The organism is Pseudomonas sp. SM4, assembly GCF_051913165.1.
GTDB lineage: Bacteria > Pseudomonadota > Gammaproteobacteria > Pseudomonadales > Pseudomonadaceae > Aquipseudomonas.
Map to the genome: position 1 here is coordinate 524,976 of NZ_JBODOE010000001.1, position 54,292 is coordinate 579,267.

Consider the following 54,292-nt stretch of genomic DNA (forward strand, 5'->3'; position numbering starts at 1 on the left):
CATGCCGGCATCAGCAACCGCACCAAGGTCAACCTGCGTTACATCGATTCCGAAGACATCGAAAACCAGGGCACTGCGCTGCTCGAAGGTGTCGACGCGATCCTCGTACCGGGCGGTTTCGGTCTGCGTGGCGTGGAAGGCAAGATCACTGCCGTGCAGTACGCTCGTGAGAACAAGGTTCCGTACCTGGGCATCTGCTTGGGCATGCAAGTGGCAGTCATCGAGTTCGCCCGTAACGTGATGGGCTGGAAAGACGCCAACTCCACCGAGTTCGACCGCGCCAGCGGCCATCCGGTTGTCGGTCTGATCACCGAATGGGAAGACGCCACCGGCGCCGTTGAAGTGCGTACCGAAGCGTCCGATCTGGGCGGCACCATGCGCCTCGGCGCTCAGGAGTGCCTGCTCGAAACCGGCTCCAAGGTGCACGATTGCTACGGCAAGGACGTGATCGTTGAACGTCACCGTCACCGTTACGAAGTGAACAACAACCTGCTGCCACAAATCATCGAAGCCGGCCTGAAGATTTCCGGTCGCTCCGCTGACGCAGCCTTGGTTGAAGTGGTTGAAGCAGCGGATCATCCATGGTTCGTCGCTTGCCAGTTCCACCCTGAGTTCACCTCGACACCACGCGATGGCCACCCGCTGTTCAGCGGTTTCGTCAAAGCTGCGTTGGCTCAACACCAGAAGAAGGCGTAACCCGATGGCACAGAAGATCATCCGCGTCGGCGACATCGAGATTGCCAACGACAAACCCATGGTGCTGTTCGGCGGCATGAACGTGCTGGAAAGCCGTGACATGGCTATGCAGGTTTGTGAAGAGTACGTGAAGGTCACCGAGAAACTCGGTATCCCATACGTGTTCAAGGCCAGTTTCGACAAGGCCAACCGGTCTTCTGTGCATTCGTATCGTGGCCCTGGCCTGGAAGAAGGCATGCGCATCTTCCAGGACATCAAACAAGCTTTCGGTGTACCGATCATCACCGACGTCCACGAGCCTGATCAGGCCGCGGTCGTCGCTGAGGTCTGCGACATCATTCAGCTGCCGGCCTTCCTGTCGCGCCAGACCGATCTGGTCGTCGCGATGGCCAAGACCAACGCAGTGATCAACATCAAGAAAGCCCAGTTTCTCGCGCCTCAGGAAATGAAACACATCCTGAGCAAATGCGTGGAAGCGGGTAACGACCAACTGATCCTCTGCGAGCGTGGTTCGAGCTTCGGCTACAACAACCTCGTGGTCGACATGCTCGGCTTCGGCATCATGAAGCAGTTCGAGTACCCGGTTTTCTTCGACGTGACCCACGCGCTGCAAATGCCAGGCGGTCGTTCCGACTCCGCTGGCGGTCGCCGTGCGCAGGTTCTGGATTTGGCCAAGGCGGGCATGAGCCAGTCGCTGGCGGGTCTGTTCCTCGAAGCGCATCCGGATCCGGACAACGCCAAATGCGACGGCCCTTGCGCCTTGCGTCTGGACAAACTGGAGCCATTTCTGGCCCAGCTCAAAGCTTTGGACGAACTGGTGAAGAGTTTTCCGACGGTAGAAACCGCGTAACACTCAATTCTCCGGTAAAGTACCGCACGATTTGTCGCACATGCCCTCGGGCATGTGCGTTGTCGTCTGCAAGCTGCCCGCTGCACACCACTTGCCGACGGTAAAAAGATTTCCTCTAGCTGCGTCGTTTTCGTCAACTTTGGAGTGTTTACAACAATGGCAAAAATCGTCGACATCAAAGGTCGTGAAGTTCTCGACTCCCGTGGCAATCCCACCGTGGAAGCGGATGTGCTTCTCGACAACGGCATCATCGGCAGCGCTTGCGCGCCGTCCGGTGCATCCACTGGCTCGCGTGAAGCGCTCGAGCTGCGTGATGGCGACAAGAGCCGTTATCTGGGCAAAGGCGTACTGAAAGCAGTCGCCAACATCAACGGCCCGATCCGCGATCTGCTGCTGGGCACCGACCCAAGCGACCAGAAAGCGCTGGATCACGCGATGATCAAGCTCGACGGTACCGAAAACAAAGCGACCCTGGGCGCCAACGCCATCCTCGCCGTGTCCCTGGCTGCGGCCAAGGCTGCTGCTCAGGATCAGGACCTGCCGCTGTACGCACACATCGCCAACCTCAACGGCACGCCGGGTGTTTACTCGATGCCGGTACCGATGATGAACATCATCAACGGTGGCGAGCACGCCGATAACAACGTCGACATCCAGGAATTCATGGTGCAGCCGGTTGGCGCCAAGTCTTTCTCGGAAGGTCTGCGCATGGGCACCGAGATTTTCCATCACTTGAAAGCTGTGCTGAAGGCCCGTGGCCTGAGCACCGCCGTTGGCGACGAAGGCGGTTTTGCACCGAACCTGGCCTCCAACGAAGACGCGCTGAAAGTGATCTCGGAAGCTGTTGCCAACGCCGGTTACAAGCTGGGCACCGACGTGACCCTGGCGCTGGACTGCGCGGCGAGCGAATTCTACGAAGACGGCAAGTACAACCTGTCCGGCGAAGGCCAGGTGTTCACCGCTGAAGGTTTCGCCGACTACCTGAAAGGTCTGACCGAGCGTTACCCGATCATCTCGATCGAAGACGGTCTGGACGAGTCCGACTGGGCTGGCTGGAAGATCCTCACCGACAAGATCGGCGAGAAGGTGCAACTGGTAGGCGACGACCTGTTCGTCACCAACACCAAGATCCTGAAAGAGGGCATCGATAAAAACATCGCCAACTCGATCCTGATCAAGTTCAACCAGATCGGCACCCTGACCGAAACCCTTGAAGCCATCCAGATGGCCAAGGCTGCCGGTTACACCGCGGTGATCTCGCACCGTTCCGGCGAAACCGAAGATTCGACCATTGCCGACCTTGCTGTGGGCACCTCGGCTGGCCAGATCAAGACCGGTTCGCTGTGCCGTTCCGACCGCGTTTCCAAGTACAACCAACTGCTGCGTATCGAAGAGCAGCTGAATGGCAAAGCCAAGTACAACGGTCGCAGCGAGTTCCGCGGCTGAGTACCAACTGATAAAAGGACAGCGGATTGTGTCGAAAAAGTCGTGACAGCGATGGATTTGCCACTAATCTGATGCCTTGACAGCACAAGCCTGGATCTTTCCAGGCTTCGTGCTATCAGATGCTTCAAAGTTTTGGCGTGGCTGTCTTTTTTCACTGGATACCTGATATTCGATGCGCAGTCCTTACTGGTTGTTTCTCGTTCTGCTCTTGCTGCTGGCCGGTCTGCAGTACCGCCTGTGGGTGGGCAATGGCAGTCTGGCGCAGGTCGCCGAGCTGAATCAGCAGATTGCTGATCAACATGCCGAGAACGAGGGTTTGCTGGAGCGCAACCGAGTGATGGACGCTGAAGTCAGCGAGTTGAAGAAAGGTATGGAGACCGTTGAAGAACGGGCTCGTCACGAGCTGGGCATGGTCAAGGACGGCGAAACCCTTTATCAGTTGGCCCAATGATCAATTCCCTTCCGGCCTTCTGGGCCGTGGTTCCTGCCGCGGGCGTCGGTGCCCGAATGGCCGCGGACCGTCCCAAGCAATATCTGCAACTGGGCGGGCGCACAATTCTCGAACACAGCCTCGGCTGTTTCCTCGATCACCCAAGCCTCAAGGGGTTGGTGGTCAGTCTTGCGGTTGATGATCCTTACTGGCCGAACCTGGCGTGCGCTGGCGACTCGCGAATTCAGCGCGTCGAGGGTGGCACCGAGCGTTCTGGCTCGGTGCTCAATGCCTTGCTGCATTTGCATGCGCAAGGTGCCGATGATGAGGATTGGGTGCTGGTGCACGATGCGGCACGGCCCAACCTGAGCCGCGAAGATCTCGACAAGTTACTCGATGAACTGGTGGACGATCCGGTAGGCGGATTGCTTGCGGTGCCTGCGCGCGACACCTTGAAACGGGTCGACAAGCATGGCCGTGTAGTGGAAACCGTCGATCGAAGTGTGATCTGGCAGGCGTATACACCGCAGATGTTTCGCCTCGGCGCGTTGCATCGGGCATTGGCGGACAGTCTGGTTGCGGATGCCGTAATTACTGACGAAGCGTCGGCGATGGAGTGGGCGGGGCTGAAGCCGCGACTGATCGAAGGGCGCGCGGATAACCTCAAGGTTACCCGGCCGGAAGATCTCGAATGGTTGCGCCAGCGTTGGGCTAACCGTCGCTAAAAGATCAAAAGATCGCAGCCTTCGGCAGCTCCTACATGGGTTCGCATGCCTTTGTAGGAGCTGCCGAAGGCTGCGATCTTTTGCTTTTCAACCTCGATATTCCGGCCGCTCAGCCAATCCCTCCTTCAAAAAATCCACCAACTTGCGCACCTTCGGCGACAAATGCCGTTGCTGCGGATACAACGCCCACACCGCCGTATTCGGCGGCTGATGCGTCTCCAGCAACGAAATCAACGCGCCACTGTGCAGATGCTCCAGCACGTAATAATCCGGCAACTGACACAGCCCGACCCCCTGCAACGCTGCATCCAGCACTGCTTGCCCACTGTTGCAGCGCCAGTTTCCCTGCACTCGCTGAGAAAATTCCCGACCGTTCTGTTCGAGTTGCCAGATATCCGAGCTGCCGATCAGGCAATTATGCCGACTCAGTTCCGACAAACTGTGTGGGCGACCGTACCGCTCAAGGTAGGACGGTGACGCACACAGGTACATGCGTCGGGGTGCCAGTCGTGCTGCGACCAATCGCGAATCCTGTAACCGACCCAACCGAATCGCCAGATCCAGCCCTTCATGCACCAGATCAAGTTGGCGATTGCTCAGCTCGATATCAATACGCAACTGCGGATACAGCCCCATAAACCGCGTCACCAGCGGCACGATAAAGCGTTCGCCGTATGCCACCGCGCAGGTCATGCGCAGCATGCCTTTCGGTTCGCTGGTCAGATCGCCTACCGCACGCAACGCCTCCTCGCGACCATCCTGCAAACGTTGGCAATGCTGGAGGAAAGTCTGCCCGGCTTCGGTCAGCGTCACCCGCCGAGTACTGCGATAGAGCAGGCGCGTCTGCAAGCGCTCTTCCAGTCGTACGATTTGTCGACTGACGTGCGAGGAAGAAACCCCAAGGCGTTCAGCGGCGGCGGTGAACTGGCTGCATTCAGCCACGGCAACAAATTCGTCGATGCCTTCCCAGCGGTTCTCGGACATTGGATTATCCCTGTACGGCAATAATATTTTGCATTTGTCCGGATTATTCATCAGTCAGCGCTGAACTACACTGGCTGTCTGGTTTTTTTATTCAATGGATTTACTGGAGAGTCAGCATGATCAAGTCGCGCGCCGCCGTTGCCTTCGAGGCCAAGAAGCCGCTGGAAATCGTAGAAGTCGATGTCGCCATGCCCAAGGCCGGTGAAGTATTGCTGCGCGTAGTCGCTTCCGGTGTTTGCCACACTGACGCCTACACCCTGTCCGGCGCTGATCCGGAAGGCATCTTTCCGTCGATCCTCGGTCACGAAGGCGGCGCTATCGTTGAAGCCATCGGTGAAGGCGTAACCTCGGTTGCCGTTGGCGACCACGTCATTCCGCTGTACACCCCGGAATGTGGCCAGTGCAAATTCTGTAAGTCGGGCAAGACCAACCTGTGTCAGGCGATTCGCGCGACTCAGGGCAAAGGCTTGATGCCGGACGGCACTTCGCGTTTTTCCTACAAGGGCGAAACAATTTTCCACTACATGGGTACGTCGACGTTCTCGGAATACACCGTGTTGCCGGAAATCTCCGTAGCGAAGATCTCCAAAGATGCGCCGCTCGAGAAGGTTTGCCTGCTGGGTTGCGGCGTGACCACCGGTATCGGTGCTGTGCTCAACACCGCCAAGGTCAAGCCGGGGGACACCGTGGCCATCTTCGGTCTGGGCGGCATCGGTCTTTCTGCGGTGATCGGCGCTGTTAAAGCCAAGGCTGCGCGCATCATCGCTATCGACATCAACCCGGCCAAGTTCGAAATCGCCAAGCAACTCGGTGCCACCGATTGCGTCAACCCGAAAGATTTCGATCGTCCGATCCAGGAAGTGATCGTCGACATGACCGATGGCGGCGTTGACTTCTCCTTCGAATGCATCGGCAATGTGCAACTGATGCGCGCAGCCCTTGAGTGCTGCCACAAGGGCTGGGGCGAGTCGGTGATCATCGGTGTCGCCGGTGCCGGCCAGGAAATCTCCACCCGTCCATTCCAGTTGGTCACCGGTCGCGTCTGGCGCGGTTCGGCATTCGGCGGCGTTCGTGGTCGCACCGAGTTGCCAAGCTACGTCGACATGGCTCAGAGCGGCGAGATTCCGCTGGATACTTTCATCACCCACACCATGGGCCTGGAAGACATCAACAAGGCGTTCGACCTGATGCACGAAGGCAAAAGCATCCGTACCGTCATTCATTTCTGATCAATCGCCGGGATATGGCGACACGTCGTGAAGGCGTGTTGCCGTGACCGCGTAGGAGTCTTTACATGAGCCTGGAAAACATCTCCTGTCAGAAAAGTTTTGGCGGCTGGCACAAGCGCTATCGCCATCGCTCCGACGTGCTCGGTTGCGACATGGTGTTTGCTGTGTACCTGCCACCGCAGGCGGAGCAGGGCGGAAAACTGCCGGTGCTGTACTGGCTGTCGGGCCTGACCTGCACCGATGAAAATTTCATGCAGAAGGCTGGCGCGATGCGCATGGCCGCCGAACTGGGTTTGATCATCGTCGCCCCGGACACTAGCCCGCGTGGGCCGGATGTACCGGGCGATCCGGATGGCGCATGGGATTTCGGCCTTGGCGCCGGCTTCTATCTGAATGCCACGCAGGAACCTTGGTCGCGTCACTATCGGATGCATGACTATGTTGTGCAGGAATTGCCCTCACTGGTTGAAGCGCATTTCCCCGCATCCGACAAACGCAGCATCAGCGGCCACTCCATGGGCGGCCACGGCGCATTGGTCTGCGCATTGCGCAACCCGGGTCGCTATCAATCGGTGTCGGCGTTCTCACCCATCAACAACCCGATGGATTGCCCGTGGGGGCAAAAAGCCTTTTCCCGCTTCCTGGGCGAAGACCGTTCCAAGTGGAAGGAGTGGGATGCCTGCGCGCTGATCGCCGAGGCGGATGAAAAACTGCCGCTGTTGGTCGATCAAGGTGACCGCGATGACTTCCTCGCCACCCAGCTCAAACCCGAAGCCCTGCAACAAGCAGCAAAACAGGCGGGCCATCCGCTGACGTTGCGCCTGCAACCGGGCTACGACCACAGCTATTTCTTCATCGCAAGCTTCATAGACGACCACTTGCAGCATCACGCACGCGCCCTTAAGGCCTAATGCAGGTAGAATCACGCCCTGACAAAAATCGGGGCGTTTTTTTTATGCGTATTGGCCACGGCTATGATGTGCATCGTTTCGCTGAAGGCGATTTCATTACTCTGGGCGGCGTGCGCATTGCACACAGCTTCGGGCTGCTCGCTCATTCCGACGGTGACGTCCTGCTGCACGCCTTGAGCGATGCCTTGCTCGGCGCCGCGGCGCTGGGCGATATCGGCAAGCATTTCCCGGACACTGACCCGCAATTCAAGGGCGCCGACAGCCGTGCGCTGCTGCGGCATGTGGTCGCGCTGATCCACGCCAAAGGCTGGAAAGTCGGCAACGTCGACAACACCATCGTTGCCCAGGCGCCGAAAATGGCCCCGCATATCGAATCGATGCGCGCGCTGATCGCGGCGGATCTTCAAGTTGAGTTGGATCAAGTGAACGTGAAAGCTACCACCACCGAAAAGCTTGGCTTTGTCGGTCGCGAAGAAGGCATCGCCGTGCACTCCGTTGCCTTGTTGCTGCGCGCATGAACGAACTGCAATTGCTCGGCCCGCGCGCCTATGGCGACGCCCTCGGCAGCGCGGTGCTGAAAGCCATCGCTGAAGATTTTCAGGTCGATGAAGTGCTCGACATCCCGTTCAGCGGCGATGGCGAACACCTGTGGATCTGGGTCGAGAAACGCGGCCTCAACACTGAAGAAGCCGCACGGCGTATCGCCAAGGCTGCCGGCGTGCCGCTGCGTACCGTCAGTTATGCCGGTCTCAAGGATCGTCAGGCGCTGACCCGCCAGTGGTTCAGCGTGCAACTGCCGGGCAAGGCCGACCCGGATCTGTCGGCGGCGGAAAACGATACGCTGAAGATCCTCAAGACCACTCGCCACAAACGCAAGCTGCAACGCGGTGCGCATTCGGCCAATGGTTTCACCTTGCGCCTGACTCAGTTCACTGGTGATAAAGACGCGATTGAACAACGTCTGCAACTGATCGCCCAGCAAGGCATCCCCAATTATTTCGGCGCCCAGCGTTTCGGCCATGACGGCGGCAACGTCGTTGATGCGCGTGCGTGGGCAGCGCGCAAGGCCTTGCCGGAGCAGCGCAATGTGCGTTCGCGTCTGCTGTCGACGGCGCGCAGCTTTCTGTTCAACAAAGTGCTGGCGGCGCGTGTGGCTGATGGCACTTGGCAAAAAGCTCAGATTGGCGATCTGCTGGCGTTCACCGACAGCCGCAGCTTTTTCCCGGCCGGTGAAGCTGAATGCAGCGACCCGCGCCTGGCGATTCTCGATCTGCACCCGACCGGCCCGCAGTGGGGCGAAGGTGACTCGCCGACCGCAGGCGTTGTCCATGAACTGGAGCAGGGGATCGCTGCCGATGAAGCAGAGCTGCGCGATTGGTTGGTTCATGCCGGCATGAGCCACGAACGTCGCATCCTGCGGCTGCCCATTGGCGGGTTGACGTGGCATTATCCCCAGCCTGACATTCTGCAACTGGAATTCGTCCTCCCGGCCGGATGCTTCGCCACCGTATTGGTGCGCGAACTCGTTGATCTGGTGCCGGTGGGGCAGACGGACAGCCCATGCGTATTCTGATTTCTAACGATGATGGGGTAACCGCACCCGGTCTCGCCGCGCTTTATGCTGCGCTGGCGGATTACACCGAATGCGTGGTTATCGCCCCGGAGCAGGACAAAAGCGGCGCCAGCAGTTCGCTGACGCTCGACCGTCCGCTGCACCCGCAATACCTGGCCAACGGCTTTATCAGCCTCAACGGCACCCCGACCGACTGCGTGCACCTGGGCCTTAATGGCTTGCTGGAGCGCCAGCCGGACATGGTGGTGTCGGGCATCAATCTCGGCGCCAATCTGGGTGACGACGTTTTGTATTCCGGGACAGTGGCGGCAGCTCTTGAAGGACGCTTCCTGGAGCGTCCGTCGTTTGCCTTCTCGCTGGTCTCGCGTCAGGTGGATAATCTGCCGACAGCGGCCTACTTTGCGCGCAAACTGGTCGAGGCCCATGCCGGGCTCGACCTGCCGCCGCGCACGGTGCTCAACGTGAACATTCCGAACCTGCCGATCGACCATATTCGCGGTATCCAGCTGACCCGCCTCGGTCATCGCGCCCGGGCGGCGGCACCGATGAAAGTGGTCGATCCACGTGGCAAGGCCGGCTACTGGATTGCCGCTGCTGGCGACGCCGAAGACGGCGGCCCGGGCACGGACTTCCATGCGGTGATGCAGGGTTACGTTTCCATCACCCCGTTGCAGCTCGATCGCACCTTCAACGATGCTTTCCGAAGCCTCGACGGCTGGCTCGAGGGACTGCGCTGATGGCTCGCGAACACGAAGACCGACTGCGCAGCGGCATCGGCATGACCTCCCAGCGTACCCGCGAGCGCCTGATCCAGCGACTGTATGAAGAGGGTGTATCCAACGCCAAGGTGCTGGAAGTGATCCGGCGGACTCCGCGCCACTTGTTCGTCGACGAAGCGCTGGCGCACCGTGCCTATGAAGACACGGCGCTGCCGATCGGCCATAACCAGACGATTTCCCAGCCTTATATGGTGGCGCGCATGAGCGAGCTGCTGCTGGAGGCGGGGCCGCTGGATAAGGTGATGGAGATCGGCACCGGTTCCGGTTACCAGACAGCGGTGTTGTCACAGCTGGTCGAGCGGGTGTTTTCGGTCGAGCGCATCAAGGTCCTGCAGGATCGCGCCAAGGAGCGTCTGGTCGAACTGAACCTGCGCAACGTGGTGTTCCGCTGGGGCGATGGCTGGGAAGGCTGGCCGGCGCTGGCGCCTTACAACGGCATTATTGTCACCGCCGTGGCCACCGACGTACCGCAAGCCCTGCTCGATCAACTGGCACCTGGCGGCCGACTGGTCATACCGGTCGGCTCCGGAGAAGTGCAACAACTGATGCTGATCGTGCGTGAAGAAAACGGCTTTTCCCGACACGTTCTCGGCGCTGTTCGATTCGTGCCTTTGCTCAACGGGCCACTGGCCTGAGCATTTATATAAAGGTGCTGAATTCCTTTCGTTGGCCTGGGTCTTACTTCGGCAGCGATTGTTTAAACGCAGCAGAGTGGCAACTTGCAAACGTGTGCGCGAAGCGATTTCGCTTCATTAAAGGTAAAGCTGTTTCGGCCCGTTATACTTGCGACACCTCATGCCGACATCCGGCATTCCAATTTTTCAGCCACCACAAAGGGAGCGGCGGGTGAGTCTCACAGTCATTGCGCAGCGTATGGGTAACACGAGCTTTCAGCGCCTGGTGACTGGCCTTGTCTTGAGCACCTTGCTGGTGGGTTGCTCCAGCACCAAATCGAACAATGTTCGTGTGGTCGATCGCAACAATGCGGTGGCGCAGCGTCCTACCGTGACGACCGGACAGTACGTAGTCCGTCCGGGCGATACGATGTTTTCGATCGCTTTCCGCTACGGCTGGGACTACAAAGCCCTCGCGGCCCGGAACAATATTCCTACGCCGTATACGATCCATCCGGGTCAGACAATTCGCTTCGATGGTCGCACCGGTTCAACATCGACCGCTGTGGTGAGCAACGCCACTTCCTCGCCTTCTTCGTCGAGTAAAACCACGGTAATCCGGCGCCAGGCAAATGGCACGACGACCACTACAACCACCGGTTCTACTGGGGCTGCACCGTCCGTCGCGAACAAGTCGGCCCCCGCGCCACTGCCTCCTGCCGGCCCAGCCCCGACCGGCTGGGGATGGCCATCTAATGGCATTCTGATTGGTAAATTCTCTTCAAACGGTAGTTTGAATAAAGGAATTGATATCGCCGGGGATTTGGGACAGCCTGTTTTAGCTGCGTCTGATGGGACGGTGGTTTACGCCGGGAGTGGCTTAAGGGGCTACGGCGAATTAGTCATCATCAAACACAGCGAAACCTACGTCAGTGCCTACGGCCATAACCGCAGGCTGTTGGTTCGGGAGGGACAGCAGGTCAAGGTCGGACAGACAATTGCCGAAATGGGGTCAACGGGTACAGACCGGGTGAAACTGCATTTTGAGATTCGCCGCCAAGGTAAACCTGTAGATCCACTGCAGTTCCTGCCAAGACGTTGATTTGTAAGCCAGCCTGTTCCGTCACGTAGAGGGGACAGGCTCCAGCGCTGCCAAGGATAAAGGCGTCGCTTGAGCTTGGGGTCGAACTCACCAAAGGACTATAACAATGGCTCTCAGTAAAGAAGTGCCGGAGTTTGACATCGACGATGAGGTTCTCCTTATGGAGGCCGGCATCGATTCGGAATCTTCGATGTCGAATGATGAAGGGGCTGCTCCACCTTCCGTTCGTTCCAAATCCAAACACTCCGCTTCACTTAAACAACACAAGTACATCGATTACACGCGTGCACTTGATGCCACGCAGTTGTATCTGAACGAAATCGGCTTTTCCCCACTGCTCTCCCCGGAGGAAGAAGTTCATTTTGCGCGCTTGTCGCAAAGTGGCGACCCCGCCGGGCGCAAGCGCATGATTGAAAGTAACCTGCGGCTGGTGGTGAAAATCGCCCGGCGTTACGTCAATCGGGGGCTGTCGCTGCTGGATCTGATCGAAGAGGGCAACCTCGGACTGATCCGCGCGGTGGAAAAGTTCGACCCTGAACGCGGCTTCCGCTTCTCGACCTACGCGACCTGGTGGATTCGTCAGACCATCGAGCGCGCGATCATGAATCAGACCCGGACCATCCGGTTGCCGATTCATGTGGTCAAGGAACTCAACGTGTACCTGCGGGCTGCACGGGAGCTGACGCAAAAGCTCGACCACGAACCTTCACCCGAAGAAATCGCCAACCTGCTGGAAAAACCGGTGGGCGAGGTCAAGCGCATGCTGGGCCTGAATGAACGGGTTTCTTCGGTCGACGTCTCGCTGGGTCCGGATTCGGATAAAACCCTGCTGGACACCCTCACTGACGATCGTCCTACCGATCCGTGCGAACTGCTGCAGGATGACGATCTGTCGCAGAGCATCGATCAATGGCTCTCCGAGCTGACCGACAAGCAGCGCGAGGTGGTGATTCGCCGCTTCGGCCTGCGCGGGCACGAGAGCAGTACGCTGGAAGATGTAGGCCTGGAAATCGGCTTGACCCGGGAACGGGTGCGGCAGATCCAGGTGGAAGGCCTCAAGCGCCTTCGTGAGATCCTTGAAAAGAATGGCCTGTCGAGCGAGTCGCTGTTTCAGTAAGCACCTCACACGACCGCCCGCAAGAAGCCCCGACTGGTTCGGGGCTTTTTGTTGCCTGCTGTTTTTGATGTCGGTGCTGTTGCTCGTGTAGGAGCTGCCGAAGGCTGCGATCTTTTGATCCTGTTTAAGATCAAGATCAAAAGATCGTAGCCTTAGGCAGCTCCAACAGGAGGATCGTGTTCGAGATGTAGGCTCGCGGTGTAAGCCTTGGCTTACTGTTTCGTAAGTGTTCGTTATTTTTACACTGTGGCAGACGGCGATCGTGCTCACACTAATTATTTAACCAATTGAATTACATGTATATTTTTTAATGTGAAGGGCTTATTACGCTCAGTTTCAGCCGGGAAGGGCGATTGCTCTCGCCAGGGAACTCTCTAATATCGGGGTTGTGTCGACGGACAGACACGCCCTTCAAGGAAGAGGGGAACGGACATCGCAGGACGCGATTCATCAGGACGATGAAAAGGAATACAGGGAATAGGGAAAAAATGTGGGCGGGTCAAACCGCCCCTTTTTTTTTGCCCGCAGAAAAGTCAGCGCAGGCGGGTTGGCGACTCTGTCGAAGGCATTGCACAAAAACAAAAAAGGCCCCTAAGGGCCTTTTTTTCGGACGCGGGACAAATCAGCGTTCGAGGTCTTTGATCTTGCCTTTGACGCCATCCCACTCTTCGGCATCTGGCAGCGATTCTTTCTTCTCGGTGATGTTTGGCCAGATTTCAGCCAGATCAACGTTCAACTGAATGAATTCCTGCATCTCTTCCGGAACTTCGTCCTCGGAGAAAATCGCTACGGCCGGGCATTCTGGTTCGCACAGGGCGCAGTCGATGCACTCGTCCGGGTGAATCACCAGGAAGTTCGGGCCTTCGTAAAAGCAGTCCACCGGACAGACTTCTACGCAGTCGGTGTACTTGCACTTGATGCAGTTGTCGGTGACGACGAAGGTCATTTCTAATTTTCTCCTCAGGCGGCGGCAGCGTTGCCCCTTCACGGTTGGGGTCGCCAGGTTCGGGAGCGATACCTGCTGGCCAGGCTATTAGCCAGCAGCATCCCAAACCGCGCGAGATTCTAACAGCTTGAAGCGGTTTGCGTTATATCCGCTTCTTCAGTGCTTATATCCGGTTCTTCAGTGCATAGAGCATTTCGAGCGCACGACGCGGCGTCAGGTCATCCACATCCAGCTTAGCCAGTTCATCCAGCACCGGGTGCGGCAGGCTGGCGAACATGTCGCTTTGCTGCGGCGTCGCCGGTTTGCCCTTGGCAGCGGGTTTCGGCGCCTCGTGCGGCAATGCGGTGTCTTCCAGGCGACTGAGGTGCTCGCGGGCACGCACGATCACTTCGCTTGGCACGCCGGCCAGTTGCGCCACCGCCAGGCCATAGCTCTGGCTGGCAGGGCCGGGCAGCACGTGATGCAGGAATACGATGCGTTCGTTGTGCTCGGTGGCATTGAGGTGCACGTTGGCCACCAATGGCTCGGCTTCCGGCAATACGGTCAGTTCGAAGTAGTGGGTGGCGAACAGCGTATAGGCGCGCAATTGCGCCAGACGCTCGGCCGCCGCCCATGCCAGCGATAGACCGTCGAAGGTGCTGGTGCCACGACCGACTTCGTCCATCAGCACCAGGCTGCGTTCAGTGGCGTTGTGCAGGATGTTGGCGGTTTCGCTCATCTCGACCATGAAGGTCGAACGGCCACCGGCCAAGTCATCGCTGGAACCGATTCGGGTGAAAATGCGGTCGACCAGCGACAGTTCACAACTGGCGGCCGGCACGAAGCTGCCGATGTGCGCCAGCAGCACGATCAATGCAGTCTGGCGCATGTAGGTGGATTTACCGCCCATGTTCGGGCCGGTGATCACCAGCATGCGCGTGTTGTCATCCAGGCTCAGGTCGTTGGCCACGAACGGCGTGGTGAGGACTTGTTCAACCACCGGGTGACGACCTTGGCTGATACGCATGCACGGCTCGCTGACGAAGCGCGGGCAGTTCAGGTCGAGGTTCAGTGCGCGTTCGGCAAGGTTGCTCAGCACATCGAGTTCGGCCAGCGCCGCAGCGGTGTCCTGCAACGGTGGCAACTGGCTGATCAAGTCTTCCAGCAGCGCTTCGTAAAGCATCTTCTCGCGCGCGAGGGCACGGCTCTTGGCCGACAGCGCCTTGTCTTCGAACTCTTTCAACTCGGGCGTGATGAAGCGCTCGGCGCCTTTCAAGGTTTGCCGACGGATGTAATCCGCTGGCGCCGACTCGGCCTGTTTGCTCGGCAACTCGATGAAGTAGCCGTGAATACGGTTGTAGCCGACTTTCAGGTGGCTCAGGCCGGTGCGGGCCTTTTCGCGGGCTTCCAGGTCGATGAGGAACTGGCCGGCGTTTTCGCTCAGCGACTGCAACTCGTCGAGTTCACTGTCGTAACCGGTTTTCAGCACGCCGCCGTCACGGATCACCGCTGGCGGGTTGTCGATGATGGCTTTTTCCAGCAGCGCCGCCAGTTCCGGGTAAGTGCTGGTGGTGGTCGCCAGACCTTGCAGGTGCGGTGCTTCAAGATCGGTCATCGCCACTTGCAGCTCAGGCAGGGCGCCGAGGGCGTCGCGTAGGCGTGCGAGGTCGCGAGGACGGGCATTGCGCAGGCCGATCCGCGCAAGAATCCGCTCGATGTCGCCGATTTCCTTGAGCTGCGGTTGCAGCTTTTCGAAGCGATAACGATCAAGCAGGCAAGTGATCGAGGTCTGGCGCGCGAGCAGTACGGTCAAGTCGCGCAACGGACGGTTCAGCCAGCGGGTCAGCAAACGGCTGCCCATGGCGGTCTGGCAGCGATCGACCACCGACTGCAGGGTGTTGTCGCGGCCACCGGCCAGGTTGGTGTCGAGTTCCAGGTTGCGCCGGCTCGCACCGTCGAGCACCACGGTGTCGTCGAGACGTTCGTGACGCAGGCTGCGCAAGTGCGGCAGGGCGGTGCGCTGGGTCTCCTTGGCATAAGCCAACAGGCAACCGGCGGCGCCGATGGCCAGGGTCAGGTTCTCGCAGCCGAAACCTTTCAGATCCTGGGTGGAAAATTGTTGGCAGAGACTTTTCAGCGCCGAGTCGCGCTCGAAATCCCACGGTGCGCGACGACTGACGCCACGGCGTTTTTCCGCTGGCAGGTCTCTTGGCCAGTCATCCGGGATCAGCAACTCAACCGGGTTGATCCGCTCCAGTTCCGCCAGCAGGTTCTCCCAGCCTTTGATTTCCGACACGCTGAAACTGCCGCTGGTGATGTCCAGCACAGCCAGGCCGAACAGACGCTCGTCACCCAGCAGGGCTGCAATCAGGTTGTCGCGGCGCTCATCGAGCAGCGCCTCGTCACTCACCGTCCCCGGCGTGAGAATGCGCACCACCTGACGTTCGACCGGGCCTTTGCTGGTCGCCGGGTCGCCGACCTGCTCGCAAATCACCACCGATTCGCCGAGCTTGACCAGTTTCGCCAGATAGCCTTCCGCCGCGTGGTAAGGAATCCCACACATCGGAATCGCCTGCCCCGCCGACTGCCCGCGCGCGGTCAGGGTGATGTCGAGCAACTTGGCAGCCTTCTTCGCGTCTTCGTAGAAGATCTCGTAGAAGTCGCCCATGCGGTAGAACATCAGCTGATCCGGGTGCTGGTTCTTCAGGCGCCAGTACTGCTGCATCATCGGGGTGTGGGAGGACAGGTCTGAAATAGCTTTATTCATCAGGGGTTTAGCTTTACCGGTAAAAGTGACGAGGCAAAAACGGGTTGGTTCGCATCTTCAAAATGGCGAGTGTTTGCCAGCGATGCGGCCCGTGGGTCGATTCAGTGGGGCTGAGTATGAAGTTTTTTTGAGGTGGATGCAGCAACGCGCCGCCGCTTGGCCCAGCATTGTGTCCTATAGTGCCGAAAAGCTATCGAATCATCAGAATGCGTGGGTTGTAGGTCAGTCGAGGAAGTCGCTTGGAACAGTCAGAAGGCATCGATTCAGGATCGTCAGGGGACGATTGCTACTACGATGCGCAAACAATGACCCTCAGCCGGTCGGGGCGATCGGTCTGCCTGGGCAGCAATGAGAGCGACCTGCTGCTGGCCTTGATCGACGGTATTACCGATAAAGAGCTGCTCATTTCGCGGGTCTGGGGTGATCGTGGGTTGATCATTTCCGACAGCAGTTACTACAAGACCCTGCACCTGCTCCGCGCGCATTTCGCTGACGTTGGTTTGCCGCGGGACAGTCTCAAGACCTTACCTCGCCGTGGCGTCGTGCTGTTGTGTGAGATCAGGCGAACCAGCGGCGATATACCCGATATTGAATCCGTGCCACGCGATGAGCAAACGATCATCGTCGAACCTGCTGAAAGGGAGCGGTCTTCGGCGCGCCTTCTATTACCGGTGCTGGTTGTTTCGACGATTGCACTTGCGTTGTTTTACGCCTACTTGATGTTTAAAAAGCCGGCGGACCTGGAAGAGTGGAAACTTATCTGGGAAGACGGTGAGGCGAAGTTGTACGTGGAAGAAAGTGAAAAGATGTCCAAGGACGAAATTGTTAAAGCCTTGAGCGAGTTTGAGCCTGCAATAGCCTTGTCCGATATTAATTACTATGTGCGCAAGCCGCTGTCCCAATTACTGATCAAATGCATCAAGCCTGAAAGTAAAGGGGAGGCCATATGCGTGAATTATCAGCTCGTCGGGAAAAAATAACCACGTTGTTGGCGCTGCTGTCTTTATTAGTAGTGGCTGCGCTGGTGCTCAGGTATTTTTATCTGATTCATCGTGATGTTCCACGCGCACCGTGTTTTGCGTCGATCGACTTTGTACATACTCCCGACCATAAAACTAGATGGCATGGAGTAGGTGATATGACGATTGATCCAAAGGAAGGTGCACTTTTTGTGTATTACGTCGTCAGAACACCGCAGGGCAAAGTCTATACGTATGATCGAAAGTTTAATATTAACCTTACTCATCTGGACAGTTCGCGCTTCCTGTTCAAGACGCGCTCAGTTGAAACGTTTGATGCCGACACGGCCGGTGATGAACTTCCATTTATGGAAAGAGGGTTTCAGGGCGGCATGATCACCTTCAACTATTTCTCCGATGCCGAGTATTACTACAATATCAATAATCTGATCAATGGCGTGTGCCATGTCCCACGCTAGCCTGAAACCGGGGTGCAAGGCCCCTCAGGCGACCAGGTAAGACTAAGTAAGACCCCCAGTAAGGCCATGATGGCCCCGCGTTGTTAATGTGATTCGAGTCAAGCCAAGAGCCCCTGTGACTGCCTGAATGTCAGCGCGGCGCGGCTGTTGTAGTTGCCTTGAATAATATGACGATGTTTAGGCAGTTGAGGGAACTTATCAATGCTTTGGTTTTGCGTGCGCAGCCCTTCTAGAACTAAGGCTCCGGCCTGGAAGCGATCAATTGCAATTAACAGGCAGGGAACTGTGTTTGTCGCGGCGGCAGTCGGTGGCAAAGAGAAAGATGTCAGCGTGTCGACGTTGAATGATCGCACACCGGTGCTGGTTTGTTTTGATCATGTTTATGTTCCGGTGGTGTGGTTGGCTGAACATTTCCCTATATCGAAAGGGCAATGCCATTACATGGTGGCTGCTGCACTTAGTGGCATCAGAAAGACATTGGCTTGCCGTGAGGAGTGGGCACGGGTTAGTTGCTTTTTCGGCCAGAACGGGAAAACAAGCTACTTGGGGTTTGTGTCATGAAGTTAAATGTTGTGTGCAGTATCGCGTTGTTGGCGGGTTGCGTTTTAATCATGGAAAGTTCGTTTGCTGATTCTCGAGAAAATTGTTCGCAACGACGCGTCGGGATCAGTCGACAACTTGAGCAGGCCGAGGCGGCCGACAACGTTTATCGCGTCGCTGGACTGCAGCAAGCGCTGGCCAATGTAGAGCGCTACTGTCGAGAGCCCTCCGCCGATGAGGATCGGTCCATAAACATTCAAAAAGCCGAGGCCGAAGTGCGACGCAGGCAAAACCATTTGAAGGCGGCGCGTCAGTATGGCGATGTAAAAGTCATCAAGAAACATGAAGCCAGGTTGGCTCGTGCCGAGGCTAAGTTACGCAGCGTGCTGAATGAATAAGGGGAACTCAAATATGAAAAGCATACTTGTCTTTACGTCAGTCTTCACTGCGGCCGTGCTGATGTCTGGCTGTACCGCAACTGATTGGGTGCACGCCGCTGGCGGAATCATGGGCGCCAAAGATGACTACGACAGGAAGGCCAGAAGTGATCGGCTCAAGCGAGCCAATGCTGCGGCACGTCGAGTCAAAGGCTGAATTGCGCCCATTTGCCGAGCCTCATTCCAACCCGTAGATGGTGGCTCGGTGATATTGTTTTCAACTAAATGCTGATTTATGCATTATTAATGCAAATCAGCATTTGTCTTCACGAAAAACTTCAAGCACTATGCGCGTTATGCAAAAACGCAACGTATCCTCCGTCTTAAGAGCACTGCTCGACCAGCACGGGATCTCCCCTACGGAGCTCCATCGTCGCACCGGCGTGCCTCAATCCACTCTCTCGCGGATTCTCAGCGGGAAGATCGTCGATCCTTCGGATAAACACATTTCGAAGATCGCCGAGTACTTCGCCGTGAGCACCGATCAATTGCGCGGGCGCGCGGATGTCGCGCCGTCGGCCGGTGCCGTACGTGATGACGTACACGCGGAACTCAAGGACATAATGCTGTGGGACGACGACACCCCTGTCGATGACGACGAGGTGTCGGTGCCGTTTCTTCGCGAGGTTGAATTGGCTGCTGGATCAGGAAGATTCGTCATTGAAGAGAGCGAGCGCTCCAGCCTGCGCTTCGGCAAGCGCAGCCTGCGCCATAACGGTGTGCAGTTCGACCAGGCCAAATGCGTGACGGTGCGCGGCAACAGTATGTTGCCGGTGTTGCGTGATGGCGCCACTGTCGGTGTGAATGCGGGCAAGTGCGGCATCGGCGACATCATCGATGGCGACTTGTACGCGATCAATCACAACGGCCAGCTTCGCGTTAAGCAGCTTTATCGCCTGCCTACCGGCATCCGCCTGCGCAGCTTCAATCGCGACGAGCACCCGGATGAGGACTATAGCTTCCAGGAAATCCAGGAAGAGCAGATCGTCATCCTCGGTCACGTCTTCTGGTGGGGCATGTACGCCCGTTAACCCAACCGTTTTCAGATAAGCCCGCCCCTCGGCGGGTTTTTTTTCGCCTGGACGAAACTGGCAAACCCTTCAGTGGCGGGGCTCTCATGCATTCGCGCATTTCTTGTGCATAAAAAAATGCATTTACGCATTGACTGCATATGCATCCATGCATATCCTTGTCACCAAGCCGCTCGACAAAGTGGCTGGCAAGACAAGCTCTTTAGTTCCACAAGAACAGGCAGCGATGAACCGGCCTCAACGGTTCAGAGGGTTGGCAACTGACCCGGGTGTACAGCGTAAAGCACCAGAAGCAGTTATCCGGCGGGCAGGGACCGCGGTCGGAAAAACAATTTGAATGGACTCGTACCGCGCCAGTAGCGCCGAAAAGTCAGCTTCCTTCTTGAGCACAGGATTTGAAGGAAGGCGAAGGAGCGCATTACTGAAAAGCCCGGCGAGTTGCCGGGCTTTTTGGAATGCCTGCCAGATATCATCACGATATCCATGAAACAACAAAAGCGAGGAACGTAAATGAATCTTTATGCATTGGTTGAATACAGCAAAGTTACTCAGCTAAAAGAGAGTGAAGTTGCTCCGGATGCGCCTGCCTCTGCGTCAGCTTTTTGGGTAAATATTACCGGTAATACAGAAGTTCTCGTTGGCTGGGGTGCAACGTTCAATGAGGTCTGGACGTTTACGCCGCCATCTGACGTGGATTTGCGTAACGCCGCTGAAGAGCAGAAATGGCAGTTGCTGAACGTTGCTGCTTCCTGGCTGATACTTAATTCCCTGCAATTCAAAGTGGATGTCGCCGTGGCGTCTCCCCAAGAGCAGGCGCTGCTGATTGCTCACAAAAATTACTGCATCGCTGTCAGCGATATCGACAAACAAGCGGGCTACCCGGTGACCATTGACTGGCCGGTTGCGCCTTACTGATTAAGCAAAATCCATCAGCAAAAAACACGTTGTTCACTGAAAGTAACTCACAAGGAATCAACAATGAATCGTTATGCATATATAGGTTACGTCTACACAACGAACTTTCCAGTGGTCATTCGGCTACTGGATACAGAGGGCGGTCTTCCGACTACGCCGATTGATGGCGTGTCGGGTACGTGGGTTGATGCAACAGGTAATGCGACAGTGCAAGTCGGCTGGAAGGTGGTGGAGTCCTGGGATAATGGGTTCAGCGTGTTCAGCTTTGTGGAACTGACCAACGAAGATTATCTCCTGATAGCCCCGGCCCGAATTCGAAAGGAACAGGAGGAGGCCGTCCAGTGGTTGATTTCCAACCCTTTGCAATACAAGAAAGATCTTGATATCGCTACGCCTGCGGAAGAGGCGGTACTGATTTCTTACAAGCAGTACTTCGTCGAACTTAGTGAAGTAAAAAATCAATCCGGCTATCCAGTCGCAATCAACTGGCCGGTAGCGCCATTTTAATTTGGTATACCGGAAAAACAGCTGCTATTTCTGAAGTGTCTTTCGGCTTATAACCGTCGAGCAAGTTATGTGGATTTGCTGGCGCACGGGGCATAAATAAATACTGGCTACCAGATACCATCAGGAGAATTAAATGAATCGTTTTGCTTTTGTTAAATACGCTTATTCGGACCCCGTCCATAAAGTTCTGGAGGTTGTCGAGGCTGATGAGAAACCCGCTATCTATCCAAACGGCGTATATGGTTACTGGGTTGACGTCACAGACAACATAGCCGTCCAGGTGGGCTGGAAGGCTACAACTGTAGACTTTGTTAACTGGGTTTTCAGTGAGCTGACCTATCAAGATCATGCCGATGAAGCAACCGCTAAAAAACTGGATTTTCTGACAGCTGCGGTTAGCTGGCTTAAGTTGAATCCATTGCAGTACAGCATCGATCTTGGCGTTGCCACTTCTGAAGAAGAAGCGCTGTTGCTGGCGTTCAAGCAGTTCTATGTGGGTGTCGCCGGTGTAGAAAAGCAATCCGGTTATCCCTACACGATCAACTGGCCAGTAGCGCCTTTCTGATCAACCCGTCAGCGGGAGCGCATTACTGAAAAGCCCGGCCCTGCGCCGGGCTTTTTGGAATGCCTACCTCAAGAGAAAACGATTGAACCCAACACACACCACTCATCCAACACTCCCGGAGGCGTGACATGACAAACGAGCAACAAGCGTTGGCGGACATGCCGATCTGGCTGGTCATCCTGCTCGCCGTCGTAGGCGGGGTGTCCGGCGAAATGTGGCGCGCCGACAAGGAGGGCGCTCGTGGCTGGCCGCTGTTACGGCGTCTGGCCCTGCGCTCCGGTGCCTGCATGATCTGCGGCGTGTCGGCAATCATGCTGCTGTATGCCGCTGGCATGTCGATTTGGGCCGCTGGCGCCTTCGGCTGCCTCACCGCAATGGCCGGGGCTGATGTGGCCATCGGACTGTACGAACGCTGGGCCGCCAAACGCATCGGCGTCTGCGAAGTGCCACCCCGCGACCAGCCTTAACCTCAAATGTGATTCGTGCCGCCCTTTGGGCGGCAGGGTTGCGCGTGGACGATTGAAAAGGAGGTCATGTATGCCCACACCGATCCAGCAGCCGTCGCAACTGTTCACAGCCATCGCGACGACGCTGCGCAACACTGCCGGGCTCAACATCAATGTCGGCAATCACGATGATTTCACTGCACCGGGCGATCAGGCTTGGGTGTTGATCGACTTCGACCGAAATGCATCAGGACAGCGTGCCGCAGATGGGCGTATCGCTCATGTTCTGACGTTGTCGCTGCAAGTTGTACCGGCGCTATCGGCCAGTGCCTTTGCCGCCTGCGATTTGATCGCTGTACTGAAGACTCTGATCACCGACAATCGCTGGAGCCTGCCGGGCGATCAATGCGGTCTGCCGATGAACATGGATGGTTTGCCGTCCATGCTCATTCGCGCCGACCAGCAATTCAAGGCCTGGACACTGACGTTCAACCAGACCCTCTACCTCGGCCCGACCTTGCTCGACGATCCCCTCGGCACACCGAAATTCGCCCGCACCTGGGAAGTCAGCAACATCGACGATCCAGACCAATACACCGCGCTGGAGGCCTGACCGATGTTCGACGCATTACTTCGCATGCAACTGGGTCCGATCATCGAACGCCTGGCCGAAATGGAAGCGGAAATCGACGACCTGCACCGCCGCGCCGAAAGCTTCTGTCGCATTGGCATTTGCCAGTCGGTCTATGCCGCGAGCAACACCTGCCAGGTCAGTCACGGTGGCTTGCTGACGCCGGCGATCAAGTTTTTCAACCCGAGTGCAGGAGCGCAGAGCGAGTCGCGGATTCCGACAGTGGGTGAGCAGTGTCTGCTGTTCAACTACGGCAGCGGCGAAAGCGGCGCGCAGAGCGTGGCGTTGTTCGGCTTGAACAGTGAGCGCTTTCCGCCAGCGTCAACAGTGCCGACGCTGACCCGTCGGGTGCATGTCGACGGCAGCGAAAGCGGCTACGACGACGCCACCCACACTCTGCACTGGCAAAACGGCCCGGCGGCCTTCAGCGGTTCTCGCCAGTCGCTGGAACTGAGCATCGGCCCGGCGAGACTGGCGCTGACGCCGCAACTTATCACCCTGCAAATGGGTGCCGTCGGCCTGACCATCGACCCTTCGGGCGTGCACTTCAGCGGTCCATTGGTCGATCACCAGGGCCGTGTCATCAGCCCCTGATTCAAGAGCCTCCCATGATCGGAATCGATAGAGACAGCGGGGCCACGGTCGACGACTGGCTGCAGTTTGTGCAGCGCGCGACCCGGGCCCTGACCACGCCGCTGGGCACCCGGCAAAAACGGCCGCTTTATGGCTCGCTGATCCCCACGCTGCTGGGGCACAACCTCGGCGACGACGTTCTGCTTCTGGCCCAGAGCCACGCGGCGCAAGCGTTCTACAACAAGCAAAACGGCATCGATGATTTTCAGCCGCAAGTGATCGTCGCCAGCCGTCAGGGTGCCGGCCTGTTATTGCGGTTCGCCGGCACCTGGAAAAACCGTCAACAAACCTTCGAGGTCGTGACATGAGCATGTTGATCCCCGGTCAGAACCAATTGGCCGAACCCGCGCTGATCACCGTCGAAGCGTTCGAAGACTTGCTCGCCGAGTTCAAGACGTTCGTCATTGAATACGTCGGTGCGCGATCTCCGGACAGTGCGGCGAAACTCAAGACCAGCCTGGACAACGAAAGCGAATTGCTGACCCTGGCGCTGGAGGCGTTTTGCGTGCGCCTGCAAACCCATGAACGCAAATACAACGCACGCATCAAGCAGATGCTGGCGTGGTGGGCGACCGGCAGCAACCTCGATGCACGACTGGCGGACATGGGCCTTGAGCGGCAACTGCTCGATCCTGGCGACCCGGCGGCTTTCCCGCCAGTGCCGGCGATTTATGAAAGTGATGACGACGCTCGGCTGCGTTATTACCTGGCGCCGCACGCTCCTGCGGCGGGCTCGCGGATGCAGTATCGCCGCGAGGTCTTTACGCTCGGCGAACGGCCGACGGTACAAGTCGAGTCCACCGATGCCGGCGTGGTCAACGTCACTTACACCTTCAACCCGGACGGCCTCGCCGCACAGGTCAAGGATGGCAATGGTCGGCGCACGGCCCCCGGCGAAGTGCAGGTCACTGTGCTTTCGCGTGAAGGTGACGGCACGCCGTCCGAAGTGTTGCTTGACGGCGTTCGCCAGCACTTCGCCCGACCTGACGTGCGACCTGAAACCGACCTCGTGACCGTGCAAGGCGCCGACATCCAGCGCTACAAGATCCGCGTCGTCGCCAAGATCAATTCCGGCCCCGATTCGGGCCTGACCAAAGTTGCTGCGCAAGCGCAGTTGCAGGCTTACGCCGACAGCTGTCATCGCCTCGAAGGCCGGGTTGATCCGAGCTGGATCGACTACACGCTGCACAGCGCCGGCGCCGTGCAATTGCAGATTCTTGAACCGCTGGTGCCGATTGTGACGACAGCGTTTCAAGCGCCGTATTGCACGGCAGTTGAAGTCGAGGTGCTGACGCTATGAGTGACAAAACTCAGCGTGCAACGCTGCTGCCAGCCAACAGTTCGACCCTCGAACGAGGCCTGGATCTGGGCTTTGGCGCCTCGCTTGATCGCATTGCTCCGCCGTTTCCCGAGCTGATGAATCCTGCAGAAACACCCGCCGATTTTCTGCCGTATCTGGCAGCGGATCGTGGTGTTGCTGAATGGAGCACCGACGCGCCGCAAGCCGAAAAACGCCTGACCGTCGAACTCGCCTGGCCCACCGCGCGTCAGGCCGGCACTCGCAAGGCGCTGGAAAACGCCGCCAAGGGTTTGCAGTTAAGACCCGAGATCCGCGCCTGGTACGAACAGACGCCGCCCGGTGCGCCTTACAGTTTTTCCGTACGAGCCTTCAGCGAGCAACCCTACAGCGAAGCAATCGACGCCCGTCTCGATCGACGTCTGGCTGATGCCAAGAGCGAGCGCGATGTGCTGACGGTCTCCGTTGGCCTCAGCGCTTTCGGCAATCACGTCATCGGCGCCGCGACCTTCTGCGGCGAACTGACCACGATTTATCCGGTGTTCATCGAAGGGCTGGAAACCTCGGGAGAGGCGTTCATGGGCGCCGGTATGTACACCGTCGAAACATCCACAATTTATCCTCAGGGGGCCTGAATGGCTGACTATTACACCCTGCTCACCAACGCAGGGATTGCCTACGAAACGGCTTGTAAAGCTGCGGGCGTGCCGATCAAGTTGACGCAGATTTCCGTCGGCGACGGCGGCGGCTCGGTCTACAACCCGGCCGCGACCGCCACTGCGCTGAAGCGCGAAGTCTGGCGCGGGCCGCTCAATGCGCTGTTCCAGGACGAGAAAAATCCGAGCTGGCTGCTCGCCGAAGTGACCATTCCGCCGGATGTTGGCGGTTGGTATGTGCGGGAAGCAGGGCTGTGGACTGACACTGGGATTCTCTACGCTATCGTCAAATATCCGGAGTCGTTCAAACCGGTTCTGGCCACCTCGGGTTCGGGTAAAGAGTTCTACATTCGCTCGATTTTCGAGACCAGTAACGCCTCCCTGGTAACGTTGCTGATCGACGACACCGTCGTCAAAGCCACGCGTGCCTGGGTCATGAGTTACCTCGCCGAAGAACTCGGCAAACTTGATGGCAAACAATCGGTGCGTGTCGCTGCAACGGGCAATGTCGTGTTGAACGGCGCGCAGCAGATCGACGGTGTCGCGGTGATTGCCGGTGACCGTGTGCTGCTGCCGAGCCAGACGCTGGCCAAGGACAACGGCCTGTGGATTGTCGCCAATGGCGACTGGGTACGGGCAACCGATGCCAACAGTAACGCCAAGGTTACGCCGGGACTGACCGTGATGGTCGAGGAGGGCATGGCGAATGGAGATTCGTTGTGGTACCTGACCACCAATGCGCCGATTACTCTCGGCACCACGTCGCTGACGTTCAAGATGCTCGCCGGTCGCACCGGGATTGCTGCCGGGACTTACAAGAGTCTGACGGTTGATGAATATGGTCGAGCGACTGCCGGGGCAAATCCCGAGACGCTCGCAGGGTTTGGAATAAAGGATTCGTACACCAAAGCTGAAGTTGAAGCGCTGATTGCCAAGGCGTCAGCATTGCCGGTGGGCTCGATTGTGGCGTTCCCGGTTGACTCGCCGCCGCCGGGTTTTCTGGAGCTGGATAACAGCGTCAAGAGCAGCGCAACTTACCCGGACTTGAGCGCTTATCTGAGCGGCAAGTTCAACAAGGGTGATGAGGGCGTTGGGAATTTCCGTTTGCCGGAGGCCCGCGGGGAGTTCTTGCGCGGCTGGGATCATGGGCGTGGGGTAGATGCAAACCGTGCATCTGGAAGCTATCAAGCGGACAGCCTCAAGGCTCACTTCCATTCCCTCCCGACTGGATCAGGGGGAGGGCAGGCCGTCGATCCCAATGGAGAAAATCCGACGGTTGTGTTGAAGGATACGGCGGCGGACTGGATCCTGCGCACCGAGGGCGACAATGCCGAATTGAGTATTGGTCGTGTAAGAACCTACAACTCTGGCGCGGCAACTGAGACCCGTCCTCGCAACATCGCCGTCATGTGGTGCATCAAAGCCTGGAATGCCCCGGTCAATCAGGGATCCATTGATGTAGCGGCACTGGCCAAGGAAGTCGAACGGCTCAAGTCTGCTGTTCCGGTTGGTGCTGTTCTGGCATTCCCGACCGGCATTGTCGCTCCCGGTTATCTGGAGCTGGATGGCAGCGTGCAGAGCATTGCGACCTATCCGGATCTCGCAGCTTATCTCGGCACCACTTACAACAAGGGTAATGAGGGGGCGGGTAACTTCCGCTTGCCGGAATCGCGTGGCGAGTTTTTACGTGGCTGGGATCATGGGCGTGGTGCCGATGTAGGTCGGGCAGTAGGCAGCTATCAGGCAGATGAGCTGAAAACCCACACCCACCAAATCAGCGCCCCCACATCAATTGCTGCATCAGGTGGTTCGACAGGCGTTATTTTGGCGGCTGGCGGAACGCTGAACTGGTCGACTACGAATACTGGTGGTTTGGAAACCCGCCCGCGCAATCTCGCAGTCATGTGGTGCATCAAAGCCTGGAACGCGCCGGTCAATCAGGGAAGCCTTGATATCGCTGCGCTAGCCGTTCTGGGGCAACAAGCGACCGAAATCAAACAAGGCACGGCTAAAGTTTCAACCCAAGAACAGACCGACTCTGGGGCTGACGACAACACAATCGTAACGCCTAAAAAACTGCGCTGGGGGTTTCAAATCCTCAAAGCTATCAACGGTTACATCATTTTCCCGTCGTGGCTCGGTGGCTTGATTGTTCAGTGGGGCAGGGTCTCCGGAAATGGCGGAACGGATATTGCCACTGCCTTTCCGATCCCTTTCCCAAATGCCATGTACAGCTTGAATGCCACCTTGAACTACACGCCTGGGTCACCAGTGAACGGTTATGTGGACGTGGGAGTGTCAAATCTCACTGCATTCTACGGAAAGCACACATTTCCTGGGGTCACCGTCTTTCATTGGGTCGCGGTGGGCAGTTAAGGAGTAATCATGAAATACGCACTATTCGACGAACATTCGAAATTACAGGCCTGTCTGATTGAAGGGGTTCATCAGATCCCCGCGTCAGCCGTCAAAATCGACCAGGACCTGTTTGTCAGGTTGACGCAAGAAACCGATGGTATCTGGCGAAAGGTGGGCAACGAGATTATCAAAGAGCCGTTTCCGCAAGTGGCTCCTGACTATGCGCGGTCAGTCGCTGCCGAGCGTTATGAACGCGAAGATTCTGCCGTGTCTGTGGACGGCTTATCGATTGCGACCTCGCGCGAAAGCGCAGGGCTGATTTACGGCGCGGGACTTTCGGCGATGCTTGATCCTGACTATCGCTGCAATTTCAAAACCCTCGATGGCTTCGTAGAAATTGGAGCGCAGCAGATTCTCGCCATTGCCAAAGCCGTCAGGGCGCACGTTCAGGCTTGCTTCGACCGTGAATTTCAGCTGCTTCAAGCTGTCGAGGCAGACACTTATGTGGATGCAATGCTGAAAGAAGGCTGGCCTGATTCCGTGCCGGTTACACCAATCCCCGTGCCTCAATAAACGCCCCGCACTCCGGGGCGTTTTCTTATCCGCTCAAAAAACTCAACACCCGCCAAGCCCCTCCCCAAGAGGGGCTTTCCCGTTTATGGAGAAACGAAAAATGGCAACCCGCCAAACCTACACCGTGCTCGTCCCATTCCCCACCGGTGGTGGGCACTGGTCGAGCATCGGCCAGGAACTCGATCTGCTCGACGTCGAGGCCAGTGCCTTGCACTTCGCCGGTCGACTGGAACTGAAAACCCAATCCACCCAGGCCAAAAAGGCCGCCGCCAAGAAGGCTGACTGAACATGGCTGAGGTTTTGAACTTCGAGCACAACGGCATTACCGTCAATGCCACCGAATCCCCCGAGGCCATGGGTGGCCTGGGTGACAACGTCATCGGTCTGGTCGGCACCGCGCCGAAGGCCGATCCGCTGATTCCGCGTAACGCGCCGTTCCGTATCAACAGCTTCACCACCCACGCGTTGCTCGATCCGACCGGCGCCGAGGAAGGCACCCTGTACCACGCGGTTTACCAGATCCTCAAAGTGGTCAAGGTGCCGGTCTACGTGGTGATCGTCGAAGCGGGCGCGACCCCGGCCGACACCGTTAACGCAGTGATCGGCGGCGTCGAGCCGGCGACCGGCCGCAAGCTCGGTCTGGCCGCGCTGGGCAGTGTCCCGGAAGACCTGACCATCATCGGCGCGCCGGGCTTCACCGGCACCAAAGCGGTGGCCAGCGAGTTCGCCTCGTTCGGCAAGCGCATCAAGGCCCGTGTGGTGCTGGACGGCAAGGACGCTTCGGTCGCTGATCAAGTGCTGTACAGCCAGGAGCTGGGCGGCGCCGACCTCGGTTTCGACCGTTGCCTGGTGGTGCACAACATGCCTGCGGTGTACTCGAAGGCGGCGAAGAAAAACGTCTTCCTGTCGCCTTCCAGTCTGGCGATTGCCGCACTGGCCAAGGTCAAGCAGTGGGAGAGCCCGGGCAACCAGGTGACCTACGCCGAAGACGTTTCGCGGGTCGTTGAATACAACATCCTCGACACCTCCACCGAAGGCGATCTGCTCAACCGCTACGGCGTCAGCTACTACGCCCGCACCGTGCTCGGCGGCTTCTCGCTGCTGGGTAACCGCTCGATCACCGGCAAGTTCATCAGCTACGTCGGCCTCGAAGATGCGATCAGCCGCAAGCTGGTCAAGGCCGGCCAGAAAGCCATGGCCAAGAACCTCACCAAATCCTTCATGGATCAAGAGGTCAAGCGCATCAACGACTGGCTGCAAACCCTGGTCGCCGACGAAACCATTCCTGGCGGCAGCGTGTATCTGCACCCGGAACTCAACAGCGTCGAGAAGTACAAGAACGGCACCTGGTACGTGGTCATCGACTACGGCCGCTACGCGCCGAACGAACACATGGTTTATCAACTCAACGCCCGCGATGAAATCATCGAGCAGTTCCTGGAGGACGTTCTCTAATGTTTACCAACCGCGTAAGACAGGCCATCGCGGCCACCCTGCAAGGCCTGCCGCTGTCGGCGACAGTAGAAGAATTTACTCCGCCGAAGATTGATTTCGAGATGGAAAACATGACCGGTGGCCGTTTCATCATTGAAGAAATGGCCAAGAGTGCCAAGGCGCTCAATGCTCAGATCAAGCTGCAAGGTACGGGCGCAGAAGTGTTGCTCGCCATGGGCGTGAAGCTGGGCGACGACATCCTGCTGAACGTACGTGAAGCCGGTCAGGATCAGGACGGCAACACCTGGTTCACCTACCACACCATCGGCGGCAAGCTCAAAACCATGGGTGAAGACGCAATCAAAATGGGTGGCAAAGCCCTGACGACCCTGGATTTCTCCTGCCGCACCTACAACCGTCTGGAAAACGGCATTCCAGTGATCGACATCGACGTACGCACCCAGAAGTTCGTGCTCAACGGCGTCGACATCCTCGGCGATGCCCGCCGCGCCGTGCTGATGCCGTAACCCGGCGCACCACAAAAAACCTGTAGGAGTGAGCCTTGTGGTGAGGGGATTTATCCCCGATGGGCTGCGCAGCGGCCCCGATTCCAAGCTCATGTTGTAGCTGAAAAATCGAGCGTTCAGTGTGGGGCTGCGACGCAGCCCATCGGGGATAAATCCCCTCGCCACAAAAGCCGTTCCTGCAAGGGCTTTGCTACACCCCCTCAAGAATCACCAAGGAATTCATACATGTCGTGGATGCCACCCCAGCATGATCTGCTGTCGCCCATCACCGGTGACGACGGTTCGCAGATCGATCAGATCCAGCTCAAGCCACTGTTCTACGCCGCACAGAAAGAAGCGCTGGAACGCGCCGGCGATGACGAGGACGATCAGTTCTTCGAACTGGCGCTGCTCGCCACCGGCCTGTCGGTCAAGGAACTCGACCAGCTCAAACGCCCGGACTACGTGAGCATCGCGCAGTACGTACACGAGATGTCGACCCGTCCGACAGCGTACTTTCTCGACCAGGTCGAAGACGCGGAAAAATCCGCCGATCCCGATCAGATCCAGCTGTTGCAACCGCTCGCCGTCACCGGCCGCACCGTGACTTCGCTGAGCCTGGAAATGCCGGTGCTGCGCGCCACCAAAGTGATGAAGAAACTGAAAACGGCCAAGGAACGCGCCGAGTTCATCACCGCTCATTGTGCCGGTCTGATGATCCCCGATCTGGCCCAGTTGACCGTCCCTGACTGGACGCAATTGCAGGTGCGCATCGACGATTTTTTAAACCAGCCGGCGGCCTACTTTCGGAACGCGACATCGAAGTAATCCTCGATATCGTCCCGCTCATTTACCCGGTAAGTGAGGCGGAGATTCTGGAATGGGACGCCGAAAAGGCGTTGCGCCGCTACGACATAGCGATCACTCGCCTTGGCGTCAAACAGGAGTAGAGCGGCATGGCAGACGATAACTATGGGTTGACGTTCGCGACGGTCAATCATGAGGCCTGGGCGTTGAGCACCGCTAGCAAGACTGTCGCCTTGATGACCCCGACGATGCCTGCACCAGTAGCACCTGCGTCGAGCCCTGACGGTGGGGGTGGGTATACCGGGCTAAGCCTGGCGCTGGCCGACGCCACCAGCGAGTTGCGCAATCTGACCGCCGAGCAGGTTCAGCTCAGGAATGTGCTGACCTCGATACACGCGGTGCTGATTTCACAGCGCTCGTTGCAGCAGTCTCTGAATGACCGGCAAACACAAACGGGCAGCACGACCGTCGGCGCCGAAGCCAAAACGCCAGGTGCCAATGGTGCAACCCAGCCCTTCAAACTCTTGCAACCGACGATCGATCTTGACACTGCGATGGTGCGGCTGGGTCGGGTTACAGGTGTTGAAGGCGATGAACGCAAAGCGTTGCGCGAATCGCTGGAGAAAATGGCCACCGAGCGCAAAGTGGCTGCTGGCGGTACCACCACGGTTGACCTGGCAGGCGTGATGTATGCCGGTGCGAAGGGGGGAGTTGGCAGCGATCAGAAGACTGAAGTCGGCCGGCAAGACGCCCTCAGCGAATTCACCCGAGACACCGCCGTCACGGCCACAGCCTTTGAGATGAAAGCGCCGGATGTCGCGGATCTGCTGATCGGCTGGCGCACATCGATGGGGCTCAACAGAGCAAATACCCTCGACCTCGCCGATGCGACCAGTGTGCTTGGAAGCCGACTGAGCGCCTCGGTGGCGGACATCGGTTCGATCGTCAGCAACTACGGCGCTTCGGCAAAAGGCGCAGGTCTGAGCCCCGAACAGACGGCGGCTTTTGCTGCGGCAATGCTCAACGTCAACGTAAACAGGGCTGACGCTGGAGTGGCACTGGAGAAGATCACCACGACGCTGGCGTTGGGCGACAACGCCTCGGCCAGTCAGAAAGCGGTGCTCGCTGAGCTTAAGCTCGATCCAAAGGCCCTCGCTGCGCAAATGCAAGGGGATGCCCCCGGCGCGATTGTCCAAGTGCTTGAGGCGCTGAACGAGAAATCCCCCGGGCAGCAAGCCGGTCTGGCGATGACGTTGTTTTCGATCGACCAGCCCGTTGTGAAAATGCTTGAGCGCACCGCTGATGTGCGAGGTGCATTTGATCTCGTCAAAGATAAAAAGCAGTACGCAACTTCGGCGCCAAGCGAGGAGGGCGGGGCAGTTAATCAGGCTGCGCTGAAGCTTTCGGATACGTCGCAAACGGGCTGGAACATTTTCACTGCTCAGAAAGACCGCCTCCTCAGCTCGGCTGGCGCTGCTGTGCTGCCTGATTTTGACAGGCTCACCGGGGCGATGGCGTGGGCGACCGATGGCTTGAGCAGCGTGGCTGAAGAATCACCGGAGCTTGCGCGTACGTTGATTTTGAGTATTGCCGGTATCAAGGGTGTGCAGGTCGCTGGATCGATGCTGGCCGAGGGCATTAAAGGAACGACAGCCACTGTCGCCAACTTCGAGTTCGTCGGCACAACTGCAAAATCCTGGGGCTCCGCAGTACTTAACGGTGCCAGGACTTGGGGTTCCATTGCGCTGAACCATGCCAAGACTTGGGGTTCCGCTGCGCTTAACAGTGCCAAGACTCTGGGATCCGGTGCGCTTAACCGCGCTAAATACCTGGCATCCGGTCCAGGCCGAAGTCTGGTCAGCCAAGGTGCCCGAATTGGTCGTTTGGCTGGCCCTCTGAGTATGCCGTTGATGATGCTCGACTCCGGTATGGATGTGGTCAACGGCTTGCTCGATGCCGATGGCAAACAAACAGCCAGAGGAGCGGGCGGCCTGGTGGGTGGGGTTGCTGGAAGTTACGTGGGGTCGCGCCTTGGTGCCTTCCTGGGGGCTTTCGCCGGTCCTGCCGGAGCGGTTGTTGGTGGAGGGGTTGGCGGAGCAGTTGGCACTTACTACGGCAATCAGTGGGGAAGCTCATTGGGTGAAAAGCTCGCGACGCCTGCCCCGGATCAACTCGCCCCGCCAGCAGACGTCGCCAAAGACCTCGCTGGCGCTCAGACCTCAAACCATCAGATTACTTACGCGCCCTCGTTCAACTTCAGCGGCGGCGATTTAGCCAGCGCTGAAAAAGTGACCGCTATGGTGGCGCAAGTCATGCAGTCACATTTCACGTCTGACTTTACGCCTTTGATGAGCACCAACCCCCTCGCCACCCGCCGTGACGCAGCCCTGACCGATGGAGTCGCCTGATGAAACAACAAATGGCATTGGGCAGTTTCATCTTCGGCCTGTCCCGCAACTTCGCCTACAGCACGCTGGCGAGGAAGTCGGACGGTGGCTGGACGCAGTTGCCCATTCTCACCAGTAAACCCAAGTCCAGTCAGATTGGACAAAATCCGGAAACCCTGACCATCAGCGGCACCGCGATGTACGCCGTGGCCATGGAACGGCTCGATGAATTGCGCGCTCTTCAGGCACTGCGTGTGCCGTTGCCGTTGATTGACGGTATCGGTCGCAACTGGGGGTTGTGGCGGATCAACAGCGTTCAGGAAAACCAGAGCGAGGTCATCGATGACGGCACCGCGATGGTGATCAAGTGGGTACTCGAATTGGCGGAGTTCAACAATGCGTAAGGTACGAAGCGTGGCCGGTGATTCGGTGAATCTGCTGCTCTACCGCGAAACCGGGCGCAGCGATGACGCTGCTGAAGAGGCCCTGTGGAAGCTCAACCCGACTCTGGCCGAGTACGGCCCTGTGCTGCCCGCTGGCATCTGGCTCGTGCTGCCTGAACTCGACAGCAAACCCGCCGCGAGCAAAGCGCTGACGGCCTGGGATTAAGGAGGTTGTATGGCACTGGGTTTTACCCCGGTCGTGCAGATTTATGGCGAAAACGCGGATCTGCTCAACCAGCGTCTGATCAGTTGGGAACACATTGATGCCGCCGGAATCGAGTCCGATCAGCTGACCCTGACCATTGATCTGGAAGGCCTGGAAGGGCTGCCGAAACTCGGCGGGAAAATCGGCCTGCTGGCGGGTTACCTGGAAATGGAAGAAATGGTCGACAAGGGCCAGTTCAAAGTCACTCGCCTGACGCCCACGCTGTTTCCGCTTCGCCTGACCCTGGTGGCCACTGCAGCGCCTTTTACCAAGGATGATGAAACCGGCTTCAAGCAGCGCCGCACCGCCAGTCATGGACCGACGACGCTCGGTCAATTGTTTAGCAAACTGGTGTCGCAGCATGGCTTTTCATCACGTGTCGCAGCGGATGTGTCGTTGATCAAGATCGCCCACGTCGACCAGTCCAATGAAACCGACATGGGCTTTCTGACGCGGCTGGCGAAGAAGTACAACCTGGTCGCCAAACCTTATGGCGATGCGTATGTGCTGGCGCGGCCCGGTCAGATCAAATCAATCTCGGGCCAGAAACTGCACGATGTGACGCTGTCGGTCACCCACGACAATCGTCCCGGCGACCAGGCTTTCATCAGCGCCACGCTGGAAGAGGCCGCCCGCGAGCAGGCCAAGGGCTGCAAGACCTGTTTTGTCGATGCTGTTACAGGCGTTTTGCATTGGGTCGAAACGGGACTTGCGCCGTTCAAGACCATCCGCCAGAAGCAACCCAATGAAGCCGACGCCATTGCCGTGGGAGAAGGCGAAGTGCGCAAAATGCTTCGGCAGAAGTTCAAGGTGAAGATCACCTGCCCGGGCGATCCGCGACTGGCCGCTGAAGGCCTGGTGCTGCTCGATGATACCTGGCCGGATTTCATGCGCGGGCGCTGGTCGATCGACAAGGTCACCGCCAGCGGTAATCGCGAGAACAGCTATCGCTGCCTGATCGATGCCAGCGGCCTCGATCCAAAGGCTGAAGACTGATCTCTCAACACCACAAATCCCTTGTAGGAGTGAGCCTGCTCGCGATTGCGGTGTGTCAGTCACCATCGACGCTGACTGCAAGTCCGCTATCGCGAGCAGGCTCACTCCTACATGAGTCCTGCGCAATTCTCATCATTCTGGAACATCCCCATGAAGATCACCCCGATCCTCACGCAGCTGCGTGGGCAGTGCCCTGGGCTTGCCAATCACATTTCGGTGGGCGTCGATCTGGCGTTGCTGCAAGGCAATCCCGATCTGCCAATGCCTTCGGCGCATGTTCTGCCGCTGGCGGATCTGGCCAGCACCAGCACTGCACAAAACCTCACCGCGCAACCGATTCGCGAGCGCTTCGAAGTCGTCCTCGTGCTTGACGCCAGCGAGGCTACAAAAGCGCTGGATCTGTTGCACGACCTGCGCGCTGAACTGTGGCGCGCGTTGGTGGGGTTCAAGCCGGACAAAGACTACAGCGCCATCGCCTATGACGGCGGTGAACTGGTCTCGATCAACAGCAGCCGCGTGTTCTATCGGCTGCGCTTTTTTGCCGAGTTCCAGCTCGGCCGCAATCTGCCGAGTCAGCCTGCGGAGAGTTGGCACGAACGCGAACTGGACGGTTTGTCGTCCTTTACCGGGGCCACCGTGCGGGTCGATGCGATCGACCCCGCCGACCCCAACCTGCAACGCCCGGGCCCCGATGGGCGCGTGGAACTGACTTTCTCTGGAGACGTAACCCCATGAGCAATCGCATCACCGTACTGCCGGCCGCCGGCCGTGTCGTACCTGACCCGAAGGCCGGCGATCTGCTGCCGCTCGAAGGCCGTGAAGTGCTGGACAGCGCCTGGTGGCGCCGGCGTCTGGCCGACGGCGATATCACAATCAAAACCGCAAAAGCGGCTAAACCACAGGGAGCCAAATAATGGCGATCGGATTCAGCAACATCCCCGCGGACATTCGTGTACCGCTGTTCTATGCCGAAATGGACAATTCGGCTGCCAATAGCGCGAGCTCGACCCTGCGTCGCTTGATCGTCGCTCAGGTCAACGACAACATTGCCCCGACCGAGGTCGGCAAACTGGTGCTGGTCTCCAGCGTTGCACTGGCTAAAAGCATCGGCGGCCAAGGCTCGATGCTTGCTTCGATGTACGAGACCTTCCGCAAGGCTGACCCGATCGGCGAGATCTGGTGCCTGCCGCTGCACAACACCGAAGGCGCCATCGCCAAAGGTGTGTTGACCCTCACCGGCACCGCGACCCAGGCCGGTCTACTCAATCTCTACGTCGGCGGCGTGCGGGTGCAGGCTACCGTGGTCAACGGCGCAACCGCTGCTCAGGCCGCCACGGCGCTGGCGCAGAAAATCAACGCCACGGCCGACCTGCCGGTGAGCGCTGCCGTTGCCGAAGGCGTAGTCACCCTGAACGCCAAATGGACTGGCGACAGCGGCAACGACATCAGCCTGCAATTCAATCGCCTGGGCAAAAGCAACGGCGAAGAAACCCCGGCCGGCCTGACCAGCGCCATCACCGCCATGACCGGCGGCGCCGGTGTGCCGGATCAGGTTGAAGCGATCGCCGCACTGGGTGATGAGCCATTCGAATTCATCGCGTTGCCATGGTCCGATCTGTCGACGCTCAATACCTGGCAAGCCGTCATGGATGACAGCACCGGTCGCTGGTCGTGGGCCAAGCAATTGTTCGGTCACGTCTACAGCGCCAAGCGCGGCACCGTCGGCACTCTGGTTGCTGCCGGCCAGGCACGTAACGACCAGCACATGACCATTCAGGCGCTGGAGCCGGGCGTTCCGCAACCGTACTGGGTACAAGCTGCCGCACTGGCCGCACGCACCGCGGTGTTCATCTCTGCCGACGCCAGCCGTCCGACGCAAAGCGGCAGCCTGCCGGGCGTTGATCCGGCACCGGCGAGCGAGCGCTTCACCCTGACCGAGCGTCAGTCGCTGCTCAACTACGGCATCGCCACCGCGTACTACGAAGGCGGCTACGTGCGCATCCAGCGCTCGATTACTACTTACCAGAAAAACGCTTACGGCCAGGCCGACAACTCCTATCTGGACAGCGAAACCATGCACCAGTCGGCGTTCATCGTCCGTCGTCTGCAAAGCGTGATCACCAGCAAATACGGCCGGCACAAACTGGCCTCCGACGGTACCCGTTTTGGCGCCGGCCAGCCGATCGTCACCCCGAGCACCATTCGCGGCGAGTTGATTGCGCAGTACGCCAAGCTCGAACTGGAAGGCCATGTCGAGAACTCCGAGCTGTTCGCCGAGCACCTGATCGTCGAGCGCGACGTGCAGGACCCGAGCCGCGTGAACGTGCTGTTCCCGCCGGATTACATCAACGGTCTGCGCGTGTTCGCACTGCTCAACCAATTCCGTCTGCAGTACGACGACGCGGCTTGATCAGCGCGTTTGACCACCAGCATTCAGCCCACCTCGCGTGGGCTTTTTTATTCAAGGGAGTAACACCATGGGTCAACTGATTGCAGGCACCTGCTACGTCAAGGTCGACGGCGCACAACTGACTATCAATGGCGGCTGCGAAGCCCCGCTGATGGCCGTTAAACGCGAAACCGTCGTCCCCGGCTTCTACAAGGAAACCGACATCGCGCCGTCGTTCAAAGTGACCGCGCTGCACACCGCCGACTTCCCGCTGAAGAAGCTGATCGAAGGCACCGACATTACCGTCACCTGCGAATTCAGCAACGGCAAAGTCTACGTGCTGGCCGGTGCGTATCTGGTCGAAGAGCCAGTCTCCAAAGGCGATGACGCCACCATCGAACTGAAATTCGAAGGCATCAAGGGGACCTGGCAATGAGCGGCGCCGTGAAGCTTCAGGTTGCGATCGAAGCTCACGGCGAGCCCCTGACCGAACTCGTCCTGCGCCGTCCGACGGTGCAGGAAGTGCGAGCGATCAAGGCGCTGCCGTACAAGATCGACAAGAGCGAAGAAGTCAGCCTCGACATGGACGTGGCGGCCAAATACATCGCCGTGTGCGCCGGCATTCCGCCGTCGTCGGTCAACCAGTTGGATCTGGCTGACCTCAATGCGCTGAGCTGGGCCGTTGCGAGTTTTTTCATGAGTGCGGCGTCGGCGCCATCACCGACCTGATCGCCGTCGCCTATGACCTGGCCTGGTTCTGGAAGGTTGACCCCGAACAGATGATGGCCAGGCCACTGGATGTGCTCCGCGAATCGCTGGAGCACGCGCAACGGATCAACGCGATGCAGCAGGTGCAGTGATGGCAGACGAAGAAACCAAAGTGAAAACGCCGGTGCTGATCACCGGCATCGACGAACTGTCGCCCAAGCTAGGCGCCCTTCAGGCCAAGGTCGAGAGCTTCAAGAAAAATCTCGAACAGGCCGGCCTCGGCAAACTGGACATCAGCGGTCTGTTCAAGGGCGGCAGCGTGATCCAGCCGTTCGTGGACGGGATCAAATCGGCGGCGGCGTTTCAGGGCAAATTGACCGAAGTCAGCGACACGGCAAAAACCGTCGACCTGCCCGCCACGCCGAAAGTCGCTGCACAGAACATGAACGTGTTCAGTGCCTCGATGGAGAAGGTTTCGGCGGCCGTCGACGCCGCGCTGGTGCCGGCGGTAGGGGCGTTGGTGGTCGGGCTGGAACCGATGCTGACGCAGGTCGGCAGCCTGCTCGCCGACAACCCGAAACTGGTCGAAGGTCTGGCGGCGGGGGCGATTGCCTTCTCCGCCATGCAAACCGCCGTTACCGGTATGACCCAGGTGATGGACGTCATGAGCATGGTGCTCAAGACCAATCCGATCATGCTGATCGCCATGGGCATCGCGGTAGCGGCCGGTTTGATTTATGCCAACTGGACGCCGATCAGCGCGTTCTTCAAGGGCCTGTGGGAGGGCGTGAAAAACCTCGGTGCGAGTGCGATGGCAACGTTGCGCTCGATCCTCGATTGGCGACCGCTGGATGCACTGGCGGCATTGTGGTCACCGATCGCGGGATTCTTCTCCGGGATCTGGGACAAGGTCAAAGCCGTCACTGCGCCGGTGATCGACTTCTTCAAGTCGGTGTTCTCCTGGACACCCGCCGGCATGATCATGGACAACTGGGCGCCGCTGACCGGGCTGTTTTCGGCGATCTGGGAATTGCTCAAGGCCTTGAGTGTGCCGGTGATGACGTTCCTCAAAGGCCTGTTCGACTGGACGCCGTTGGGCATGATCATCAACAACTGGGGGGCGATCACCGGGTTCTTCGGCTCGATCTGGACGGCGCTGCAACCGGCGGCACAAGCGATCAAGGATTTCTTCGGCACGTTGTTCGACTTCTCCCCGCTGGGGATGATCGTCAATAACTGGGGCAGCATCGTCACGTTCTTCGAACCGATCTGGACCGCGTTGCAAACGTCGGCGCAGCAGATCAAAAGCTTCTTCCAGAGCTTGTTCGAATGGTCGCCGCTGGAACAGATCGCCATGTACTGGCAACCGATCAGCGAAGTGTTTTCGGCGCTGTGGGGCGTGGTGCAAGCGCTGGCTGCGCCGGTGTTGGAGTTTCTGCACAACATGTTCGAATGGACACCGTTGGGGCAGATCATCAAGAACTGGGGGCCGATCACCGAATGGTTCGGCGAGTTGTGGCAAAAGCTGCAAACCGTCATCGCACCGATCAAAGAGCTGTTCGACGGTGGCTTTGCCGGACTGATCGCCAAGGTCACCGGCAAGGTGGAAACCTTCACCGAAGCACAACGCCAGACCAATGCCGAAGGCAAAGGCGAACTGGCGCCAGCGTTCTTCGGCGCGAGCCCTCAAGCTTCGAGCAACGGCGCGCTACAGGGTGGATCGTTGCCACAGAGTTCCGGTGCCCTGATCCAGCAAAGCGCCGCCAACAACCGTACGCAACTCGAGGGCGGCCTCACGGTGCGCTTCGAAAATGCTCCGGCGGGGCTGCGCACTGATCAACCGCAAACCAATCAACCGGGCCTGGCGTTGTCGTCGCGCATCGGCTATCGCTCGCTGTCGGCAGGAGGTTCCAATGAACTGGCGTGACCGTTTGTTGCCGGCATCCTTTCGCGGTGTCGGCTTCTGGATCGATCAGGCGAAAACCCCGGTCGGTCGCAAAGGTCAGCTGCACGAATATCCGCAGCGTGACCTGCCGTATTTCGAGGACCTCGGCCAGCAGGCCAAGACCCACGACATCACCGCATTCATCATCGGCGCTGATTGCCTGGAGCAGCGCGACAAGCTGCTCAAGGCGTTGGAAGCGGGCAGCGGTGAGCTGGTGCATCCGTGGCTGGGACGGCTGCAAGTCAAGGTCGGCGAGTGCGACATGACCCACACCCGCCAGGACGGCGGGCTGGTGACTTTTGCGCTGAAGTTCTATCCCGACCAACCATTGCCGTTCCCGACCGCTACCGTCAGCACGCAGAAAGTCTTGTTGGTCAAGGCCGACTCCTTGCTGGGTTCGGCGGTGGCGCGCTTCGAACAGGCGATGACGCTGATCAAGGCTGCGCGGATCGGCATCGCCAATCTGCGCAACAGCCTGACCGGGGTTTATGAGGTGATCAAAGAGCAGCTCAAACCGCTGATCGAGCAGTACAAACAGATCACTGAACTGGTCAAGGCCGTCAAGGAATTGCCCAAGGAAGTGGCTGCGGAGTTCAAGGGTTTGCTCGGTGATATCAAGGAACTCAAGGCGTTCGCGAAGGAGGGCTACCGTGGCGTGATTGCCGACGTGTCGCAACAACTCGAAGCGATCCGCAAGGCCGATGCGCCGAAGATCACCACCGGCAAGGACACCAACGCAGCGGCGCAGGCCATGGCCGATCTGGTGCAAGACACGATGCTGGTCAAGGTCGCGCAATGGGTGGCGTCGATGCCGGTGGCGACAACCCCGGTGAAGCTGCAATCGACACCCTCGGTGGGGCAACAGGCGACAACGCCGGTGAGCCGCCAGGAAGTGCCGGTCAGTGACGATATGAAAGCGCTGCGCGCGGCGGTGTCGGCGGCCATCGATCCGATGTTGGCGAAGGCCGGTCCGGCGCACTTTCAGGCGATCAACGATGTGAAAGAGGCTCTGGTGGCTCACCTCAAAGCGGTGGCTTCGTCCGGCGTGCGCCAGGTCAGCAAGGCGTTTCAGGAAAGCTTTCCGGCACTGGTCGTTGCCTACAAGCAATTTGGCGATGCCACGCGGGTCGATGAAATCACTCAGCGCAACGGGATTACCCATCCGGGATTCTCGCCCAACGAAGTCAAAGTGTCCGGGGAGTGAACCATGAGCGAGATGGATAACCGCGTCACGCTGACGGTCAACAACATGGAATACGGCGGCTGGAAAAGCGTGGAAATCACCGCTGACCTGGAGCGCCAGTTCCGCACCTTCAAACTCGACATCACTTGGCAATGGCCGGGGCAGGCCGTCGATCAGCGGATCAGCCCCGGCGATCCCTGTGAGGTGAGGATCGGCAAGGATCTGCTGCTCACCGGTTACGTGTTCAAGGCGCCGATCCGCTATGACGGCCGGCAGATCAGCCTGACCCTGGAGGGCAGCTCCAAGACTCAGGATCTGGTCGACTGCGCCGCCAGAAACCAGCCGAATCAATGGCAGGAGCAACCGCTGCTGAGCATCGTTCAGGCGCTGGCGATGGAGTACGGCCTGATGGTGGTCAATGAGATTCCCGAGACTGCACGGCTGACCAAACACACGATCGTGCCGGGTGAAACCGTGTTTCAGTCGATCGATCGTCTGCTCTCGCTGCTACGGGTGTTTTCTACCGATGACGAGCAGGGCCGACTGGTGCTGGCCAAGCCTGGCAGCGGCGGGCGCGCGAGCGATGCGCTGGAGCTGGGCAAGAATATTCTGTCGGCCAATGCGCCGATGGATCAGAGCCAGGTGTTTTCCGAGTACCGGGTGATCGGCCAGCAAAAGGGTTCGGACAAGAAGAGCGGGGCGGCGGTCAGCGAAGTTGAATCGACGGCCGCCGACCTGACCTTCAAACGTCGGCGCACCACGGTGATCAACGAAGGCACGCAACTGACCTTTGAGTTGGCGCAGCAGCGTGCCCAATGGGAAAGCGCCACCCGCATGGGCCGGGCGCAGACCACTACGTATCAAGTGCAGGGCTGGCGTCAGGCCAACGGCGATCTGTGGCGCCACAACACGCTGGTGCGGGTGAAAGATCCGGTGCTGGGATTTGACGGCGACATGCTGATTTCCAAAGTGACGTATTCGCTGTCGGCACAGGGTTCGGTGACCACGCTGCAAGTAGCGCCACCGCATACCTTCGATGCCAATCCCAGCCCTCCGAAAAAAACCTCATAGGCCCTGAAAAGATCGCAGCCTTCGGCAGCTCCTACCGGTGTACGCCGATCCTATGTAGGAGCTGCCGAAGGCTGCGATCTTTTGACGTCGGCCCGTTTCATACAGGAACCAAGCATGAGCCTACTGACACGCCTGCTGGCGCGCGGCACTGTCGTGCTCGCCAATTCGGCATCCAAGCTGCAATCGTTGCAAATGCGCCTCACCGCCGGCGAGGTCAATGACGACCTCGAACACTTCGAACCCTACGGTTTCACCAGCCATCCGCTGGCCGGTGCCGAAGGCGTCGTCACGTTCATCGGCGGCGACCGTTCCCACGCCATCGCCCTGGTCATCGCCGATCGCCGCTATCGCCTGCAATCGCTGGCCGCCGGTGAAGTGGCGATCTACACCGACGAGGGCGACAAAATTCACTTCAAGCGCGGACGGATCATCGACATCGACACCGCCACGCTGAACATCCGCGCCAGCAGCGCGGTGAACTTCGACACGCCGGTGATCAATCAGACCGGAAAAATCGTCTCCACCGGCGACCAGTTGGCCGCTGGCATCAGCCAGATCAAACATGTGCACGTCGGCGTCCAGGCCGGCAGCGGCCAGACCGGCGCGCCGGCAGGAGGCAAGTAATGTTGATCAGCCCGAACCTCCACGCCGCGCTGACCCGCGCCGTGCTCATCAGCCTGTTCACCTGGCGCCGTGCCGCCGATGACGACGCCCTCGACGACGAAGAGCGCTTCGGCTGGTGGGGCGACACGTTTCCCACCGTCGCCGACGATCGCATCGGCTCGCGGCTGTGGCTGCTGCGCCGGGTCAAGTTGACCCGACAGACCCAGATGGACGCCGAGTTCTATGCCCGCGAAGCCTTGCAATGGCTGATCGACGACGGTCATTGCAGCGCCATCGACATTCTCAGCGAACGCCTCGACGCCCAGCGCCTGAACCTGCGCACGGTCCTGACCCTGGCCGATGGCGAACGTCTGGACATCAACCCCGATAACAGTTGGCAGGTGATCTATGCCGTTTGAAACCCCTTCGCTGCCGGTGCTGATCAAGCGCACCCAAAGCGACCTGGCCGGCGATTCGCTGCGCCAGTCCGATGCGCAAGTGCTGGCCCGAACCCTCGGTGGCGCCGCTTATGGTCTGTACGGTTATCTCGACTGGATTGCCGAGCAGATCCTTCCCGACAAAGCCGATGAATCGACTCTGGAGCGCATCGCTGCGCTGCGCCTGAACCAGCCGCGCAAAGCCGCGCAGGTGGCCACTGGCAGTGTCAGCTTTACCGCCACTGCCGGTGCGGTGCTCGACGTCGATACGTTGCTGCAAACCAATGACGGGCGTACCTACAAAGTCACGGCGGCGCGCACCACGGTCAACGGCAGCAACAGCACCACCATCGCCGCGCTTGACGCCGGCAGCCTGGGCAATGCCGACGCCGGTCTGGTGCTGACCCCGGTGCAGCCGATCACGGGCATCGTCAGCAGCAGTTTTGTCCTGCTGGCGCCGGGGCTTAACGGGGGGGTGGCGCGCGAAAGCCTGGAGTCGTTGCGCTCGCGAGTGATCCGTTCGTATCGGGTCATTCCTCACGGTGGCTCGGCCAGCGACTACGAAACCTGGGCACTGGAAGTGCCGGGCGTGACGCGGGCCTGGTGCCGTGGCGGCTTTCTCGGGCCGGGCACTGTCGGCGTGTACATCATGCGTGACGATGACCCGCAACCAGTGCCGAACGACGAGCAACTGGCCGAGGTGCAGGCCTACATCGAGCCGTTGCGCCCGGTCACGGCAGAAGTACACGTGCGTCCGCCGATTCAGGTGCCGGTGGTTTATCGCCTGAAGCTGACCCCCGACACCAGCGCCGTGCGCGCGGCCGTCGAAACCCAATTGCGCGACTTGCACAACCGCGAGGCTGACCTCGGCGAGGATCTGCTGATCAGCCACATCCGCGAAGCCATCAGCAGCGCGGCGGGTGAAACCGACCATGTGCTGAGCGCCCCCGTCGCCAACGTTTCGGCCAATGACAGCGAACTGCTCACCTTCGGAGGTTGCGTATGGGGGGCATAAGAACTGCCGCGCAATATCAGGCGCAACTGCGCGCCTTGCTGCCCAGTGGCCCGGCCTGGGACCCGGAGCGTGTGCCGGAGCTGGAAGAAGTGCTGCAAGGCGTCGCGGTCGAACTGGCGCGCCTCGACGCCCGCGCCGCCGACCTGCTCAACGAGATGGACCCGGCCGGCGTCAGTGAACTGGTGCCCGACTGGGAACGGGTGATGAACCTGCCCGACCCGTGCCTGGGCGCCACCCCGCTGTACGACGATCGTCGCCTGGCCGTACGCCGGCGCTTGCTCGCGGTCGGCAGCCAGGCCGTCGGTTATTACCTTGAAATCGCCAAAAGCCAGGGCTATCCCAACGCCACCATCACCGAACTCGAAGCACCGCGCATGGGCCGTTCGCGTTTCGGCTCGGCACATTGGGGCACGTGGGAAGCGCAGTTCATGTGGACGCTCAACACCGGCGGGCGCCTGCTGCTGGGCCGGCGTTTCGGTGCAAGTTATTGGGGCGAGCGTTTCGGCGTCAACCCGGGCTCGGCGCTGGAGTGCCTGATCCACCGCAGTGCGCCGGCGCATACCAAGGTGCACATTAATTATGACTAGGGAGGAATGACGGGATGGATTATCCGAACAGTGTGCCCAGCGCCGGCTTGGTGAATGGGAAATTTGTTGATGAAAACCCGATGACCGGAACCCCAGGATCGCTGATTCCGGCGGAGTGGGGCAACGGGGTGACGTTGGAGATTCTCAACGTGATCAATGCGGCTGGGTTGACCCCGGACGAGAAGAAGTACGATCAGCTGTTGCAGGCGATTCAGAGCGTTTCGGCCAAGGGCTGGAATCTGGATTCGGCGTTGCCGATCGGCTCGTTGCCAACCGCTACCGTGGCTACGGCAGACGGGCGATTGCCGATCACGCCGACGGCGTTTGCCACCAGTGGCGGGCGCTTATCAATTCTGCCGGGTGTGCTGGTCAGCCTCGGCCAGGAGGTGTTGGCCGGTCAGTTGGGACGGCCGCGCACTTTTACCACGCAAGCCTGGAGCAGCGGCGATCTGTTGCCCAACTCCGGTTACTTTCTGCGAGCGCAAGTGGTCGCCGGTGTGCTGACCTTCTACACGCAGCGCGGCATCATCTATGACGCCACGCCCGAGGGATTGAAGGGCACGATCAATGGTGCGGCGGGCGGTGGTTTTCAGTCGACGCCTTTGGATCTCTGTCTGGCGTGGGTGGTGACAGCCGGCCCCGGCTCAGTACCGATTGTCCGGCCGATGTATAACCGTAGCCGCTTGTCGTGGACGCAAACAATCAGCGGCAATGGCGTGGTGTACCTGCCACTGGACCCGCATGCCCGTGCCGCGCGTCTGGTTGTGGGCAATGCGACGCCGCATCCGACGCAAGTCACCGCTATGAATTTTGCTACACCCGGTTGGCTGGGCGCCAACTACTGTTTTCTCAACCCGAAGGCTGCCGCGTCGAGCAACTGGGATGGCTGGGCCATTGCGGGTGAGACGGTGCGGATTATCACCAACAACGAGGTGAATGACACAACCGTTTCGACATTGACCGCAAGCTTCGACCACAGCATGTTGCGTTCCCTGTGGCAGACCTATCAAGCCGAACACGCCTTGGGTGCCGATAACGGCACAAGTGACGAATTGCTGTTCAGCATGGGCATCAAAAACATTCTCCCGAGCGACTACGCCAACGGTATTGCGATCAACTTTGCAGCGGCGGTGAATATCAATCTTTCCTGGGAGTTGATCCGATGATCATCATTCAAGAACTGCATCAGTTCGAGGACGGCTTGCGCGCTGCACAACCTTCCCCGGCCCATGACTGGGATGGTGAAGCCTGGCACCTCAATGTTGGCAGAGTGGCCGAACTGGAGCTGCAAGACGCCGAACGCCTCTGCGACAAAATCGACGGCGTCGCGGACAGCGTCCGCACGGTGCTGGCGGGCGATCCGCTCAAAGCCATGGAATACGCCCAGGCAGCCGCTGACGCGCAGGCTTATCAAGACGCCGGTTACCCGAAAAAGGAAGTGCCGTTGTCGGTCGCTGCCTGGGTGGTCAAAGGTCGTACGGCCAAACAGGCTGCCGAGCAGATTCTCGGCAAGGCCGATGAACTGACCGATCACCTGCTGACCCTGCGCACCCTGCGTCTGAAAGCCAAGGCGCAGATTCGTGCGCAGGCCGCCAAAGGCAATCTGGAGCAGGCGCACAGCGCAGGTGCTGAAGCATTGGTCGCGATTCGTCAGCTGGTCAGCGGTGTTTCCGGCTAAGCCAAAAAGCCTTCGTTCTGCGTCACCCAAGCCCACTTCAACGTGGGCTTTTTATTTTCAGAAAACCGACCGTAGACGGACACGCTTGAAACGCTGTGTCGGGACCGGTCATTTGTCATTTCAAAGGAACGAACAACCTATGGATTATCCAAAAAGCGTCCCCAGCGTCGGCCTGGTCGATGGCCGCTTCGTCGATGAAAACCCGTTGGCTGGCACACCGGGATCGTTGATTCCGGCGGTGTGGGGCAACAGTGTCACCGAAGAGTTGCTAAGCGTTATCAAGGCAGCCGGAATCACCCCGGCCGAAGCCGCTACGGATCAGTTGTTGGCGGCATTCAAAAAACTTCTGAGCCTGGCCAGCCCAATGGCATCACGGGTGACAGAAGTTTCTGGAACAAAGACGTTGATTGCCGATGAGCTGGGGCTGGTCTTGATCAGTGCCAATGGGGCTGATGCGACCATCACCTTGCCGCCGGTGAACGCTCTTACCGGTGTCTGCGACGTCATTGTCCGTCGAACCGACAACAGCGCTAATCGCTTGGTAGTGCAAGCGGCCGGCAATGATCGAATCAGATTTCATACTCATCTGTCGGCAAACGGCTACCCGTTTCTGGTGCTGATGGGGGCGGGCGACTGGTGGCACCTGCGCAGCGATGGTTCGGGTAACTGGTGGCCGGTCGGGCGCTTCGATGGCAGTGCGCTGGGACGGATTGTATTTGAGACGTCGACCGCGCTCAGCCCCGGTGGATATGGCGCACTCAACGGTCGTGAGTTCCAGCGTGCCGAATGGCCGTGGCTCTGGGATCACGCCGTGCAATCGGGGATGTTGCGTGCCGAAGCCGACCGCGCCGGTGGCTGGAGCAGCGGCGACGGCATCAAGACTTTTCGCGGGCCGGAGGTTCGCGGCGAGTTCCTGCGGATGCTGGATGAACAACGCAATATCGATGCGGGCCGAGTGCCCGGCTCCTGGCAGACGGGTACCAACATCGCCGGTGATAACGGCTCTGCCCCGGCGGTTCACGCGATCGGCAATCTGGCGACGATCGGGGCAGATCCGACCGCTTTCCTCGGCCTGACTTACTACGTCGCTGCCACTAATGCTGAAAACTTCAGCGCCCCGTATTGGGGAATGGCCCGACCTAGAAACATTGCGTATCCAGGTCGCCTGAAACTGATTTGAGGTATTTATGGCTTATTACTATGTCAACGAACTCACCCGGGAACTGACCGGGCCCGTCGAACTGCCAGCCTGCCCAGGCATGGGGGTGGTCATGCCGGGCAATGCAATCGAGTTGCCGCACGTATTGCCGGCTGCCGATTCCGGGCATGTCTGGATATGGCGCGATGAACGCGCCGTGCAAATGGTCGATCTGCGCAACCGCACGGTGTTTCGCAAAGACAATGGCAATCCTCAGTATTGGACCCAATTAGGCCCGCTGCCCGATGAACTCACGCTCAAGCCAAGGCCGAGTATCTATCACTGCTGGAAGAGTGACGACTGGGCACTTGACGTCGAAGCCGAGCGCGCAGGCCTGATCGCGCAGGCGCAAATCGATCGGGACGGCCGACTGCGCGATGCGGTCATTCGGGTGGCACCTCTGCAATATGCCTATGAAGTGGGCGAGGCCAGCAGTGATCAATTGACCACCCTGCAGGCGTGGAAGCGTTATGCGTTGACATTGGCTCGGATCGAGCAGCAGCCAGATTATCCATCGGTAATCGATTGGCCTGCGGCGCCTGTCACCCAGGTTGTTTCGCCGGTCGCATAACTCACAACTCACTCACTCAATCAAAACCCTACAGGCGCCATTCTGCTGCTGGCTTTCGGCTGCCTGTAAAAAAAGGAAGGCTGTGCCTTGGACTATCCAAAAACCATCCCCGGCGTTGGCCTGGTCAACGGCGGATTTATCGATGAAAACCCTGTGGCCGGAACGCCGGGATCGCTGATTCCTGCTGCCTGGGGCAACAGCGTCACGCAAGAAATTCTCAACGCGATCAAGGCCGCGGGATTGACCCCTGATGAAGCCAGAACCGATCAGTTGGCCACGGCCATTGGCGCATTGGTCGACTTCACCAAGCTGAAAAATACCCCGACCACGCTCAGTGGTTATGGCATCACCGATGCAGTGGGGCGGCTGCTGGCTGTCAGGCAGATTGAAACAGTCGGGATCACCGTTTACATGCCCAACCCGAAAACCAAACGCATTCGTGTGCGCCTGGTTGGCGCGGGTGGTTCCGGTGGTGGGTGCGCACCGGTGCCGGCCAATAATCAAATCCTTGGCGGTGGAGGTGGCTCGGGCGCCTACGCCGAAAGCCTGTATGAGGTGACGCCACAAATGTTCGCCGGCGTACCGGTTTCCCTGGGCGCAGGTGGCGCAGTGAGTAACACCACAGGTCTGTCGGGTGGCGGCGCATCCTTCGGTTCTTACATGAGTGTTTCGGGAGGCGGTGGCGGTCAGAAACTGGCGATCGTCGTCACGGGCACCTCATCCGGATTCATTCAGGGCGGCGTGGGTGGTGCGGTGACTGGCGGCAATCTCTGCAGTGCCCGGGGCATCACCGGCGGATTTGGCATGAGTAATGCCAATTGGGGCCTGCTCTCCGGTTGCGGTGCGGCGAGTGCGTTCGATGGCGGCGGCCCGTTCACTGGATCAAACACGGTGGGCAATGCCGGCGTGCGGGGTTCGGGTGGCAGTGGCGCGTGCTCGGTCAACCCTTCTGCTTCAGTCGTCAGCGGCGCTGGCGGCAACGCCTTTTGCGAAATCTGGGAGTACGAGTAATGGCCGTTTATGCACGGATCGAAAATGGCGTGATCGTCGAACGGATCGACACCGGTGATTACGCAATCAGCGAGCTGTTTGCACCGTCGTTTGTCGAGTCGATGGTCCGCGTGCCAGACGACATGGCGCTCGACATCGGCGCACCGATGAGCGCGCTCACGCCAGCCATCGAGCCGCAGCCTGTCTTGCCGCTTGCCACTGTCGCGCCGGCGGCTGTTGTCTTGGAACAAGCGCCTGTGGCGCCAGAGCGTACTTGGCGCGAAGCGTCTCTTTCAGCGACCGAATGGTGTGTGACGCGTCATCGCGATGAGCAGGCATTGGGGCGTGGAACGACGCTCAAGGCCGCGCAGTATCTGGAGTTGCTGGAATACCGCCAGGCGCTGCGTGACTGGCCTGAGGCCAGCGGTTTCCCTGCAGTGGTTTCTCGGCCGACAGCACCGCAATGGTGGGTCGCCAATGCGGGTTGACGTCCGCGGTTTCAGGCATTTTCAGACAAGGAGTTGAATCATGGATTATCCAAAGAGTGTTCCTAGCGCCGGATTGGTAGATGGCAAGTTTGTCGATGAAGATTTACTGACGGGCAAGCCGGGCTCGTTGATTCCGGCCAGTTGGGGTAATGGTGTTACGCAGGAGTTGTTGACGGTCATCCAGAGCGCGGGGCTGACACCGTCGGAGGCCGCCAATAATCAACTGCTCAGTGCGCTGCGCAGCAACAATCTGTTCGTCACGGCACCGCAGTTCAATCAAGGCAAAGCGGTCGCCACCACCGAGTTCGTCGCCCGCGCGGGTCTGCAGTTTTCCGGGTTCGTGTCCTACCCTGCGAGCACTGTCCTGACCGTGGCCAACGTGGGCGGGGTGGCGAGTTTCGCCAGCGCAACGCCGATCACCGCAACGTTGCCTTCCATCAATGGCATTGCCCATGCCAGCACGCTACACGTGATCAATGCGGGCAACGGTGTTCTGACCATCAACCCTGCCGCTAACGAACAAATTGAAACCTGCAACGGTACGTTCGGGGCACTGAAGCTCGGGCTCGGCGACTCCGCATGCCTGATCAAACTGGCGAGCCAATGGCGGCTATACGCAGGGTCGATCAGCGATCGTTATGCAACGGCGCATTCGGGTGTCTATGGCAACGTCGGCTATCAACGGTTTGCCAGCGGCAACATTGAGCAATGGGGCGTGGGCACAACGGATGCGAAGGGCGAAGTCGACGTGATTTTTCCAATCTCCTTTCCTACAGCCTTTTCTTCGCTGGTGGCTACTCATGCTGGCGGTGACGGCGCAATGGTCATCCTGATTGCGGGTTCTGGAAAGCAACAAGGCTGCAAGCTCAAGGTTCGTGATTTCGGCGGCAGCATTGCTGCGGGTTGGGGCATCAATTATTTCGCAAAGGGCTATTGAATGAATCCGTTCAACGTTTTGTTCAGCGCCAGCACCCGGGGCGTTTATGTAGCGGGTATCAACTCCACTGACATTCCCGATGACGTCATCGAGATTCCTCAGACTTACTGGATCTCGCTGCTGCAGCAATTGGCCGTTACGGCAAAGGTGATCGGCGTGCGTGCGGATAACGGCTATCCGATTCTGGTCGATCCTGCGCCTCCTTCGGCCGATGAAGCAGCCGACGCCGAGCGCCGTTGGCGCACCGCGCAACTGGCCGCCACCGACGGATTGGTCGCGCGCGATCGCGATGAACTGGAAGACGGCGGCGGCACGACGCTGACCACCGAGCAATATGCCCAATTGCAGACGTATCGCCGCCAATTGCGCGACTGGCCGCAGGGTTCTTTTTTCCCGTTCAGCGAGCATCGGCCACTGGCGCCGAACTGGTTGGCGGCTGCGCTCTGAATCTTTTGAGAGATTGAAATGGATTATCCAAAAAGCGTTCCCGGCTCCGGCTTGGAGAACGGCAAGTTTGTAGACGAAGACCCGGTTGCGGGCAAACCCGGTTCACTGATCCCGGCCAGTTGGGGCAACAGCGTTACCGAAGAAATTCTCAGCGCGATTACTGCTGCCGGTTTGACTCCGGATGACCAGCAGACCAATCAATTGGCGCAGGCGATTCGGCAGTTGTCGAAGCCCGATCCGTTGCAGCAATTCCCGGTGCAGGTGTACCGCAAAAATCTGCTGATCAATAGCGGATTCGATATCTGGCAACGCGGGACGACCAATCAGGGGCCAAATATTGGTGGTTACGTGGCTGATAGGTTTCGCTGTGACTGGAACGGTAATGCGGCTGTAGCGATCAGCCGGCAGAGCTTCGTTCCAGGGCAGACCGAGGTGGCCGGTGAGCCGGCGTATTTCCTGCGCTGGCAGCAGACCACGGCGGGCGTCGGCGCAACGGAGCATAAAATTTCCCAGGCTATCGAGTCGGTTCGAACGCTCGCGGGGAAAACAGCCACCGTCACCTTCTGGGCTCGATCCGATGCGCCACGCACACTGAAAGTGGCTTTCGCGCAAATTTTTGGCGCAAGTGGTTCGGAACCCGTGGCGAAAGCCGTTGACGCCTTTCAATTGAATACTGCCTGGACAAAGTACAGCGCAACCTTTCAGGTGCCGACCATTGCCGGGAAAATGCTCGGCACCAATGATTGCCTGAGACTGGCATTCGACCTGCCACTCAACGTTGTGCAGACGGTTGATCTGGCGCAACTCCAGTTGGAGGAAGGACCGGTTTCCACGCCTTTCGAATACCGTCCGGTCGCTGAAGAGTTGATGTTGTGTCAGCGATACTTCGAGAAGTCTTTCGCCAACCGTTTACCGATTCAGGCGAACAATGGCGTCAGTACGTGCGTTCTTTCGTTCAGTCAATCGGCAGGTGCCAACGCTGGCCAATATGGCTTGGCCATCCACATGCAAATACTGAAGCGAGTGCAACCTACCGTCGTGCTGTATTGCCCTGCAAATACAGGTAATCAGGTCTGGAACTACACGGTACAAACAGCCTGTACGGGGACGTTCGTGCACGGTGTGACGCAGCGTACTTTCGCGCTTAGCACGGTGACATCACCCAACAGCGCGCCCGGTAACGGGTTGCAGATTGAATGGACAGCGGACGCTGAAATCTAGGAGTGACACATGACATACCAATTGACGGCGTGCGGCGTATTGCGCATGGAGGATTCAGCATTCATCCCCCAGGATCCGACCAATCGCGACTGGACTGAGTATCAGGCCTGGCTGTCATCGGGCGGGCAAGTGCTGCCATTGGACGAAGCACCTGAAGCGGCAGCGGGCAGTAACCTGAAAACTCTGGCAAATAAATGGCTGGCAGGCATTGGTCGTCAGCCGTGATTCAATCGCGGGAATATCCAGGGAGGATCAAGCATTATGCAAATAACTGAAAACAACCTTATCGACATCATGCCCAGCGCCCGCTCCCAAGCGGGCGTTTTTGTTTCTGCGCTCAACAGTGCCATGGCTCGCCGCCATATCGACTCGCCAAAACGCATCGCTGCGTTCCTTGCGCAAGTCGGTCATGAGTCCGGGCAATTGCGCTATGTGCGTGAACTGGGCAACAACCAATACCTGAGCAAATACGACACCGGCACCTTGGCCTTGCGTTTGGGCAATACGCCAGAGGCTGATGGCGACGGGCAAAAATACCGTGGGCGTGGGCTGATTCAGATCACCGGCCGCAGCAACTATCGCCAATGCAGCCTTGGGCTGTTCGGCGATGAGCGTCTGCTGTCGTTGCCTGAACTGCTCGAGCAACCACAATGGGCAGCCGAATCGGCAGCATGGTTCTGGGAACAGAACGGCCTCAGCGAGCTGGCCGACCGCGATCAGTTCAACACCATCACGCGGCGTATAAACGGCGGGTTGAACGGCTTGCAGGATCGTCTGGAGATCTGGGCGCGGGCGAGGGCGGTGCTATGCCTTTCTCCTGGCGCGTGATCGGCCTTCTTTTGCTGGCCGCGGGCGCTTTTGCGGCGGCCTGGCAGTTGCAGGACTGGCGCTACGGCCGGCAACTGGCCGAGCAGGCCCGGTTAAACGCTGAGGTGCTGAACCAACAGAATCTGGCCGCCGCCTCGGCCCAACAGGTCGAGCAGGATAAACGTCTGGCGCTGGAGCAACGGCTCTCGGCCAGTGAACAAAGCCACTACCGAGCGCTGAGCGATGCCCAACGTGATCAAGATCGCTTGCGCGATCGTCTTGCTACTGCTGATGTGCGCCTGTCGGTCCTTCTCGACGCCGGCGACGTTGCCCAAGGCTGCAACGTGCCCGCCTCCGCCGGCACCGGCGGCGTGGATCATGCAACCGTACGCGCCCGACTTGACCCGGCGCATGCTCAACGAATTATCGCCATCACCGACAGCGGCGACCGCGGACTGATTGCCTTGCAGGCGTGTCAGGCTTATGTCAGAGCGTTGGCGCCCGAACATTTTGAATGAGTCTGTGTATTGAAAGCGCAACCGGCTCGTGTACGGTGGAGGCATTCCACACGATCCGGAGAGCGCCGTGAAAGAGATCACCCAACTGGCTGCCGAGCTTGGCCGACGTCTGCAAGTGCTCAATGCCCACGTGACCACCGCCGAGTCTTGTACCGGTGGTGGCATCGCAGAAGCGATCACGCGGATCCCCGGTAGTTCGGCGTGGTTTGAGGCCGGTTATGTGACGTACTCCAACCGGCAGAAAACCCTGCAACTGAATGTGCCGACCGAGTTGTTTGAAACGGTGGGCGCGGTCAGTGCCGAAGTGGTCGAGGCCATGGTGCGTGGCGCTCAAGACAAAAGCCTGGCGCGATTTGCCGTGGCGGTCAGCGGCGTGGCCGGACCGGACGGTGGTTCACCGAGCAAACCGGTGGGCACGGTGTGGCTGGCCTGGGGCGTTGGCGAGGCGGTTACCACTGAGGTTCAGCACTTCCCGGGTAACCGCGATGAAGTCCGCCGACAAACGGTGAAGGCCGCGCTAGAGGGGCTCCTGCGACTAGCGGCACG

65 protein-coding genes (2 of these 65 only partly in view) are annotated in these 54,292 nt (G+C 58.9%); 62 read left to right on the forward strand and 3 right to left on the reverse strand.

Annotation, left to right across the window (positions count from 1 at the left end):
* The 5 genes from ACQ4MY_RS02310 to ispD form a co-directional block, all read left to right on the forward strand.
* Window positions 1-696, forward strand: partial view of a CTP synthase gene (locus ACQ4MY_RS02310; RefSeq protein WP_008081719.1) — the 3' end only. It extends 936 nt beyond the left edge of the window; only the last 696 of its 1,632 coding nucleotides appear in the window; its start codon lies beyond the left edge, outside the window; its stop codon occupies window positions 694-696.
* A 4-nt stretch (window positions 697-700) separates the two neighbouring features.
* Entirely contained in the window at window positions 701-1,546 is an 846-nt protein-coding gene (kdsA, locus tag ACQ4MY_RS02315; RefSeq protein WP_008081720.1) for a 3-deoxy-8-phosphooctulonate synthase, read from the forward strand.
* Window positions 1,547-1,702: 156 nt separating this feature from the next.
* Entirely contained in the window at window positions 1,703-2,992 is a 1,290-nt protein-coding gene (eno, locus tag ACQ4MY_RS02320) for a phosphopyruvate hydratase (RefSeq protein ID WP_007908839.1), read from the forward strand.
* 172 nt (window positions 2,993-3,164) lie between these two features.
* A complete protein-coding gene (ftsB, locus tag ACQ4MY_RS02325) occupies window positions 3,165-3,443 on the forward strand; it encodes a cell division protein FtsB (RefSeq protein WP_007908838.1) in 279 nt (92 codons plus the stop codon).
* On the forward strand, window positions 3,440-4,147 hold the full coding sequence (gene ispD / locus ACQ4MY_RS02330) for a 2-C-methyl-D-erythritol 4-phosphate cytidylyltransferase (protein ID WP_440093479.1): 708 nt from the start codon (window positions 3,440-3,442) through the stop codon (window positions 4,145-4,147). Before ftsB ends, ispD begins: the two co-directional genes overlap by 4 nt.
* An 87-nt stretch (window positions 4,148-4,234) precedes the next feature.
* Here the strand turns inward: ispD and ACQ4MY_RS02335 are convergent, their stop codons facing one another.
* Window positions 4,235-5,131, reverse strand: a complete 897-nt coding sequence (locus ACQ4MY_RS02335) for a LysR substrate-binding domain-containing protein (RefSeq protein ID WP_440093481.1) — start codon at window positions 5,129-5,131, stop codon at window positions 4,235-4,237.
* 116 nt (window positions 5,132-5,247) lie between these two features.
* Between ACQ4MY_RS02335 and ACQ4MY_RS02340 the strand changes: the two genes are divergently transcribed.
* The 8 genes from ACQ4MY_RS02340 (at window position 5,248) to rpoS (ending at window position 12,456) form a co-directional block, all read left to right on the forward strand.
* Entirely contained in the window at window positions 5,248-6,360 is a 1,113-nt protein-coding gene (locus ACQ4MY_RS02340) for an S-(hydroxymethyl)glutathione dehydrogenase/class III alcohol dehydrogenase (protein WP_008081726.1), read from the forward strand.
* 65 nt (window positions 6,361-6,425) lie between these two features.
* Window positions 6,426-7,271, forward strand: coding sequence for an S-formylglutathione hydrolase (fghA, locus tag ACQ4MY_RS02345; RefSeq protein WP_008081727.1), 846 nt, complete (start codon window positions 6,426-6,428; stop codon window positions 7,269-7,271).
* 44 nt (window positions 7,272-7,315) lie between these two features.
* Window positions 7,316-7,789 (forward strand): 2-C-methyl-D-erythritol 2,4-cyclodiphosphate synthase, encoded by a 474-nt coding sequence (gene ispF, locus ACQ4MY_RS02350; RefSeq protein WP_034149878.1) that lies wholly within the window; start codon window positions 7,316-7,318, stop codon window positions 7,787-7,789.
* Entirely contained in the window at window positions 7,786-8,844 is a 1,059-nt protein-coding gene (gene truD / locus ACQ4MY_RS02355; protein WP_440093485.1) for a tRNA pseudouridine(13) synthase TruD, read from the forward strand. Before ispF ends, truD begins: the two co-directional genes overlap by 4 nt.
* Window positions 8,832-9,581: a 5'/3'-nucleotidase SurE gene (gene surE, locus ACQ4MY_RS02360; protein ID WP_008081730.1), complete on the forward strand. Its 750-nt coding sequence runs from the start codon at window positions 8,832-8,834 to the stop codon at window positions 9,579-9,581. The genes truD and surE overlap by 13 nt, the downstream gene beginning before the upstream one ends.
* Before the next feature lie 41 nt (window positions 9,582-9,622).
* Entirely contained in the window at window positions 9,623-10,258 is a 636-nt protein-coding gene (locus ACQ4MY_RS02365) for a protein-L-isoaspartate(D-aspartate) O-methyltransferase (RefSeq protein ID WP_177323314.1), read from the forward strand.
* Window positions 10,259-10,469: 211 nt separating this feature from the next.
* On the forward strand, window positions 10,470-11,339 hold the full coding sequence (locus tag ACQ4MY_RS02370) for a peptidoglycan DD-metalloendopeptidase family protein (RefSeq protein WP_440093487.1): 870 nt from the start codon (window positions 10,470-10,472) through the stop codon (window positions 11,337-11,339).
* Window positions 11,340-11,445: 106 nt separating this feature from the next.
* The gene (gene rpoS / locus ACQ4MY_RS02375; RefSeq protein WP_008081736.1) at window positions 11,446-12,456 is read left to right on the forward strand and encodes an RNA polymerase sigma factor RpoS; all 1,011 of its coding nucleotides are present in this window, start codon (window positions 11,446-11,448) and stop codon (window positions 12,454-12,456) included.
* Between the two features lie 622 nt (window positions 12,457-13,078).
* Here rpoS and fdxA read toward each other — a convergent pair.
* Window positions 13,079-13,402, reverse strand: coding sequence for a ferredoxin FdxA (fdxA, locus tag ACQ4MY_RS02380; protein WP_008077096.1), 324 nt, complete (start codon window positions 13,400-13,402; stop codon window positions 13,079-13,081).
* A 163-nt stretch (window positions 13,403-13,565) separates the two neighbouring features.
* Window positions 13,566-16,136 carry a DNA mismatch repair protein MutS gene (mutS, locus tag ACQ4MY_RS02385; RefSeq protein ID WP_177323291.1) on the reverse strand — a complete coding sequence of 857 codons (2,571 nt, stop codon included), beginning with the start codon at window positions 16,134-16,136 and terminating at the stop codon, window positions 13,566-13,568.
* A gap of 251 nt (window positions 16,137-16,387) precedes the next feature.
* On the opposite strand from mutS, the gene ACQ4MY_RS02390 reads away from it, so the two are divergent.
* The 49 genes from ACQ4MY_RS02390 to ACQ4MY_RS02630 all read left to right on the forward strand — a co-directional run.
* Entirely contained in the window at window positions 16,388-17,128 is a 741-nt protein-coding gene (locus tag ACQ4MY_RS02390; RefSeq protein ID WP_440093490.1) for a winged helix-turn-helix domain-containing protein, read from the forward strand.
* The gene (locus ACQ4MY_RS02395) at window positions 17,095-17,586 is read left to right on the forward strand and encodes a hypothetical protein (RefSeq protein ID WP_045122904.1); all 492 of its coding nucleotides are present in this window, start codon (window positions 17,095-17,097) and stop codon (window positions 17,584-17,586) included. Before ACQ4MY_RS02390 ends, ACQ4MY_RS02395 begins: the two co-directional genes overlap by 34 nt.
* 201 nt (window positions 17,587-17,787) lie before the next feature.
* The gene (locus ACQ4MY_RS02400) at window positions 17,788-18,147 is read left to right on the forward strand and encodes a hypothetical protein (RefSeq protein ID WP_440093492.1); all 360 of its coding nucleotides are present in this window, start codon (window positions 17,788-17,790) and stop codon (window positions 18,145-18,147) included.
* Window positions 18,144-18,524, forward strand: coding sequence for a DUF1090 domain-containing protein (locus ACQ4MY_RS02405; RefSeq protein ID WP_440093493.1), 381 nt, complete (start codon window positions 18,144-18,146; stop codon window positions 18,522-18,524). The genes ACQ4MY_RS02400 and ACQ4MY_RS02405 overlap by 4 nt, the downstream gene beginning before the upstream one ends.
* Window positions 18,525-18,859: 335 nt before the next feature.
* Window positions 18,860-19,594: a LexA family transcriptional regulator gene (locus ACQ4MY_RS02410; RefSeq protein ID WP_008077103.1), complete on the forward strand. Its 735-nt coding sequence runs from the start codon at window positions 18,860-18,862 to the stop codon at window positions 19,592-19,594.
* 510 nt (window positions 19,595-20,104) lie between these two features.
* Complete coding sequence (locus ACQ4MY_RS02415; RefSeq protein ID WP_440093495.1) at window positions 20,105-20,509, forward strand: tail fiber assembly protein; 405 nt, start codon at window positions 20,105-20,107, stop codon at window positions 20,507-20,509.
* Between the two features lie 63 nt (window positions 20,510-20,572).
* A complete protein-coding gene (locus ACQ4MY_RS02420) occupies window positions 20,573-21,016 on the forward strand; it encodes a tail fiber assembly protein (RefSeq protein WP_440093497.1) in 444 nt (147 codons plus the stop codon).
* Between the two features lie 133 nt (window positions 21,017-21,149).
* Complete coding sequence (locus ACQ4MY_RS02425) at window positions 21,150-21,581, forward strand: tail fiber assembly protein (RefSeq protein ID WP_440093499.1); 432 nt, start codon at window positions 21,150-21,152, stop codon at window positions 21,579-21,581.
* 128 nt (window positions 21,582-21,709) lie between these two features.
* Complete coding sequence (locus ACQ4MY_RS02430) at window positions 21,710-22,048, forward strand: phage holin family protein (protein WP_077571337.1); 339 nt, start codon at window positions 21,710-21,712, stop codon at window positions 22,046-22,048.
* A 70-nt stretch (window positions 22,049-22,118) separates the two neighbouring features.
* The gene (locus tag ACQ4MY_RS02435) at window positions 22,119-22,640 is read left to right on the forward strand and encodes a hypothetical protein (protein WP_440093501.1); all 522 of its coding nucleotides are present in this window, start codon (window positions 22,119-22,121) and stop codon (window positions 22,638-22,640) included.
* A gap of 3 nt (window positions 22,641-22,643) precedes the next feature.
* Window positions 22,644-23,252 carry a phage baseplate assembly protein V gene (locus tag ACQ4MY_RS02440; RefSeq protein WP_440093503.1) on the forward strand — a complete coding sequence of 203 codons (609 nt, stop codon included), beginning with the start codon at window positions 22,644-22,646 and terminating at the stop codon, window positions 23,250-23,252.
* A 14-nt stretch (window positions 23,253-23,266) separates the two neighbouring features.
* Entirely contained in the window at window positions 23,267-23,599 is a 333-nt protein-coding gene (locus ACQ4MY_RS02445) for a hypothetical protein (RefSeq protein ID WP_008077111.1), read from the forward strand.
* Window positions 23,596-24,591, forward strand: coding sequence for a baseplate J/gp47 family protein (locus ACQ4MY_RS02450; protein ID WP_008077112.1), 996 nt, complete (start codon window positions 23,596-23,598; stop codon window positions 24,589-24,591). The genes ACQ4MY_RS02445 and ACQ4MY_RS02450 overlap by 4 nt, the downstream gene beginning before the upstream one ends.
* Window positions 24,588-25,223 (forward strand): phage tail protein I, encoded by a 636-nt coding sequence (locus ACQ4MY_RS02455; RefSeq protein WP_440093505.1) that lies wholly within the window; start codon window positions 24,588-24,590, stop codon window positions 25,221-25,223. The genes ACQ4MY_RS02450 and ACQ4MY_RS02455 overlap by 4 nt, the downstream gene beginning before the upstream one ends.
* Complete coding sequence (locus ACQ4MY_RS02460) at window positions 25,224-27,620, forward strand: phage tail-collar fiber domain-containing protein (RefSeq protein WP_440093507.1); 2,397 nt, start codon at window positions 25,224-25,226, stop codon at window positions 27,618-27,620.
* A gap of 9 nt (window positions 27,621-27,629) precedes the next feature.
* The gene (locus tag ACQ4MY_RS02465) at window positions 27,630-28,175 is read left to right on the forward strand and encodes a DUF4376 domain-containing protein (RefSeq protein WP_440093509.1); all 546 of its coding nucleotides are present in this window, start codon (window positions 27,630-27,632) and stop codon (window positions 28,173-28,175) included.
* A 100-nt stretch (window positions 28,176-28,275) separates the two neighbouring features.
* The gene (locus tag ACQ4MY_RS02470) at window positions 28,276-28,461 is read left to right on the forward strand and encodes a hypothetical protein (protein ID WP_008077116.1); all 186 of its coding nucleotides are present in this window, start codon (window positions 28,276-28,278) and stop codon (window positions 28,459-28,461) included.
* A gap of 2 nt (window positions 28,462-28,463) precedes the next feature.
* Window positions 28,464-29,630 carry a phage tail protein gene (locus tag ACQ4MY_RS02475; protein WP_440093510.1) on the forward strand — a complete coding sequence of 389 codons (1,167 nt, stop codon included), beginning with the start codon at window positions 28,464-28,466 and terminating at the stop codon, window positions 29,628-29,630.
* A complete protein-coding gene (locus tag ACQ4MY_RS02480) occupies window positions 29,630-30,136 on the forward strand; it encodes a phage major tail tube protein (RefSeq protein WP_008077119.1) in 507 nt (168 codons plus the stop codon). The genes ACQ4MY_RS02475 and ACQ4MY_RS02480 overlap by 1 nt, the downstream gene beginning before the upstream one ends.
* Before the next feature lie 225 nt (window positions 30,137-30,361).
* Window positions 30,362-30,943, forward strand: a complete 582-nt coding sequence (locus tag ACQ4MY_RS02485; RefSeq protein ID WP_440093512.1) for a phage tail assembly protein — start codon at window positions 30,362-30,364, stop codon at window positions 30,941-30,943.
* 128 nt (window positions 30,944-31,071) lie between these two features.
* Window positions 31,072-33,330, forward strand: coding sequence for a phage tail tape measure protein (locus ACQ4MY_RS02490; protein ID WP_440093514.1), 2,259 nt, complete (start codon window positions 31,072-31,074; stop codon window positions 33,328-33,330).
* Window positions 33,330-33,713, forward strand: coding sequence for a phage tail protein (locus tag ACQ4MY_RS02495; RefSeq protein ID WP_440093516.1), 384 nt, complete (start codon window positions 33,330-33,332; stop codon window positions 33,711-33,713). Before ACQ4MY_RS02490 ends, ACQ4MY_RS02495 begins: the two co-directional genes overlap by 1 nt.
* Window positions 33,706-33,918, forward strand: coding sequence for a tail protein X (locus ACQ4MY_RS02500; protein ID WP_440093518.1), 213 nt, complete (start codon window positions 33,706-33,708; stop codon window positions 33,916-33,918). The genes ACQ4MY_RS02495 and ACQ4MY_RS02500 overlap by 8 nt, the downstream gene beginning before the upstream one ends.
* A 9-nt stretch (window positions 33,919-33,927) precedes the next feature.
* On the forward strand, window positions 33,928-34,953 hold the full coding sequence (locus ACQ4MY_RS02505; RefSeq protein ID WP_440093519.1) for a phage late control D family protein: 1,026 nt from the start codon (window positions 33,928-33,930) through the stop codon (window positions 34,951-34,953).
* 150 nt (window positions 34,954-35,103) lie between these two features.
* Window positions 35,104-35,688 (forward strand): phage tail terminator protein, encoded by a 585-nt coding sequence (locus tag ACQ4MY_RS02510; protein ID WP_158830762.1) that lies wholly within the window; start codon window positions 35,104-35,106, stop codon window positions 35,686-35,688.
* Complete coding sequence (locus ACQ4MY_RS02515) at window positions 35,685-35,867, forward strand: DUF2635 domain-containing protein (RefSeq protein WP_440093521.1); 183 nt, start codon at window positions 35,685-35,687, stop codon at window positions 35,865-35,867. Before ACQ4MY_RS02510 ends, ACQ4MY_RS02515 begins: the two co-directional genes overlap by 4 nt.
* A complete protein-coding gene (locus tag ACQ4MY_RS02520; protein WP_440093523.1) occupies window positions 35,867-37,363 on the forward strand; it encodes a phage tail sheath subtilisin-like domain-containing protein in 1,497 nt (498 codons plus the stop codon). Before ACQ4MY_RS02515 ends, ACQ4MY_RS02520 begins: the two co-directional genes overlap by 1 nt.
* Before the next feature lie 67 nt (window positions 37,364-37,430).
* Window positions 37,431-37,778 (forward strand): phage tail tube protein, encoded by a 348-nt coding sequence (locus ACQ4MY_RS02525; protein WP_007908779.1) that lies wholly within the window; start codon window positions 37,431-37,433, stop codon window positions 37,776-37,778.
* On the forward strand, window positions 37,775-38,071 hold the full coding sequence (locus ACQ4MY_RS02530; protein WP_007908778.1) for a phage tail assembly protein: 297 nt from the start codon (window positions 37,775-37,777) through the stop codon (window positions 38,069-38,071). Before ACQ4MY_RS02525 ends, ACQ4MY_RS02530 begins: the two co-directional genes overlap by 4 nt.
* A gap of 130 nt (window positions 38,072-38,201) precedes the next feature.
* Entirely contained in the window at window positions 38,202-39,977 is a 1,776-nt protein-coding gene (locus ACQ4MY_RS02535) for a phage tail protein (RefSeq protein WP_440093525.1), read from the forward strand.
* Complete coding sequence (locus ACQ4MY_RS02540; RefSeq protein WP_440093527.1) at window positions 39,964-41,199, forward strand: DNA circularization protein; 1,236 nt, start codon at window positions 39,964-39,966, stop codon at window positions 41,197-41,199. Before ACQ4MY_RS02535 ends, ACQ4MY_RS02540 begins: the two co-directional genes overlap by 14 nt.
* A 3-nt stretch (window positions 41,200-41,202) precedes the next feature.
* Window positions 41,203-42,249 (forward strand): phage baseplate assembly protein, encoded by a 1,047-nt coding sequence (locus ACQ4MY_RS02545; RefSeq protein WP_008077140.1) that lies wholly within the window; start codon window positions 41,203-41,205, stop codon window positions 42,247-42,249.
* 114 nt (window positions 42,250-42,363) lie between these two features.
* Window positions 42,364-42,873, forward strand: coding sequence for a phage baseplate assembly protein V (locus ACQ4MY_RS02550; protein WP_008077143.1), 510 nt, complete (start codon window positions 42,364-42,366; stop codon window positions 42,871-42,873).
* On the forward strand, window positions 42,873-43,271 hold the full coding sequence (locus tag ACQ4MY_RS02555; protein ID WP_008077144.1) for a phage GP46 family protein: 399 nt from the start codon (window positions 42,873-42,875) through the stop codon (window positions 43,269-43,271). Before ACQ4MY_RS02550 ends, ACQ4MY_RS02555 begins: the two co-directional genes overlap by 1 nt.
* Window positions 43,261-44,304, forward strand: coding sequence for a baseplate J/gp47 family protein (locus ACQ4MY_RS02560; RefSeq protein WP_440093529.1), 1,044 nt, complete (start codon window positions 43,261-43,263; stop codon window positions 44,302-44,304). Before ACQ4MY_RS02555 ends, ACQ4MY_RS02560 begins: the two co-directional genes overlap by 11 nt.
* Entirely contained in the window at window positions 44,292-44,891 is a 600-nt protein-coding gene (locus tag ACQ4MY_RS02565) for a YmfQ family protein (RefSeq protein WP_440093531.1), read from the forward strand. The genes ACQ4MY_RS02560 and ACQ4MY_RS02565 overlap by 13 nt, the downstream gene beginning before the upstream one ends.
* A 14-nt stretch (window positions 44,892-44,905) precedes the next feature.
* Complete coding sequence (locus ACQ4MY_RS02570) at window positions 44,906-46,057, forward strand: phage tail protein (RefSeq protein WP_158830770.1); 1,152 nt, start codon at window positions 44,906-44,908, stop codon at window positions 46,055-46,057.
* Entirely contained in the window at window positions 46,054-46,569 is a 516-nt protein-coding gene (locus ACQ4MY_RS02575; RefSeq protein ID WP_440093534.1) for a phage tail protein, read from the forward strand. The genes ACQ4MY_RS02570 and ACQ4MY_RS02575 overlap by 4 nt, the downstream gene beginning before the upstream one ends.
* Before the next feature lie 139 nt (window positions 46,570-46,708).
* The gene (locus ACQ4MY_RS02580; RefSeq protein WP_440093535.1) at window positions 46,709-47,749 is read left to right on the forward strand and encodes a phage tail protein; all 1,041 of its coding nucleotides are present in this window, start codon (window positions 46,709-46,711) and stop codon (window positions 47,747-47,749) included.
* Between the two features lie 7 nt (window positions 47,750-47,756).
* Window positions 47,757-48,338, forward strand: a complete 582-nt coding sequence (locus tag ACQ4MY_RS02585; RefSeq protein WP_440093537.1) for a tail fiber assembly protein — start codon at window positions 47,757-47,759, stop codon at window positions 48,336-48,338.
* 87 nt (window positions 48,339-48,425) lie between these two features.
* Window positions 48,426-49,349: a hypothetical protein gene (locus ACQ4MY_RS02590; protein WP_008077154.1), complete on the forward strand. Its 924-nt coding sequence runs from the start codon at window positions 48,426-48,428 to the stop codon at window positions 49,347-49,349.
* Window positions 49,349-49,816: a phage tail assembly chaperone gene (locus tag ACQ4MY_RS02595; RefSeq protein WP_440093539.1), complete on the forward strand. Its 468-nt coding sequence runs from the start codon at window positions 49,349-49,351 to the stop codon at window positions 49,814-49,816. Before ACQ4MY_RS02590 ends, ACQ4MY_RS02595 begins: the two co-directional genes overlap by 1 nt.
* A 40-nt stretch (window positions 49,817-49,856) precedes the next feature.
* Window positions 49,857-50,753, forward strand: coding sequence for a gp53-like domain-containing protein (locus ACQ4MY_RS02600; RefSeq protein ID WP_008077156.1), 897 nt, complete (start codon window positions 49,857-49,859; stop codon window positions 50,751-50,753).
* Entirely contained in the window at window positions 50,754-51,200 is a 447-nt protein-coding gene (locus ACQ4MY_RS02605) for a hypothetical protein (protein WP_008077157.1), read from the forward strand.
* 18 nt (window positions 51,201-51,218) lie between these two features.
* The gene (locus ACQ4MY_RS02610) at window positions 51,219-52,421 is read left to right on the forward strand and encodes a carbohydrate-binding protein CenC (protein WP_440093542.1); all 1,203 of its coding nucleotides are present in this window, start codon (window positions 51,219-51,221) and stop codon (window positions 52,419-52,421) included.
* 9 nt (window positions 52,422-52,430) lie between these two features.
* Window positions 52,431-52,646, forward strand: coding sequence for a hypothetical protein (locus tag ACQ4MY_RS02615; RefSeq protein ID WP_440093544.1), 216 nt, complete (start codon window positions 52,431-52,433; stop codon window positions 52,644-52,646).
* A gap of 36 nt (window positions 52,647-52,682) precedes the next feature.
* Window positions 52,683-53,249, forward strand: coding sequence for a glycoside hydrolase family 19 protein (locus tag ACQ4MY_RS02620; protein ID WP_440093546.1), 567 nt, complete (start codon window positions 52,683-52,685; stop codon window positions 53,247-53,249).
* A complete protein-coding gene (locus ACQ4MY_RS02625; RefSeq protein WP_440093547.1) occupies window positions 53,228-53,746 on the forward strand; it encodes a lysis system i-spanin subunit Rz in 519 nt (172 codons plus the stop codon). Before ACQ4MY_RS02620 ends, ACQ4MY_RS02625 begins: the two co-directional genes overlap by 22 nt.
* A gap of 67 nt (window positions 53,747-53,813) precedes the next feature.
* A protein-coding gene (locus tag ACQ4MY_RS02630; RefSeq protein ID WP_440093549.1) for a CinA family protein crosses the window boundary here: on the forward strand, window positions 53,814-54,292 show its 5' portion. It continues 22 nt past the right edge of the window; only the first 479 of its 501 coding nucleotides appear in the window; the start codon lies at window positions 53,814-53,816; its stop codon lies off the right edge, out of view.

What these genes read in the sequence shown, in the direction of transcription:
- kdsA (WP_008081720.1), top strand. Translation starts at nt 701, where the DNA reads ATGGCACAGAAGATCATCCGCGTCGGCGACATCGAGATTGCCAACGAC.
- eno (WP_007908839.1), top strand. Translation starts at nt 1,703, where the DNA reads ATGGCAAAAATCGTCGACATCAAAGGTCGTGAAGTTCTCGACTCCCGT.
- ftsB (WP_007908838.1), top strand. Translation starts at nt 3,165, where the DNA reads ATGCGCAGTCCTTACTGGTTGTTTCTCGTTCTGCTCTTGCTGCTGGCC.
- ispD (WP_440093479.1), top strand. Translation starts at nt 3,440, where the DNA reads ATGATCAATTCCCTTCCGGCCTTCTGGGCCGTGGTTCCTGCCGCGGGC.
- ACQ4MY_RS02335 (WP_440093481.1), bottom strand. Translation starts at nt 5,131, where the DNA reads ATGTCCGAGAACCGCTGGGAAGGCATCGACGAATTTGTTGCCGTGGCT.
- ACQ4MY_RS02340 (WP_008081726.1), top strand. Translation starts at nt 5,248, where the DNA reads ATGATCAAGTCGCGCGCCGCCGTTGCCTTCGAGGCCAAGAAGCCGCTG.
- fghA (WP_008081727.1), top strand. Translation starts at nt 6,426, where the DNA reads ATGAGCCTGGAAAACATCTCCTGTCAGAAAAGTTTTGGCGGCTGGCAC.
- ispF (WP_034149878.1), top strand. Translation starts at nt 7,316, where the DNA reads ATGCGTATTGGCCACGGCTATGATGTGCATCGTTTCGCTGAAGGCGAT.
- truD (WP_440093485.1), top strand. Translation starts at nt 7,786, where the DNA reads ATGAACGAACTGCAATTGCTCGGCCCGCGCGCCTATGGCGACGCCCTC.
- surE (WP_008081730.1), top strand. Translation starts at nt 8,832, where the DNA reads ATGCGTATTCTGATTTCTAACGATGATGGGGTAACCGCACCCGGTCTC.
- ACQ4MY_RS02365 (WP_177323314.1), top strand. Translation starts at nt 9,623, where the DNA reads ATGACCTCCCAGCGTACCCGCGAGCGCCTGATCCAGCGACTGTATGAA.
- rpoS (WP_008081736.1), top strand. Translation starts at nt 11,446, where the DNA reads ATGGCTCTCAGTAAAGAAGTGCCGGAGTTTGACATCGACGATGAGGTT.
- fdxA (WP_008077096.1), bottom strand. Translation starts at nt 13,402, where the DNA reads ATGACCTTCGTCGTCACCGACAACTGCATCAAGTGCAAGTACACCGAC.
- ACQ4MY_RS02395 (WP_045122904.1), top strand. Translation starts at nt 17,095, where the DNA reads ATGCGTGAATTATCAGCTCGTCGGGAAAAAATAACCACGTTGTTGGCG.
- ACQ4MY_RS02400 (WP_440093492.1), top strand. Translation starts at nt 17,788, where the DNA reads ATGCTTTGGTTTTGCGTGCGCAGCCCTTCTAGAACTAAGGCTCCGGCC.
- ACQ4MY_RS02405 (WP_440093493.1), top strand. Translation starts at nt 18,144, where the DNA reads ATGAAGTTAAATGTTGTGTGCAGTATCGCGTTGTTGGCGGGTTGCGTT.
- ACQ4MY_RS02410 (WP_008077103.1), top strand. Translation starts at nt 18,860, where the DNA reads ATGCAAAAACGCAACGTATCCTCCGTCTTAAGAGCACTGCTCGACCAG.
- ACQ4MY_RS02415 (WP_440093495.1), top strand. Translation starts at nt 20,105, where the DNA reads ATGAATCTTTATGCATTGGTTGAATACAGCAAAGTTACTCAGCTAAAA.
- ACQ4MY_RS02420 (WP_440093497.1), top strand. Translation starts at nt 20,573, where the DNA reads ATGAATCGTTATGCATATATAGGTTACGTCTACACAACGAACTTTCCA.
- ACQ4MY_RS02425 (WP_440093499.1), top strand. Translation starts at nt 21,150, where the DNA reads ATGAATCGTTTTGCTTTTGTTAAATACGCTTATTCGGACCCCGTCCAT.
- ACQ4MY_RS02430 (WP_077571337.1), top strand. Translation starts at nt 21,710, where the DNA reads ATGACAAACGAGCAACAAGCGTTGGCGGACATGCCGATCTGGCTGGTC.
- ACQ4MY_RS02435 (WP_440093501.1), top strand. Translation starts at nt 22,119, where the DNA reads ATGCCCACACCGATCCAGCAGCCGTCGCAACTGTTCACAGCCATCGCG.
- ACQ4MY_RS02440 (WP_440093503.1), top strand. Translation starts at nt 22,644, where the DNA reads ATGTTCGACGCATTACTTCGCATGCAACTGGGTCCGATCATCGAACGC.
- ACQ4MY_RS02445 (WP_008077111.1), top strand. Translation starts at nt 23,267, where the DNA reads ATGATCGGAATCGATAGAGACAGCGGGGCCACGGTCGACGACTGGCTG.
- ACQ4MY_RS02450 (WP_008077112.1), top strand. Translation starts at nt 23,596, where the DNA reads ATGAGCATGTTGATCCCCGGTCAGAACCAATTGGCCGAACCCGCGCTG.
- ACQ4MY_RS02455 (WP_440093505.1), top strand. Translation starts at nt 24,588, where the DNA reads ATGAGTGACAAAACTCAGCGTGCAACGCTGCTGCCAGCCAACAGTTCG.
- ACQ4MY_RS02460 (WP_440093507.1), top strand. Translation starts at nt 25,224, where the DNA reads ATGGCTGACTATTACACCCTGCTCACCAACGCAGGGATTGCCTACGAA.
- ACQ4MY_RS02465 (WP_440093509.1), top strand. Translation starts at nt 27,630, where the DNA reads ATGAAATACGCACTATTCGACGAACATTCGAAATTACAGGCCTGTCTG.
- ACQ4MY_RS02470 (WP_008077116.1), top strand. Translation starts at nt 28,276, where the DNA reads ATGGCAACCCGCCAAACCTACACCGTGCTCGTCCCATTCCCCACCGGT.
- ACQ4MY_RS02475 (WP_440093510.1), top strand. Translation starts at nt 28,464, where the DNA reads ATGGCTGAGGTTTTGAACTTCGAGCACAACGGCATTACCGTCAATGCC.
- ACQ4MY_RS02480 (WP_008077119.1), top strand. Translation starts at nt 29,630, where the DNA reads ATGTTTACCAACCGCGTAAGACAGGCCATCGCGGCCACCCTGCAAGGC.
- ACQ4MY_RS02485 (WP_440093512.1), top strand. Translation starts at nt 30,362, where the DNA reads ATGTCGTGGATGCCACCCCAGCATGATCTGCTGTCGCCCATCACCGGT.
- ACQ4MY_RS02490 (WP_440093514.1), top strand. Translation starts at nt 31,072, where the DNA reads ATGGCAGACGATAACTATGGGTTGACGTTCGCGACGGTCAATCATGAG.
- ACQ4MY_RS02495 (WP_440093516.1), top strand. Translation starts at nt 33,330, where the DNA reads ATGAAACAACAAATGGCATTGGGCAGTTTCATCTTCGGCCTGTCCCGC.
- ACQ4MY_RS02500 (WP_440093518.1), top strand. Translation starts at nt 33,706, where the DNA reads ATGCGTAAGGTACGAAGCGTGGCCGGTGATTCGGTGAATCTGCTGCTC.
- ACQ4MY_RS02505 (WP_440093519.1), top strand. Translation starts at nt 33,928, where the DNA reads ATGGCACTGGGTTTTACCCCGGTCGTGCAGATTTATGGCGAAAACGCG.
- ACQ4MY_RS02510 (WP_158830762.1), top strand. Translation starts at nt 35,104, where the DNA reads ATGAAGATCACCCCGATCCTCACGCAGCTGCGTGGGCAGTGCCCTGGG.
- ACQ4MY_RS02515 (WP_440093521.1), top strand. Translation starts at nt 35,685, where the DNA reads ATGAGCAATCGCATCACCGTACTGCCGGCCGCCGGCCGTGTCGTACCT.
- ACQ4MY_RS02520 (WP_440093523.1), top strand. Translation starts at nt 35,867, where the DNA reads ATGGCGATCGGATTCAGCAACATCCCCGCGGACATTCGTGTACCGCTG.
- ACQ4MY_RS02525 (WP_007908779.1), top strand. Translation starts at nt 37,431, where the DNA reads ATGGGTCAACTGATTGCAGGCACCTGCTACGTCAAGGTCGACGGCGCA.
- ACQ4MY_RS02530 (WP_007908778.1), top strand. Translation starts at nt 37,775, where the DNA reads ATGAGCGGCGCCGTGAAGCTTCAGGTTGCGATCGAAGCTCACGGCGAG.
- ACQ4MY_RS02535 (WP_440093525.1), top strand. Translation starts at nt 38,202, where the DNA reads ATGGCAGACGAAGAAACCAAAGTGAAAACGCCGGTGCTGATCACCGGC.
- ACQ4MY_RS02540 (WP_440093527.1), top strand. Translation starts at nt 39,964, where the DNA reads ATGAACTGGCGTGACCGTTTGTTGCCGGCATCCTTTCGCGGTGTCGGC.
- ACQ4MY_RS02545 (WP_008077140.1), top strand. Translation starts at nt 41,203, where the DNA reads ATGAGCGAGATGGATAACCGCGTCACGCTGACGGTCAACAACATGGAA.
- ACQ4MY_RS02550 (WP_008077143.1), top strand. Translation starts at nt 42,364, where the DNA reads ATGAGCCTACTGACACGCCTGCTGGCGCGCGGCACTGTCGTGCTCGCC.
- ACQ4MY_RS02555 (WP_008077144.1), top strand. Translation starts at nt 42,873, where the DNA reads ATGTTGATCAGCCCGAACCTCCACGCCGCGCTGACCCGCGCCGTGCTC.
- ACQ4MY_RS02560 (WP_440093529.1), top strand. Translation starts at nt 43,261, where the DNA reads ATGCCGTTTGAAACCCCTTCGCTGCCGGTGCTGATCAAGCGCACCCAA.
- ACQ4MY_RS02565 (WP_440093531.1), top strand. Translation starts at nt 44,292, where the DNA reads ATGGGGGGCATAAGAACTGCCGCGCAATATCAGGCGCAACTGCGCGCC.
- ACQ4MY_RS02570 (WP_158830770.1), top strand. Translation starts at nt 44,906, where the DNA reads ATGGATTATCCGAACAGTGTGCCCAGCGCCGGCTTGGTGAATGGGAAA.
- ACQ4MY_RS02575 (WP_440093534.1), top strand. Translation starts at nt 46,054, where the DNA reads ATGATCATCATTCAAGAACTGCATCAGTTCGAGGACGGCTTGCGCGCT.
- ACQ4MY_RS02580 (WP_440093535.1), top strand. Translation starts at nt 46,709, where the DNA reads ATGGATTATCCAAAAAGCGTCCCCAGCGTCGGCCTGGTCGATGGCCGC.
- ACQ4MY_RS02585 (WP_440093537.1), top strand. Translation starts at nt 47,757, where the DNA reads ATGGCTTATTACTATGTCAACGAACTCACCCGGGAACTGACCGGGCCC.
- ACQ4MY_RS02595 (WP_440093539.1), top strand. Translation starts at nt 49,349, where the DNA reads ATGGCCGTTTATGCACGGATCGAAAATGGCGTGATCGTCGAACGGATC.
- ACQ4MY_RS02600 (WP_008077156.1), top strand. Translation starts at nt 49,857, where the DNA reads ATGGATTATCCAAAGAGTGTTCCTAGCGCCGGATTGGTAGATGGCAAG.
- ACQ4MY_RS02605 (WP_008077157.1), top strand. Translation starts at nt 50,754, where the DNA reads ATGAATCCGTTCAACGTTTTGTTCAGCGCCAGCACCCGGGGCGTTTAT.
- ACQ4MY_RS02610 (WP_440093542.1), top strand. Translation starts at nt 51,219, where the DNA reads ATGGATTATCCAAAAAGCGTTCCCGGCTCCGGCTTGGAGAACGGCAAG.
- ACQ4MY_RS02615 (WP_440093544.1), top strand. Translation starts at nt 52,431, where the DNA reads ATGACATACCAATTGACGGCGTGCGGCGTATTGCGCATGGAGGATTCA.
- ACQ4MY_RS02620 (WP_440093546.1), top strand. Translation starts at nt 52,683, where the DNA reads ATGCAAATAACTGAAAACAACCTTATCGACATCATGCCCAGCGCCCGC.
- ACQ4MY_RS02625 (WP_440093547.1), top strand. Translation starts at nt 53,228, where the DNA reads ATGCCTTTCTCCTGGCGCGTGATCGGCCTTCTTTTGCTGGCCGCGGGC.